This is a genomic window from Microbulbifer okhotskensis, assembly GCF_023895975.1.
In the GTDB taxonomy this organism is placed as follows: domain Bacteria; phylum Pseudomonadota; class Gammaproteobacteria; order Pseudomonadales; family Cellvibrionaceae; genus Microbulbifer; species Microbulbifer okhotskensis.
Genome location: NZ_JALBWM010000020.1, coordinates 1 through 56,183, shown reverse-complemented (window position 1 = coordinate 56,183; position 56,183 = coordinate 1). Strand labels below are relative to the sequence as shown.

47 protein-coding genes are annotated in these 56,183 nt (G+C 51.6%); 17 read left to right on the top strand and 30 right to left on the bottom strand.

From position 1 onward, the window contains the following. Positions 1–141: 141 nt before the first annotated feature. The 13 genes from MO867_RS07110 to gyrA all read right to left on the bottom strand — a co-directional run bounded on the left by MO867_RS07110 (position 142) and on the right by gyrA (position 16,586). Positions 142–2,094, bottom strand: a complete 1,953-nt coding sequence (locus MO867_RS07110) for a polysaccharide biosynthesis protein (protein ID WP_252465602.1) — start codon at positions 2,092–2,094, stop codon at positions 142–144. A gap of 53 nt (positions 2,095–2,147) precedes the next feature. Continuing rightward, the gene (locus MO867_RS07105) at positions 2,148–2,873 is read right to left on the bottom strand and encodes an MraY family glycosyltransferase (RefSeq protein WP_252465601.1); all 726 of its coding nucleotides are present in this window, start codon (positions 2,871–2,873) and stop codon (positions 2,148–2,150) included. Positions 2,874–3,497: 624 nt separating this feature from the next. Beyond that, entirely contained in the window at positions 3,498–3,806 is a 309-nt protein-coding gene (locus tag MO867_RS07100) for a ComEA family DNA-binding protein (RefSeq protein ID WP_252465600.1), read from the bottom strand. Positions 3,807–3,947: 141 nt separating this feature from the next. Continuing rightward, on the bottom strand, positions 3,948–4,655 hold the full coding sequence (gene pyrF, locus MO867_RS07095) for an orotidine-5'-phosphate decarboxylase (protein WP_252465599.1): 708 nt from the start codon (positions 4,653–4,655) through the stop codon (positions 3,948–3,950). A gap of 75 nt (positions 4,656–4,730) precedes the next feature. Beyond that, positions 4,731–5,924 (bottom strand): lipopolysaccharide assembly protein LapB, encoded by a 1,194-nt coding sequence (lapB, locus tag MO867_RS07090; protein ID WP_252465597.1) that lies wholly within the window; start codon positions 5,922–5,924, stop codon positions 4,731–4,733. A gap of 1 nt (position 5,925) precedes the next feature. After that, positions 5,926–6,234, bottom strand: a complete 309-nt coding sequence (locus MO867_RS07085; RefSeq protein ID WP_252465595.1) for a lipopolysaccharide assembly protein LapA domain-containing protein — start codon at positions 6,232–6,234, stop codon at positions 5,926–5,928. A gap of 96 nt (positions 6,235–6,330) precedes the next feature. Then, a complete protein-coding gene (gene ihfB / locus MO867_RS07080; protein WP_252465593.1) occupies positions 6,331–6,639 on the bottom strand; it encodes an integration host factor subunit beta in 309 nt (102 codons plus the stop codon). A gap of 141 nt (positions 6,640–6,780) precedes the next feature. After that, complete coding sequence (rpsA, locus tag MO867_RS07075; protein WP_252465592.1) at positions 6,781–8,460, bottom strand: 30S ribosomal protein S1; 1,680 nt, start codon at positions 8,458–8,460, stop codon at positions 6,781–6,783. A gap of 168 nt (positions 8,461–8,628) precedes the next feature. Further along, the gene (gene cmk / locus MO867_RS07070) at positions 8,629–9,318 is read right to left on the bottom strand and encodes a (d)CMP kinase (protein WP_252465591.1); all 690 of its coding nucleotides are present in this window, start codon (positions 9,316–9,318) and stop codon (positions 8,629–8,631) included. A 74-nt stretch (positions 9,319–9,392) separates the two neighbouring features. Beyond that, complete coding sequence (locus MO867_RS07065) at positions 9,393–11,624, bottom strand: bifunctional prephenate dehydrogenase/3-phosphoshikimate 1-carboxyvinyltransferase (protein WP_252465590.1); 2,232 nt, start codon at positions 11,622–11,624, stop codon at positions 9,393–9,395. After that, positions 11,624–12,727 carry a prephenate dehydratase gene (gene pheA, locus MO867_RS07060; protein WP_252465589.1) on the bottom strand — a complete coding sequence of 368 codons (1,104 nt, stop codon included), beginning with the start codon at positions 12,725–12,727 and terminating at the stop codon, positions 11,624–11,626. Before pheA ends, MO867_RS07065 begins: the two co-directional genes overlap by 1 nt. Before the next feature lie 47 nt (positions 12,728–12,774). Next, positions 12,775–13,854 (bottom strand): 3-phosphoserine/phosphohydroxythreonine transaminase, encoded by a 1,080-nt coding sequence (gene serC, locus MO867_RS07055; protein WP_252465588.1) that lies wholly within the window; start codon positions 13,852–13,854, stop codon positions 12,775–12,777. Between the two features lie 167 nt (positions 13,855–14,021). Then, positions 14,022–16,586, bottom strand: a complete 2,565-nt coding sequence (gyrA, locus tag MO867_RS07050) for a DNA gyrase subunit A (protein ID WP_252465587.1) — start codon at positions 16,584–16,586, stop codon at positions 14,022–14,024. Between the two features lie 193 nt (positions 16,587–16,779). Between gyrA and MO867_RS07045 the strand changes: the two genes are divergently transcribed. The 4 genes from MO867_RS07045 (at position 16,780) to MO867_RS07030 (ending at position 20,361) form a co-directional block, all read left to right on the top strand. Next, a complete protein-coding gene (locus MO867_RS07045; RefSeq protein ID WP_252465586.1) occupies positions 16,780–18,105 on the top strand; it encodes a TRZ/ATZ family hydrolase in 1,326 nt (441 codons plus the stop codon). A gap of 70 nt (positions 18,106–18,175) precedes the next feature. Next, positions 18,176–18,877: a bifunctional 2-polyprenyl-6-hydroxyphenol methylase/3-demethylubiquinol 3-O-methyltransferase UbiG gene (gene ubiG / locus MO867_RS07040; protein ID WP_252465585.1), complete on the top strand. Its 702-nt coding sequence runs from the start codon at positions 18,176–18,178 to the stop codon at positions 18,875–18,877. Between the two features lie 13 nt (positions 18,878–18,890). Beyond that, positions 18,891–19,550 (top strand): HAD family hydrolase, encoded by a 660-nt coding sequence (locus tag MO867_RS07035; RefSeq protein ID WP_252465584.1) that lies wholly within the window; start codon positions 18,891–18,893, stop codon positions 19,548–19,550. 52 nt (positions 19,551–19,602) lie between these two features. Then, entirely contained in the window at positions 19,603–20,361 is a 759-nt protein-coding gene (locus MO867_RS07030; protein ID WP_252465582.1) for a YciK family oxidoreductase, read from the top strand. Positions 20,362–20,425: 64 nt separating this feature from the next. Here MO867_RS07030 and MO867_RS07025 read toward each other — a convergent pair whose 3' ends face one another. After that, positions 20,426–20,725, bottom strand: a complete 300-nt coding sequence (locus tag MO867_RS07025) for a hypothetical protein (RefSeq protein WP_252465580.1) — start codon at positions 20,723–20,725, stop codon at positions 20,426–20,428. Positions 20,726–21,004: 279 nt separating this feature from the next. Between MO867_RS07025 and MO867_RS07020 the strand changes: the two genes are divergently transcribed. The 3 genes from MO867_RS07020 to MO867_RS07010 all read left to right on the top strand — a co-directional run bounded on the left by MO867_RS07020 (position 21,005) and on the right by MO867_RS07010 (position 23,472). Continuing rightward, complete coding sequence (locus MO867_RS07020; RefSeq protein WP_252465578.1) at positions 21,005–21,427, top strand: hypothetical protein; 423 nt, start codon at positions 21,005–21,007, stop codon at positions 21,425–21,427. A 210-nt stretch (positions 21,428–21,637) separates the two neighbouring features. Next, positions 21,638–22,786 (top strand): sigma-70 family RNA polymerase sigma factor, encoded by a 1,149-nt coding sequence (locus MO867_RS07015; RefSeq protein ID WP_252465577.1) that lies wholly within the window; start codon positions 21,638–21,640, stop codon positions 22,784–22,786. Continuing rightward, positions 22,777–23,472: an acyloxyacyl hydrolase gene (locus MO867_RS07010; protein ID WP_252465576.1), complete on the top strand. Its 696-nt coding sequence runs from the start codon at positions 22,777–22,779 to the stop codon at positions 23,470–23,472. Before MO867_RS07015 ends, MO867_RS07010 begins: the two co-directional genes overlap by 10 nt. A 40-nt stretch (positions 23,473–23,512) precedes the next feature. Here the strand turns inward: MO867_RS07010 and MO867_RS07005 are convergent, their stop codons facing one another. Beyond that, on the bottom strand, positions 23,513–24,625 hold the full coding sequence (locus MO867_RS07005; protein WP_252465575.1) for a glycosyltransferase: 1,113 nt from the start codon (positions 24,623–24,625) through the stop codon (positions 23,513–23,515). 199 nt (positions 24,626–24,824) lie between these two features. On the opposite strand from MO867_RS07005, the gene MO867_RS07000 reads away from it, so the two are divergent. Both MO867_RS07000 and MO867_RS06995 read left to right on the top strand, forming a co-directional pair. Continuing rightward, the gene (locus tag MO867_RS07000) at positions 24,825–25,715 is read left to right on the top strand and encodes a TraB/GumN family protein (protein ID WP_252465574.1); all 891 of its coding nucleotides are present in this window, start codon (positions 24,825–24,827) and stop codon (positions 25,713–25,715) included. 148 nt (positions 25,716–25,863) lie between these two features. Next, positions 25,864–27,138: an OprO/OprP family phosphate-selective porin gene (locus MO867_RS06995; RefSeq protein WP_252465573.1), complete on the top strand. Its 1,275-nt coding sequence runs from the start codon at positions 25,864–25,866 to the stop codon at positions 27,136–27,138. Positions 27,139–27,201: 63 nt separating this feature from the next. Here MO867_RS06995 and MO867_RS06990 read toward each other — a convergent pair whose 3' ends face one another. Further along, the gene (locus MO867_RS06990; protein WP_252465572.1) at positions 27,202–30,759 is read right to left on the bottom strand and encodes an indolepyruvate ferredoxin oxidoreductase family protein; all 3,558 of its coding nucleotides are present in this window, start codon (positions 30,757–30,759) and stop codon (positions 27,202–27,204) included. Between the two features lie 277 nt (positions 30,760–31,036). Here MO867_RS06990 and MO867_RS06985 point away from each other — a divergent pair, with 277 nt between their 5' ends. Next, positions 31,037–31,507 carry an Lrp/AsnC family transcriptional regulator gene (locus MO867_RS06985; protein ID WP_252465571.1) on the top strand — a complete coding sequence of 157 codons (471 nt, stop codon included), beginning with the start codon at positions 31,037–31,039 and terminating at the stop codon, positions 31,505–31,507. Positions 31,508–31,577: 70 nt separating this feature from the next. On the opposite strand, the gene MO867_RS06980 is transcribed toward MO867_RS06985, so the two are convergent. Both MO867_RS06980 and MO867_RS06975 read right to left on the bottom strand, forming a co-directional pair. Then, positions 31,578–32,090: a shikimate kinase gene (locus MO867_RS06980; RefSeq protein ID WP_252465570.1), complete on the bottom strand. Its 513-nt coding sequence runs from the start codon at positions 32,088–32,090 to the stop codon at positions 31,578–31,580. A 22-nt stretch (positions 32,091–32,112) separates the two neighbouring features. Further along, positions 32,113–32,835: an acyltransferase gene (locus MO867_RS06975; protein ID WP_252465569.1), complete on the bottom strand. Its 723-nt coding sequence runs from the start codon at positions 32,833–32,835 to the stop codon at positions 32,113–32,115. Positions 32,836–32,942: 107 nt separating this feature from the next. On the opposite strand from MO867_RS06975, the gene MO867_RS06970 reads away from it, so the two are divergent. After that, a complete protein-coding gene (locus MO867_RS06970) occupies positions 32,943–33,560 on the top strand; it encodes a class I SAM-dependent methyltransferase (protein WP_252465568.1) in 618 nt (205 codons plus the stop codon). Here MO867_RS06970 and MO867_RS06965 read toward each other — a convergent pair. The 8 genes from MO867_RS06965 to MO867_RS06930 all read right to left on the bottom strand — a co-directional run bounded on the left by MO867_RS06965 (position 33,489) and on the right by MO867_RS06930 (position 42,700). Then, positions 33,489–34,601: a prenyltransferase/squalene oxidase repeat-containing protein gene (locus MO867_RS06965; protein WP_252465567.1), complete on the bottom strand. Its 1,113-nt coding sequence runs from the start codon at positions 34,599–34,601 to the stop codon at positions 33,489–33,491. The two genes, MO867_RS06970 and MO867_RS06965, sit on opposite strands and share 72 nt — an antisense overlap. Then, positions 34,598–35,350 carry a class I SAM-dependent methyltransferase gene (locus MO867_RS06960; RefSeq protein WP_252465566.1) on the bottom strand — a complete coding sequence of 251 codons (753 nt, stop codon included), beginning with the start codon at positions 35,348–35,350 and terminating at the stop codon, positions 34,598–34,600. The genes MO867_RS06965 and MO867_RS06960 overlap by 4 nt, the downstream gene beginning before the upstream one ends. Continuing rightward, positions 35,350–36,693, bottom strand: coding sequence for a glycosyltransferase family 4 protein (locus MO867_RS06955; protein WP_252465565.1), 1,344 nt, complete (start codon positions 36,691–36,693; stop codon positions 35,350–35,352). The genes MO867_RS06960 and MO867_RS06955 overlap by 1 nt, the downstream gene beginning before the upstream one ends. A gap of 522 nt (positions 36,694–37,215) precedes the next feature. Further along, positions 37,216–38,601 (bottom strand): glutamine synthetase family protein, encoded by a 1,386-nt coding sequence (locus MO867_RS06950; protein ID WP_252465564.1) that lies wholly within the window; start codon positions 38,599–38,601, stop codon positions 37,216–37,218. Positions 38,602–38,715: 114 nt separating this feature from the next. Beyond that, positions 38,716–40,065 (bottom strand): aspartate aminotransferase family protein, encoded by a 1,350-nt coding sequence (locus MO867_RS06945; protein ID WP_252465563.1) that lies wholly within the window; start codon positions 40,063–40,065, stop codon positions 38,716–38,718. A 381-nt stretch (positions 40,066–40,446) separates the two neighbouring features. Beyond that, entirely contained in the window at positions 40,447–41,112 is a 666-nt protein-coding gene (locus MO867_RS06940; RefSeq protein ID WP_252465561.1) for a GntR family transcriptional regulator, read from the bottom strand. A 2-nt stretch (positions 41,113–41,114) separates the two neighbouring features. Continuing rightward, positions 41,115–42,218, bottom strand: coding sequence for a hypothetical protein (locus MO867_RS06935; protein WP_252465560.1), 1,104 nt, complete (start codon positions 42,216–42,218; stop codon positions 41,115–41,117). A 41-nt stretch (positions 42,219–42,259) separates the two neighbouring features. Then, on the bottom strand, positions 42,260–42,700 hold the full coding sequence (locus MO867_RS06930; protein WP_252465559.1) for a VOC family protein: 441 nt from the start codon (positions 42,698–42,700) through the stop codon (positions 42,260–42,262). A 75-nt stretch (positions 42,701–42,775) separates the two neighbouring features. Between MO867_RS06930 and MO867_RS06925 the strand changes: the two genes are divergently transcribed. Both MO867_RS06925 and MO867_RS06920 read left to right on the top strand, forming a co-directional pair. After that, complete coding sequence (locus MO867_RS06925) at positions 42,776–43,942, top strand: aminotransferase class V-fold PLP-dependent enzyme (RefSeq protein WP_252465558.1); 1,167 nt, start codon at positions 42,776–42,778, stop codon at positions 43,940–43,942. Between the two features lie 206 nt (positions 43,943–44,148). After that, the gene (locus MO867_RS06920; RefSeq protein WP_252465557.1) at positions 44,149–44,865 is read left to right on the top strand and encodes an SIMPL domain-containing protein; all 717 of its coding nucleotides are present in this window, start codon (positions 44,149–44,151) and stop codon (positions 44,863–44,865) included. 98 nt (positions 44,866–44,963) lie between these two features. On the opposite strand, the gene MO867_RS06915 is transcribed toward MO867_RS06920, so the two are convergent. Beyond that, positions 44,964–46,328: a metal-dependent hydrolase family protein gene (locus tag MO867_RS06915; RefSeq protein ID WP_252465556.1), complete on the bottom strand. Its 1,365-nt coding sequence runs from the start codon at positions 46,326–46,328 to the stop codon at positions 44,964–44,966. A 90-nt stretch (positions 46,329–46,418) separates the two neighbouring features. On the opposite strand from MO867_RS06915, the gene MO867_RS06910 reads away from it, so the two are divergent. After that, positions 46,419–47,030, top strand: a complete 612-nt coding sequence (locus MO867_RS06910; protein ID WP_252465555.1) for a glutathione S-transferase family protein — start codon at positions 46,419–46,421, stop codon at positions 47,028–47,030. Positions 47,031–47,088: 58 nt separating this feature from the next. Here the strand turns inward: MO867_RS06910 and MO867_RS06905 are convergent, their stop codons facing one another. Then, complete coding sequence (locus MO867_RS06905) at positions 47,089–49,905, bottom strand: M16 family metallopeptidase (protein ID WP_252465554.1); 2,817 nt, start codon at positions 49,903–49,905, stop codon at positions 47,089–47,091. A 218-nt stretch (positions 49,906–50,123) separates the two neighbouring features. Then, a complete protein-coding gene (locus MO867_RS06900) occupies positions 50,124–51,212 on the bottom strand; it encodes a Glu/Leu/Phe/Val dehydrogenase dimerization domain-containing protein (RefSeq protein WP_252465553.1) in 1,089 nt (362 codons plus the stop codon). A gap of 541 nt (positions 51,213–51,753) precedes the next feature. On the opposite strand from MO867_RS06900, the gene MO867_RS06895 reads away from it, so the two are divergent. The 3 genes from MO867_RS06895 (at position 51,754) to MO867_RS06885 (ending at position 55,905) form a co-directional block, all read left to right on the top strand. Continuing rightward, positions 51,754–53,721, top strand: coding sequence for a VacB/RNase II family 3'-5' exoribonuclease (locus tag MO867_RS06895; RefSeq protein WP_252465552.1), 1,968 nt, complete (start codon positions 51,754–51,756; stop codon positions 53,719–53,721). A gap of 125 nt (positions 53,722–53,846) precedes the next feature. After that, positions 53,847–55,319, top strand: coding sequence for an aminoacyl-histidine dipeptidase (locus MO867_RS06890; protein ID WP_252465550.1), 1,473 nt, complete (start codon positions 53,847–53,849; stop codon positions 55,317–55,319). Between the two features lie 175 nt (positions 55,320–55,494). After that, on the top strand, positions 55,495–55,905 hold the full coding sequence (locus MO867_RS06885) for a DUF4124 domain-containing protein (RefSeq protein ID WP_252465548.1): 411 nt from the start codon (positions 55,495–55,497) through the stop codon (positions 55,903–55,905). Here MO867_RS06885 and MO867_RS06880 read toward each other — a convergent pair. After that, on the bottom strand, positions 55,889–56,183 hold a 295-nt coding region (locus MO867_RS06880; RefSeq protein WP_252465546.1), incomplete at its 5' end, for an IS30 family transposase. The two genes, MO867_RS06885 and MO867_RS06880, sit on opposite strands and share 17 nt — an antisense overlap.

Sequence of the window (56,183 nt, the reverse complement as noted above, 5' to 3'; positions counted from 1 at the left end):
TCGAGGATCGTCCATGTCGTCAAAGTGATGTAAAAGGCTAACGCTATCCATTTTGTCTAAAAAACACTCTATGCTTCAAAAAAGATGGCTATTTTAGGTCTATTCTGTTCGTTTTTACACCGATTTATATGGGACAACCCCCTAGTGAGAGTTCACTTCGCCAGCCAGAGGCAGCCTCTCTATAGTCGCCCCCTTTGAAACAGGAATCACGCCATCCTTTTTTGCCCAGACCGCATCAACCAATCCCTGCCCTGGGGAGTAATCCTTGACTGCGCGACACAGAATTGCGCGAACCCCTTCACAGTCATGGGTTGCGCACGCACGCCTCAACTCACCAATCAAAACCCGCAACGGTTGGCTCTCCAGGCGCTCCTCTTCGGCACGCATAATCATTGGGTGATCAGTTCCAAGCACGTTATCCCCCAAGAGTAACTCCTCATACAGCTTTTCCCCTGGGCGCAACCCTGTCACCTTAATCTCGATATCCCCTTCGGGGTTTTTATCGTCTTTTACTGCGTGCCCCATGATTCGCACCAGGCGCTCAGCAAGATCATAAATTCGAACAGGCTCACCCATATCCAAAACAAAGACATCACCGTTGCGCCCCATACTCCCAGCCTGCAATACCAGCTGGGCCGCCTCCGGGATTGTCATAAAATAACGGGTCACTTTGGCGTGGGTAACCGTCACCGGACCGCCGGCATTAATCTGATCCGTAAATAACGGAATTACTGAGCCCGACGAACCTATCACATTACCAAACCTGACCATGCAAACACGCATCCGATTGAAGCGTCGACCAAAATCCTGGCAAATCAGCTCGGCAAATCTTTTCGTGGCTCCCATAACATTGGCTGGACGAACAGCCTTATCCGTGGAGATAAGTACAAATTGCTCAACTCCACAACTGTCAGCCGCTTCCAGAACAGAAAGCGTGCCCAACACATTATTATCCGCCCCAATGACTACGTTCTGCTCAACCAACGGTACATGCTTATAAGCTGCAGCATGGTAAATCGTGCGGACAGAGAAGTTCCGTATAATTTCCGCCATCCGCTCGCTGTTTCGAACATCACCAAGGAGCGCAGTTACCTCGAACCGCACCCCATCATCCTGGCAAAGCTGCAAAAGCTCACGCTCAATTTGATAGAGGGAATACTCTGAAGACTCGACCACAACCAGATGGGTAGGGCTCCACTGGGAAATCTGCCGGCAAAGTTCAGAGCCTATCGAGCCACCTGCCCCCGTCACCAGAACCACCTTGCCAGTAATAGAGCCCGATATCAGGCTCTTGTGTGGCTCAACCGGGTCGCGCCCCAGTATGTTCTCGTAGGTTTGAGAGACATCTTCGGCCTGAGTAACGCCATCGAGCAGTTCCTCAACCCCAGGGATAGCCTTGACCATTAAGCCTCGCTCCCTCAGGGTTCTGGTAATCTCCCTTCGGCGCCGCCTGGGGACACCTGGCATGGCCAGGAGAACCTCAGCAATATCCTTATCTGAAACAACTTCCAATATGTTCGCAGGGTTATAGACCAGCAACCCATCAATAAATGTCTTCTGTTTTGAGGCGTTGTCATCAAAGAAAGCGACCGGCTTATATAACTCACCGTGCACCAGCGCTTTGTACATCTGCAAGCCCGCAGTTCCGGCGCCATAAATCGCCACTCTGGTTTTGTGTATCTCACGCGCCGCCTGATAATAAAGCCGAACCAGCCAGCGAGACCCTCCCACAGAAATAAATGCGAAGCACCAGTAAATCACCGGTACAGACCGCGGAACCCCCGCAGTAGTGAGGTAGGAAGCAACAGCCAATACCACCGCAGAAAGTGTGACGCCCTGAAGTACAGCAATTATCGCCTTCTGCCCCATATAGCGAATAATGGTGCGGTATAAACCAAGACGTAGAAAAATAAAACTTGTGGCGCTGAGCGTTAAAGCCATGCACAGAATCAAACGCGGCTCAAGGAACGCTGAAATGCCATTGAGCCGAATTGTCATCGCCAACAAAAAAGCCAGGCTCAACATTAACAAGTCGAACCCCAGCATCAACACCGGCTTATGCGCTTTCTTTAATTTGTGCCAAATTCGCTTCACGCAATTCCTCATAATCGGCCGTCAACCAAAATAAACCCGCGGGCATAACCCACTCAAGCCGCCCTTAACACAGTAACAGCAAGCACCACCGCAGCTAAGGTGAGCATGCCACTCAACTGAAAAAATAGCGTCTTTCTTACACCAATTCGCAAAGCGCTTTTTTGGTAGAGATGCTCCCGATGGGCCTCCCACCAGCGCTCACCTACCAGCACCCGCCTTATCAAGGTATAAGTTGCATCCAACCAAAATGGTGCAAACAACACCACAGGAACCCAAAGCTCAAACGCATCTCGCTGCCAGCCAAACAGGCCAATAGCCACTGCGGCTAAACCGATACAGGTCGAGCCCGCATCACCCAAAAATATCTTTGCGGTGGGCCAGTTAAACATCAGGAAAATTGCTGCACAAACCGCTATCAACACACAAAGCCATGCCAGCTCAGCATCGCCACTTAATGCACACACTGCACCAAGTGAGGAAAAGCCGACTAGGGCCATAGAGCCAGCCAGCCCATCCATGCCGTCCATAAAGTTATAAAGATTTACAACCCAGGCCCCAGCCAATACCAGAACCGGGTAGTACCACCAGTCCAATGCTGCAGGCAGTGCAAGCAACAACAGGGCAACGGCGACTAAGTGAGTAGAAAAACGAAAATGCATTGCGACATGTCGCAGATCATCTACAGCAGACACCAGCAACAACAACGCAAAAGCGGCAACAAGCAAAGGGGAGAGCGCCAACGGACTTACCAGTACGGCCGCCGAACAACCTATTAGCAATGCCCACCCTCCAGTCCGAGGTACGGGAATCGTGTGCATCGATCGATTATTTGGCACGTCAAGCGCAAAGTGCCTCATCCTTACAACAAACAAAGAGGTTAAACTGTAACTCACCGCCACAGCTAACAAGAGGGGCGCTGCCCACTCCCAAGTCACACTAATCAATCAACCAACCCTTTAAACTTTGACACATAATCGCCTCAAACCCCACTCCACACCCGGAAAAGTCTCTTCGACTACACGTTCACAGGCCAACCTGAAACCCCCAATCCAATCAGCTGACTAAACAAAATCCAGCCTCATTGTGAAAAAAAGTCCCCCACCACACTCAAAAAGGGAGCAAAGCCCTTACTTCGGAAACAGCTCAGAGGTGATATTCGTAAAGAGGAGTACTTACCGGTAACCAGCGGAGAAACATCGGAGGCGGGATTTGATAAATACACACCCAAAAATGTGTGTACCACCTCACCCGGGGTGAGCTTAATCTTACACCTCGATAGTGCAAGTTGTTGAATACCGCCAACGGCGCTTAAAAGCATCATCAATTACGGCACCCTTGCTTATCAGTTTAAAATCCCAACCGGCACCAGCGAAGAACCTGCCAGTTGGAACCCAATCAAACCATCAAAGCCGAATTACATCCCTGTTTTTATCCAGGGTTGCCGTGCCAATTCCCTTCACATTCAACAGTTGATCTATCGAAGTGAACGGGCCGTGCTCTTTGCGATACCTGATGATCAGCTCCGCTCGAGCTACACCAACACCATCAAGCTTTTCTGCAAGTTCATCAGCTGAAGCGCTGTTGACATTGACTGACAAAATCACCTGACTGACATCGGTACTTTCCACCTCCCCAGCGAACCCAGAAGGAGACAAGAAAAGTGAAAAAGCCAAGGCAAAAACAACAGTAAACAATTGGTAGGTTAATTTCATGGATGACTCCCGGTGAATTTTCATTTTCACTTTGGGACTGCTGGTACCTCCCCCAAGCCAAACCATAATATCAACAGGCTACACTCTGTCGGCTCAAGCCTAATTACACACCATTACAGCCAGGGAAGCAACAAAAACGACCTAACCTGAAATTTCGAACAAAATCGACTTTAATGACTCCAGTGGCCTGGGGGCAGCAGTGATGGGGCGACCCACGACCAGATAGCTTGAACCCTCCTCAAGTGCCTCTGACGGGGTCAATGTACGTCTCTGATCTCCAGTATCGGTGCCCGCTGGACGTATTCCCGGTGTTACTAACGCAAACTCAGAGCCACACTCGCTGCGTAACATCTTCGCTTCCCGAGCCGAGCAAACCACCCCGTCGAGCCCACACGCCCTCGCCTGACTGGCCAACTGTAAAACCTGCTTTTCAAGTGGCGCGGACACTCCTGTCGCCGCCAACTCTTCAGCCGTCGTACTGGTCAGGACCGTAACCGCTATCAGTAAAGGTCTACTATCCCCGCAGTCCCGGAGGGCATCAACCGCTGCTGTCATCATCCGCTCACCGCCACTGGCATGGACATTGACCATCCAGACGCCCAGCTGCGCCGCAGCTTTGACAGCCTTGGCTACCGTATTCGGGATATCGTGAAACTTGAGATCCAGAAAAACCTGAAAGCCCCGGTCAACCAAGGCTCTCACCAAATCCGGGCCCGCCGCTGTAAACAATTCCTTACCCACTTTGACCCGACACAGTGACGGATCAAGCTGATCGGCCATAGCGAGAGCGGTGTCTGCGCTGTCATAGTCAAGTGCGACGATAACCGGAGAAGAAACTTTAGATTGCAAGAAATACCTCATTCAATTCAAGAGCTGCCCGGCGAATCGCGCCATACTGACTATATAGCCAGGACAGCAGTTTATTTACTCACCCTCAATCCCCTTTACAGAGCGCACTGAGTCCCAATGCTTACAACTGGGGCACAACCAGTGCAACTGATTCCCCGAAAAGCCACAGTTACTGCAGCGGTAATGGGGGCGACTGGCAATTAGTTGATCAATCAGTGTTTTCAGCAGAGAAAGATTTTCTCGCGCCCTACCCTGAGTACTGTCAATATGCAAATCCAAGAACCGCCCCAGCCCCCTCAAGGAAGGGCGCAAAGCCAACTGCTTACCCATAAAGGCCGCAGCAGCAGCCTCGCTATCTTGCTCTTGGATCCGCCCCGCAAGGGCAATCAGAACACTATTGGACGGGTACTCTTTCAAGAGGGACTCAAGGTATCGATCCAATCCCTTGCCATCCTCCAAATCCCCATAGCAAGTAATTAACAGCTCCAGAATTTCTGGAATATAGTCCGGGTTCTGCTTTGGAATTCGTTGTAGCACCTTGATAGCTTCCCTGGGCTTCCCCAGCAGATACTCAAGGCGCCCCCACAACAGATTAGCGCGAACTGAATCGCGCTCATAACTCAGAGCAGAATCAATATGCTTTCTCGCGCTCAGGTAGTCCTTTGAAGCTATAGACTCATCAGCCAATTCACAGCAAAAATGTGCTTGAACCGGTGCCCAATCCGCGGAGAGGCGCTTGAATCTGCGGCCATGCAGCAGGTTAACCGCATGGATCGCTTTGGCCCACTCTCTCTCATCTCGATAAACTTCTATCAGACGCTCAAGACTGACTGACTTCAATTCCTGAGAGGTTTCAACCAACTCCTGTAGTAGCCGCTCCGCCCTATCCAGCCAGCCCGCTGCTATATAGTCACACGCGAGTTCAAGTTGGGCTTTATTCTGGCTGATTCTTGACAGGCTGGGACGGCCAAGCAGGTTTTGATGCACCCGTATCGCCTGATCATACTCCCCCCGTCTGCGCAGCAAGCTGCCAAGCGCCAAGTGAGTGTCAAAAGTGGCCTGGCTGACTTCGAGGGAATCAATAAACTTGTCAATGGTATCATCGTGGCGCTCACTCAAAAGATAATTCAGTCCCTGCGCATAGGACTGCACCAGCGAGTGTTCATGCTCACTGTAATCTGCCACCTTCTTTTTGGCGCTTCCCCGCCCCAGCACCCAGCCGATAGCAATCGCCGCAAGAAGAAAAAAGAAATAGGTAAAGTCGAGCAAATCAGTCTCCAGAAACCTTGCGGTGAGCGGTCTGTAATTCCCGCTCAACCTTCTTCAACTGCTTCTCGAGTACTCGCGCACGGCGACGTTCTGCGTAAATCGGCTGTAAACTAACAGCAAAACCTGCCAGCAACCCCAGCAATAAAAAACCGACTAACCAAAATCCAACACTCCCCGCTGGTAATTGATAGCCCACAATATTTGGTGTGATCGTCTCCGGATTTGCAACTGCAAAATAAATACCCAAAGCGATACAGAGCAGGGCTAAAACCCCATAGACAATGCGTATCAACCAACGCAAAAATGACAAGGGAACCTCCACGTTCCACAAAATAACTTTTTCGATTACCGCTGGGGGCCAATGCCAGTTAAAGAAGCATCTGGAATGCCACCCTCAGAGACCCAATCATACTTCGATCCCAGCCGCATGATGCATACTCCGGTTCACTCTGTCACGCAACTCCTTGCCCGGCTTAAAATGAGGAACATATTTTCCCGTAAGAGCCACTGCGTCCCCGGTTTTGGGGTTCCGGCCAGTTCGCGGCGCGCGATAATGAAGAGAAAAGCTACCAAAGCCACGTATTTCTATACGCTCACCCAGAGATAGGGCGTCCGACATGGTGTCAAGCACCACCTTTACTGCCAGCTCTACATCCCTCACTGGCAATTGATCCAACCTCAACGCAATCCTTTCGATCAGTTCGGATTTGGTCATATGCCCTGCAACCCTTGTAAGTCATTGATTATTCTGGCGTAGGGCACCAATCATCTAATAGAAAGCCGGACTGGGCAACCCCAGTCCGGCTTTCGTATTACCCCAAGCATTTCACTTGAAGTTTTGAACGCTCAAAGATTATTAGTCTTTGTTGTTCATTTGTGCCTTGATCAGGTCACCGATAGTTGCGGGCTGAACAAGTTCAGACTGCTTCTTACCGTGATCTTTAACCGCTTGTTTCTCATCGTCCTGATCTTTGGCTTTGATAGACAAGCTGATCACGCGGTTCTTACGATCCACACTAGTGATCTTAGCTTCGACTTCCTCACCTTCCTTCAGGATGTTGCGGGCATCTTCAATCTTATCCCGACTGATTTCAGAAGCGCGCAAAATGCCTTCAACTTCATTCGCCAGGGTAATTACTGCCTGCTTAGCGTCAACTTCCTTCACAGTACCCATTACGATACTGCCGCGATCGCTGGTAGTAACGTAGTCGGAGAACGGATCGGACTCCAACTGCTTGATACCCAGGGAGATGCGCTCGCGCTCGGAATCGATACCCAGGATAACAGTCTCGATTTCGTCGCCTTTCTTGAACTTGCGAACAGCTTCTTCGCCAGCTTCATTCCAGGAGATATCGGACAGGTGTACCAGGCCGTCGATGCTACCGTCAAGACCGATGAAGATACCAAAGTCAGTGATAGACTTGATCTTACCGGAGATTTTGTCACCTTTAGCGAATTTACGCGCAAAGGCATCCCACGGATTTTCCTGGCACTGCTTGATACCCAAGGAGATACGACGACGCTCTTCGTCAATATCCAGAATCATCACCTCTACCTCGTCGCCCACCTGGACAACTTTGGACGGGTGAATATTCTTGTTGGTCCAATCCATTTCGGAAACGTGTACCAGACCTTCCACACCCTCTTCCAGCTCGGCGAAACAGCCGTAGTCGGTCAGGTTGGTTACAACCGCCTTCACGCGGCTGTTTTCCGGGTAACGCTGTTTGATGGATACCCAAGGATCTTCGCCCAGTTGCTTCAGGCCCAGGGATACACGGCTGCGCTCGCGGTCGAACTTCAGTACTTTTACTTCGATCTCGTCGCCAACGTTCACGATTTCGCTCGGATGCTTGATGCGCTTCCAGGCCATATCGGTGATGTGCAGCAGGCCGTCGATACCGCCCAGGTCTACGAAAGCACCGTAGTCGGTCAGGTTCTTCACGATACCCTTGACGCTCATACCTTCCTGCAAGCTTTCCAGCAGAGCTTCACGCTCTTCAGAAGTGGCAGCTTCCATAACGGCGCGACGGGAAACAACTACGTTGTTGCGCTTGGAGTCCAGCTTGATAACTTTGAACTCGAGCTCTTTACCTTCCAGGTGCGCGGTATCGCGAACCGGACGAACGTCAACCAAAGAGCCGGGCAGGAACGCACGGATATTGGCAACATCGACAGTAAAGCCACCCTTAACCTTGCCGCTGATAACACCCTTAACCACTTCGTCAGCTGCGTGAGCGGCGTCGAGGATTTTCCAGGCTTCAGCGCGCTTGGCTTTTTCACGGGACAGACGGGTTTCACCGAAACCGTCTTCAACAGCTTCCAGGGCAACCTGTACTTCGTCGCCCACCTGCAAATCAACTTCGCCTCGGTCGTTGGCAAACTGTGCAGCAGGGATAACGCCTTCAGACTTCAGGCCCGCGTGAACGGTTACCCAGTCTTTGTCTACGTCAATTACAACACCAGTGACGATAGCGCCCGGTGCCATTTCAACGCTTTTTAGGCTCTCTTCAAATAGATCAGCAAAGCTCTCGCTCATTACATTACCTATAGTGCTGGGTCCAGCCGCTGGTAACTTTAAAGTCTAGTCAACCGCCAGCCGCGACCCCAACCGCGCTGCCAGCACGCGGGTCGGATTACGACAGCGGCCGGGCGATTCTGGCTGATCCCGGCCGCTGTCGTTAGAAAATTGTGTGCCATTCCAGCTCTAGGATAAAACGCGATCCCGCACCAGAAGCAGTACTCTCTGAAGTACTTCGTCAATACCCACCCCAGTGCTATCAAGCTCAACCGCATCCTCGGCGGGAGCTAGGGGGGAGGCCGCTCTGTCCATATCCTGTGCATCTCGGGCACGGATGTCCTCCAGCAGGTCGCGGAGGCTAACAGAAACCCCCCTCTCCCGCAACTGAGTAAAACGCCTCCTGGCCCGCTCTTCTGCACTGGCAGTAAGGTAGATCTTGACTGGCGCGTCGGGAAATACAGTAGTTCCCATATCGCGACCATCCGCCACCAGCCCAGGCGCCTCGCGGAAATCTCTCTGGCGCTGCAATAGCGCTGCGCGCACACCAGGGATAGCAGCCACTTTCGAAGCCGCCATACCCACTCGCTCCATGCGGATATCAGCGGTGACATCACAGCCTTCCAGCCACACCTGCACTTGACCCACATCCAACGTAAAGCTTACATCCAGATCTTTGGCCAACCGGGTCAACAACTTATCGTTAGAAAGGTCAACTTCCTTGTTCAACGCGGCCAGAGCGGCTGCCCGGTAAAGTGCCCCGGAATCCAGCAAGACAAAGTCCAAACGATCGGCCAGCAGCTTCGCAATGGTGCCCTTACCCGAGCCACTTGGACCATCAATAGTAACTACCGGCGGCAGCCTGTTTGTATCACTCATATTCTTCTATACAACTCAACATATCTGGCAGTCGCACCCAATCGCCTGCAACCACCCCAGACTCAGTGCTTATATCACGCCAATTGCAATTTCAGGCCCACACCGGTTGCCAGCTCAGCAAAATTCGGGAATGACGTTGCCACATTAGCGCAGTGGAGGATGCGGATTGTATCCTTTGCACGCAACGATGCCACCGCAAAAGCCATAGCAATACGGTGATCACCCAAACTATCAACAGTACCACCGGCAAATACCCTCGCCGCCTCGGCACCCTGAATCACAATGCCATCCGCAGTTGCCCTGGCTGTCACCCCCAGCGCCACCATTCCATCCGCCATTGCCTGAATGCGATCACTCTCTTTGACCCGTAACTCTTCAGCTCCAGTCAGAACCGTCTCTCCCTGCGCACATGCGGCAGCTACAAACAGCGCGGGAAACTCATCTATTGCCAGAGGCACCTGCTCTTCCGGGATACGAATCCCTCTTAGCGGGGCATAGCGCACGCGAATATCCGCTACAGGTTCCCCACCCACTTCGCGAGTATTTAGCAATTCAATATCGCCCCCCATAGCACGCAGGATATTGATAACACCATCCCGGGTCGGATTAATCCCCACATGCTCGAGTACGATATCCGAGCCGGGAGAAATCGACGCAGCCACCATAAAGAAAGCCGCGGAAGAAATATCTGCGGGCACATCGATACGACAGGATTTCAGCGCTCCGTTACCATCCAAAGCGGCCTCGGGACCATCTCGACTTACCGCATAACCGAACCCTTGCAGCATACGCTCAGTATGATCGCGGGTCGGCGCAGGCTCCACAGTAGAGGTTCGACCTTCCGCATACAGCCCGGCCAGCAACACTGCAGATTTCACTTGGGCACTGGCCATTGGCAAGGGATAGTGAAGCCCTTTCATCGGACTCCCCCCTTTAATAATGAGCGGCGGCCGGCCCTCCGGGCCGGTTTCTATATTTGCACCCATATCCCGCAGTGGATTCGCCACTCTATTCATCGGGCGCTTAGACAGCGACTCATCGCCAGTCAAGGTTACATCAAAACGTTGGCCAGCAAGCAAGCCCGCCAGAAGGCGCATTGAAGTACCAGAATTTCCCAGATACAAGGGCCCAGACGGTGCCTTTAACCCCCTCAAGCCCACACCATGAATAACAACCCGGCCATTGTCAGGCCCCTCGATAACCACCCCCATATCGCGGAATGCCTGCAGGGTTGCCAGCGCATCCTCTCCTTCCAGAAAGCCCTCCACTTCGGTAACGCCTTCAGCCAGGGAGCCCAACATGATTGAACGGTGCGACATGGACTTATCTCCAGGCACTCGCAATTTGCCGTTAACAGCGTTCGCCGGCTGCGCGATAAAAGTTATTTCCTGTGCTTGCATAGAATCTGAATACGCTTGTTTCGCCAACATTTTTGTAAAGTAATCCCGGGCCGCCTTGGCTCGGGTAAACACGCCCATCAACGCCCCGCTATCACCCGCGGCAATAGCGCCACGAAGAGAGGAGAGATTCAGACTGTAAAGGTCTATCGCTTTTAAGATAGCCTCGCGGTTAGCCAGCATAATATCTCGCCACATCACCGGGTCGCTGGAGGCGATCCGGGTAAAATCGCGAAAACCACCGGCGGCGTAACGGAAGATATTCTCGTTTTCCGCATCGTGAGCCAGGGTGTCTACGAGGCTAAATGCAATAACATGGGGAAGATGGCTAGTCGCTGCCAATACCTCGTCATGCTCTTCCACTGGCATTTTCAGCACCTCGGCACCCACCGCCTGCCACACTTGCTCTACCCGTCGCAAATGGTCAACACCCGTATCCTCGAGCGGTGTCAGGATAATGCGATGATCTCGATATAGATCATCTCTCGCAGCCGTCACACCACTCCTTTCCGACCCCGCAATCGGGTGGCCCGGCACCAGGAAACTGGGTACGCCACCCCACACGGCTTCTGCCGCCCTCACCACACTACCCTTGACACTGGCGCCATCTGTAACTGTAACACCAGCCGGTAGATACCTTTTAAGCTGGACAAATACGGACTCGACAGCCAGCGTGGGTACCGCAACAAAAACCAGATCCCCCGGCTCCAGCTGCGGCAACACCTCCTCAAGACAAACGCTAGCCCGGTCGACTATTCCCAGTCTTTTGGCTTCATCACACGTATTCCGACCAGAAGTGACACCGATCACCTCGCGGCAGGCTCTCGCAGCCTTTAGTGCGAGCGCAAAGCTGCCGCCAATAAGACCGACTCCGACAACAAGCAGCCGACCAATTTTTGCCTGCTGCATCACAGAACACCGCGAGGATAGGAACCGAGCACCTTCAAATCTGACGCACCGTCACCAACTTCTTTTAGAGCCTCCGCGACCCCACTGGTATCGCGGTGCCCGGTGAAATCGATAAAGAACACGTAGGTCCAATTGCCCGACTGTGACGGACGGGTTTCCACTCTGGTCAAATCAACACCATAGCGGCGAAATGGCTCCAGAAGATCATGCAAAGCGCCGGGCTCGTTGCGCATGGAGACCATTAGCGAGGTCTTATCATCACCACTCTCGGGAACTTGCTGTGTCCCGATTATCAGAAAGCGCGTGGAGTTATCCGGACGATCCTCAATCTTTTCCGATAATACTTTCAGTCCATATAAGTCCGCCGCCATATCACCGGCAATAGCCGCGGCATTCCACTCACCTTTGACGCGTTTGGCCGCATCAGCATTGCTGGAAACTGCCACACGCTCCACGTTGGGGTAATGAGCATCGAGCCATTTGCGGCACTGCGCGAGACTCTGCGCATGGGAATAAATTCGGGTGATCGACTCCGGCCGGGTCACATCTGAAATCATCAAGTGGTGATGGATACGTAACTCCACCTCTCCACAGATACTCAGATTGGAATTCATAAAATTATCCAGGGTGTGGTTGATCACACCCTCAGTAGAATTCTCCACCGGCACAACACCGTAGCTCACCGCACCGGCTTCAACTTCACGAAACACCTCATCAATAACCGCAAGAGGACGGCTTTTGGCAGAGTTGCCGAAGTGCTTTAAAGCGGCCTGTTGGGTGAAAGTGCCCTCAGGTCCCAGGTAAGCCACCTTAACTGGCTCCTCCAGAGCGAGGCAGGCGGACATGATCTCGCGGAACAGTCTTGCCATCTCTTCATCAGTCAATGGGCCCGAGTTGCGCTCCATGGCTCGACGTAATACCTGCGCCTCACGCTCGGGCCGGTAATACAATGCATCCTCGCCGGTTGCCTTTTTCACCTTTGCAACTTTCAGTGCACAGCTGGCTCGCTCGCTAATAAGATTTGCGATCTCAGCGTCGATATTGTCAATACGATTGCGCAGCTCCAACAATTGCTGGTCGCCACTTACAGTTTCCTCTGTCATCCGCCTATCTGCTTTCCTATGGATTCATCAAGTGTGTCTTTCGCTCACTAACCCCAGCGAGCCTCAAAGTCCGCCATAAATACCACCAGCGCCTCCACCGCCTCCAACGGAACCGCGTTATACAGCGATGCTCTCATACCGCCGACAGAACGATGCCCCTTCAAACTCAACAGCCCGGCCGCTTCAGATTCCTCCAGAAATTTCTTATCCAGGTCAGCATCAGCGAGCACAAAGGGCACATTCATACGCGAACGACTGCCCTTCTCCACTGGGCTGGAAAAAAAGCTGCTGCTATCCAAGAAGCCGTAAAGCATTTTGGATTTTATATCGGCTTGCTTTTCCATAGCCTCAACGCCACCTTGAGTCTTGAGCCACTGGAATACCAGACCGGACAAGTACCAGGCAAAAGTGGGCGGCGTGTTATCCATGGAGCCGGCATCTGCCGCCACCTTCCAGCTCAAGCTGCGAGGGATATTGTCCATAGCCCGATCCAACAGGTCCTCACGTACCAGAGCTACGGCAATACCGGAAGGACCAATATTTTTTTGCGCACCGGCGTAGATCACACCAAATTTTTCCACCGCGATCGGTTGCGACAAAATAGTAGAGGACATATCGACCACCAGAGGACAATCCACTTCCGGCACATAGTCGAACTCCACCCCCCCGATTGTTTCATTGGATGTGTAGTGCAGGTAAGCCGCATCCCGGCTCGGCTTCCAGCTGTCCGCAGCGGGCGCGTAACTGAAATTGCGGTCTTCACTGGAGGCAACTATTTGCGCCTCACCATACCGACGCGTTTCTTTTATAGCTTTTGCTGCCCAGTGGCCAGTATGGATAAAGTCAGCTTTCTTTGACCCCACACCAAAAAGATTCCACGGTACAGCACTGAACTGACCGGTGGCGCCCCCCTGCAAAAACAAGACTTTGTAGTTACTCGGCACTCGAAGCAGGTCACGCAAATCCTGTTCCGCCCGTTCGGCCACCGCCACAAACTCAGGCGAACGGTGGCTGACCTCCATTACTGAACAACCCAGACCACGCCAATCAAGCAACTCCCGCTGCGCCTGCTCCAGCACCGGCTGCGGCAATGCGGCAGGGCCGGCACAGAAATTAAACTTTCTCATGACCTAACTTCCACAAAACATAAATGGTTTCAAATACAACTAGATATGCCGACGCAAAAACCGCCCTTGAGAGAGACAGATATCACGCCTTCAGGCATTTTTTAGGGCGCCAAAGGCAAAAAAGGCCGCGATAAACGCAGCCTTTCTTAGTGGTACCGGGGGGTGGATCACTCCTCCCCACCCTCTTCTTCACCGCCACCTTCGGTCTCCTCGATGCGCCCCAGGCCGACAAGTTTTTCGCCGCTTTTGAGGCGAATCACCCGTACACCCTGAGTATTGCGCCCCAGAACGGAAACTTCATCAACGCGGGTGCGTACCAGAGTACCCTGATCAGAGATCAGCATCATCTCCTCACCCGGGCGGACCTGACATGCCCCTACCAGGGAACCATTGCGATCGCTTTCAGCAATGGCGATCACACCCTGGGTACCACGACCCTTAGTGGGGAATTCGTTAATGGCCGTGCGCTTGCCATAACCATTTTCAGTGGCGACCATCACCGAGCTACCCTCTTCAGGGATAACCATAGCGATAACCTGCTGACCTTCCTGCATACGAATACCACGCACCCCACGAGAAACGCGGCCCATGGAACGCACATTCGATTCAGAGAAGCGCGCCGCCTTACCAGCGCTGGTAAATAGGGCCACATCGCGTTCACCATCAGTAATGGCGGTAGCAACCAGACGATCCCCCTCTTCCAACTCAATCGCACGCAATCCCACAGTACGCGGGCGAGCAAAGGCGGTCAGCGGGGTCTTCTTAACAGTGCCGTTGGCCGTGGCAAAGAAAATAAAGTGATTTTCATCGTATTCAGACACCGGCATCATGCTACTAATGCGCTCACCCTCTTCTAGGGGCAGCATATTGACCATTGGGCGGCCGCGTGAGGCTCGGCCCGCAGTCGGCACTTCATAGACTTTGAGCCAGTACACCTTACCTTTGTTAGAGAAACACAAAATGGTGTCGTGGGAATTGGCAATCAGCAAATGCTCGACAAAGTCTTCATCTTTCACCTGAGTTGCTGACTTACCCATGCCACCACGGCGCTGGGCCTGGTAGTCAGCCAGCGGCTGGCTCTTGGTATAGCCACCGTGAGAGATAGTGACAACCTTATCTTCCGGGGTAATCAAGTCTTCTACGGTGAGATCCTGACGGGACGCTACGATATCGGTGCGACGTTCATCATTGAAGTCTTTGGACAGATGCTCCAGCTCCTCCCGAATGACTTCCATCAACCGCTCGAAGCTACCGAGGATATGAAGGTATTCAGCGATCTGCTCCAAGCGGTCCTGATATTCCGCCAGTAATTTATCATGCTCCATACCCGTCAAACGATGCAGACGAAGCTCAAGAATCGCCTGGGCCTGAGCGGGAGAGAGATAATAGGCGCCATCATCACGCAAACCGAATTCTTTTGGCAGGTCATCCGGGCGACAGGCATCGGCACCAGCACGCTCCAGGAACTGCTCTACACTACCCACTGGCCAACCCTTAGCCAATAATGCCTCACGGGCATCCGCCGGTGTGGAGGAGGATTTGATCAGTTCGATGACCGGATCAATATTGGCGATGGCGATAGCCAGGCCTTCCAATATGTGGCCGCGTTCGCGCGCTTTACGCAATAGGTAAACGGTACGACGGGTAACCACTTCCTGACGGTGACGCACAAAGTGTTCAAGCAGCTCTTTGAGGTTCAGGACCTTGGGCTGGCCGTCTACCAGGGCGACAATATTGATGCCAAACACACTTTCCAGCTGAGTCTGGGAATAGAGGTTATTAAGAACCACATCACCCAGCTCACCGCGTTTCAGCTCAATCACCACGCGCAAGCCATCTTTATCGGACTCGTCCCGCAGCTCGGAGATACCCTCGATTTTTTTCTCTTTCACCAGCTCGGCAATACGCTCGATCAGGCGCGACTTATTCAGCTGGAAGGGAATCTCAGTGATAATGATGGTCTCGCGATTAGTCTTATCATCGCGAATAACATCTGCCTTGGCACGAACATAAATACGCCCGCGGCCAGTACGATAGGCCATCAAAATACCAGCGCGGCCATTGATGGTAGCGCCGGTGGGGAAATCGGGTCCGGGAATATATTCCATCAAATCATCGACGGACAACTCGGAATTATCGATCAATGCCAAGCAGGCTTTGATCACTTCACCCAGGTTATGGGGGGGGATATTGGTGGCCATTCCCACCGCGATACCAGACGAGCCATTGACCAACAAATTCGGCACGCGTGAGGGCAACACCTCGGGCATCTGCTCGGAACCATCATAGTTATCAACAAAGTTGACGGTTTCCTTATCGAGATCGGACAGTAGCTCGTGAGCCAGCTTATCCATTCGGATCTCGGTATAACGCATGGCGGCCGGGCTATCGCCGTCGATAGAGCCGAAGTTACCCTGGCCATCCACCAGGGTGTAGCGCATAGAGAAAGGCTGGGCCATGCGCACAATAGTGTCGTAGACCGCAGAATCTCCATGCGGGTGATATTTACCGATCACATCGCCAACGACACGGGCTGACTTCTTGTAGGATTTGTTCCAGTCGTTTTTAAGCTCGCTCATGGCATAGAGCACACGACGGTGTACCGGTTTGAGGCCATCGCGTACATCCGGCAGTGCGCGCCCGACTATCACGCTCATGGCATAGTCGAGATATGACTGCTTGAGCTCTTCCTCGATATTAATCGGAGAGATTTCTTTGGCTAATTCGCCCATGGCTTACGACGTTCCTTTTTATAGCGCGGGCGTACGTACTATGCCCGGATAAGCGGGCGATTCTACCATAGTTTGAGATCTTTGGAGGCGTCCTGCCCCGAGAGTTAAAACAGCGTGGCCGCCCTGGTTGTCGCCCCCAAGGTCTACCGCTAAAGTAGAGCTTCCCCCTATACCAGCAGCCAGATAAGCACTTATGCAACAAACTGTCGACACCCTAATTCACGCACGCTGGATCATTCCTGTCGTACCCGAACAAAAGGTGTATGAAAATTGTTCGCTCGCTATTGAACAGGGAAAGATCTCAGCCCTGGTTCCCACCACAGAGGCCGCCATTCGCTTCAAGGCAAAACATGAAGTGGAGTTAGGCAAGCACGCGATAATCCCGGGACTCATTAACACCCACAACCATGCGCCGATGACATTGCTGCGCGGATTTGCAGATGACCGCCCCCTGCAAGAATGGCTTGAGCAGTATATCTGGCCAACCGAACAGCGCTGGGTAGGGCCACAATTTGCTGCTGATGGCAGTCGTCAAGCGATCGCGGAAATGCTCCGCTCAGGCACAACAACATTCTCCGACCAATATTTCTTCCCTGAAGCTGTCGCCATTGCGGCGAGAGAAAGCGGTATCAGAGCCCATATTGCCTTCCCTGTGCTGGATGCCCCGACGCCCTGGAGTCGCGATAGCGACGAAGCCCTGCGCAAGGGGCTTGCCCTGCGCGACGACTACAGGGCACACGATAGAATCGAGGTGGTCTTCGCACCACACGCGCCGTATACCGTTGGTGATAAAACCCTGGAGAAAATTGCGGTGTGCTCTGCAGAGGCACAAATTCCGATGCAAATGCACCTTCACGAGACCCACGCCGAAGTCGAACATGCTCTCGCGCTAACCGGTGAACGTCCCATCGAGCGCTTGTCGCGCCTTGGCCTACTGGGCCCCCAGACCCTCTGTGTACATATGGTGGCCACCAATCAGCGGGACATTGAGCTCCTCCAATTAACTGGAGCCCACGTCTCTCACTGTCCGACCTCTAACCTCAAACTCGCCTCCGGCTTTTGCCCCACGTATGAAATGCTGGAAGCTGGTATCAATGTCTCCCTGGGCACCGACGGCGCAGCGAGCAATAACACTCAGGATCTATTTTCCGAAGCCAACACCGCTGCACTATTGGCAAAAGCCGTCAGCGGCAAAGCAACAGCCCTGCCCGCACACCAGGTCCTCAGCATGGCAACCCTCAATGGTGCCAAGGCCCTTGGGATCGACGGTGTAACGGGAAGCCTTGAAGTGGGAAAAAGTGCTGACATTACCGCAATCAATCTGGGCGGTCTGGAGCAGCAGCCACTACACGATCCCATGTCCCAGCTGATTTATGCCAACGGAGGACATAACGTCAGCGATGTCTGGGTTGCCGGCCGGCAACTACTAAAAGGCCGCAAACTGCAGACCCTCAATGAGACAGAGGTAATCCAGCGAGCACAAGTATGGCGTGATAGAATCACCGGCAATTCACGCTAGACAAAACCTTATCCCCGGCCCTTTTAGTGGAGCATGCCGGTTACGAGCGACAGAGTTTGCAGAGAAGTCCATGAGTAATGTAGATCCCTCGGAAATCGCCAAATTTGAGCAACTCGCCAGCCGATGGTGGGACAAGGAAGGCGAGTTCAAACCACTGCACGAGATCAACCCATTGCGTGCAAATTATATTGACGGGTATGCCCCAGTTGCCGGTAAAAAACTCCTTGATGTCGGATGTGGCGGCGGCATCCTAACCGAAACCATGGCCCAAAGAGGTGCCGACGTTACCGGCATTGATCTCGGTGAAGCACCACTGAACGTAGCCAAGTTACACGCCCTGGAATCAGGCGCACAGGTAACATATCGCAAGGTAGCCGTGGAAGAACTCGCCGAAGAGGTCCCGGCAAGCTTCGATATTGTTACCTGCCTGGAAATGTTAGAGCACGTACCAGATCCATCCTCAGTCATTCGCGCTTGCGCGAAGCTGGTTAAGCCGGGTGGCAAGCTCTTTTTCTCCACCATTAACAGAACGGCAAAAGGCTGGCTATTTGCCGTAGTCGGGGCTGAATATGTCCTACGCTTATTGCCCAAAGGCACGCACGAGTACAGTAAATTTATACGCCCTTCAGAAATGGGCACCTGGCTGCGTGACGAATCCCTAGAAGTTCATGATATTACCGGCATGACCTACAACCCAGTTACCCGCAGCTACAAACTGAGCTCCCGGGATGTGGACGTCAACTACTTGATGTCTGCCAGCAAACCAGTGTAAGCGAGCCGCAAATATGAAAGCCGTTTTATTTGATCTGGATGGTACGCTCCTCGATACAGCACCAGACTTTATTGTTGTACTCAATCACTTGCGGCAGCAGGAGCAGCTACCGCCACTGCCTGCAGACATAATTCGCGGGACGGTTTCCAATGGCTCAAGGGCGTTAATCACACTGGGATTTAATAAAGAGGAAAGTGATCCGGCGTTCCCCGGGCTACTACAAAGGCTACTGGACCTTTACCTCGCAAATCTGGCTGAAAAAACAACGCCTTTTCCCGGCATTGAAAACCTCCTCGACAACCTTGTCGAAAACAGCCTTCCCTGGGGCATCGTCACTAATAAGCCAGTAGCGTACACGACACCTTTAATGGAGGCCTTTACCCACCTGCCTCCAGCCTCTACGGTTATTTGCCCCGACCATGTCAGTAAATCCAAACCCGACCCAGAACCCTTGCTTCTCGCCTGTGATCATATTGGATGTGCGCCGTCTGAGGCCATTTACATTGGGGACCATAAGCGCGATATCATGGCCGGACAAAGGGCAGGTATGCCAACCATCGCCTGCGGATATGGATATATTGATTCAGCCGACAACCCCGCCGACTGGGGAGCCGATCATCTGGTGAATTCCGCCGATGAAATTTGGCCCCTGCTCCAGCAGCATTATTTTTAAAACTTGAAGCAGCACCGGGCATTAATTCCCGGCGAAAGTATCAGGATATTTCATGTCAGAATTTGTTGGCGCTTACCAAGCACCCTCCGACCTCCTAAAAAACAAAATCATCCTTATTACCGGTGCCGGCGATGGCATCGGTAAAACAGCCGCAAAAACTTTTGCCGCCCACGGCGCCACGGTTGTTCTGCTCGGCCGCACAACGCCCAAGCTAGAGGCCGTCTATGACGAAATAGAGACTGCCGGTGGCCCGCAACCTGCGATTTTCCCAATGGATCTTAGCGGAGCCCAAATAGAGGATTTTGAGAGCCTGGCGGAAGCCGTTCGCACAGAATTCGGCCGGCTGGACGGGCTACTACACAACGCCGGCCTACTCGGCCAGCGCACCCCCATCGGCAATTACAACTTCAGCGCCTGGCAACAGGTCATGCAGGTCAATGTGAACGCAGCCTTTGGCCTGACAAAAGCAATGCTGCCACTGTTAGAGGAATCTGAAGCTGGCTCTATTATCTTTACCAGCTCCAGTGTCGGTACCAAAGGAAAGGCCTACTGGGGCGCCTATTCGGTTTCAAAGTTTGCTACCGAGGGGCTGATGCAGATACTTGCCGATGAGTTGGAAGGCGTATCCAGTATCAGGGTAAACACTCTAAATCCAGGGGCGACCCGAACATCTATGCGAGCGACCGCTTATCCGGCAGAAAACCCAAAAGCCGTCACCACACCGGAAGAAATCATGCCCACTTATCTCTACTTAATGGGCGATGACAGTAAAGGCGAAAGCGGCAAACACTTTAGCGCACAACAACGCTGAGACCCCACAGCCATCCAGTAAGTGCCCGGAGATATATTCGGGTACTTACGACTTAAAGAGCGACCTATTCACCAAAGCCTTTCTCATCGAGCTTCTGGGACTCACCCTTGGATGGCATATGCTCGGGCACATCGGCAAACACATCGCCATCAAAACCCGTCATGTCTGAATCATCGAACAACTCCGCATCCTGCGCATCACCAGAGTATTGACTGTAATCTACAGAGCGGTCATCGCTTTCACTTAATGCCACACTTCTGGCGTGGGCATTCGCGTCGTCAAATACGATGAGGTTCAATCCCTCGCAAGATAGATACCCTATTACAACAGCAAATAGCGCTGCGGGAGTCACAAACCCTTTCATTTTCTACCCCTGGATAGTGTAATTTTATGATTCTATGCGAACTAATAAATTCAACCTTCGAGCCCCTTGGCCGTCGCATTCAACTTAAAACCGACCAATATCGACGGCAGCGCGTCACCTACCGCCAATTAATCTCAACCTGAATAGTCGCTTAACACTTAAATTCTTTCATGTTGGCACCGCGAAAAGTGTGAGCCTCCTCTCAATTCTATTTGTCCACATTACACATGTGAGGCAGAATAAAGCTCATAATTAGCAAATAAGTCGATATCCTGAACTATGAAAGCGCCTATTATTTTCGCCTTGTTAGCACTTTCGTCACCCTTAGTGTTTGCAGACTCACTGACAAGTCAAGTGAAAGCTTGCTCCGCTATTCAATCAAAAGAGAGTCGCCTTCTATGTTATGACCAAGCCGCCAGTTCTTTGGAGCAACTAGCGGTAGAAGGTTTTGGCCAGGAACAAAAACGTATCGCCCAGGAAGCTCCCGAGCACATCGAAGCCCGAATAGTAACGATTCAAACGGGTGCGCATGACAAGCAGTTTATATCTTTAGATAATGGTCAGCTATGGAAGCAAAATGATTCGAGTCGGATACACTGGAAAGCTGGTGATCTCGTAGTGGTAGAGCGGGCGCTATTTGGCTCCTTTTTTATGAAACCTCTTGAGGGTGGAAAAAAACTGCGTGTAAAACGAGTCAAATAGTATCGCCCTTACTTGGCGGGCTAAGCCTAACCCGCCATTCTCACATCTGCATCTCTTCTCCCCCCACTACCTCGGGGACACCCCCGCCAGTCACACTTAATACAGGCGCTTTCTTCAACACTCACCTATAGTAAAAAGGAATAGGCGCCATCAACGCCTAGGGAGACCCATCAGAGCATATCGTTCACAGCCAACAAAAGGTTTAAGCACTTGTCCCGAGAAAATTTTTACTCAAGGGATGAAGAATGGCTGAAGGATACAGGCGAACACCTCTCCGACACCTCTCAGAATGCGGACGAGCCCGACCACACGGTTGCGCAAGGCCCCGATGTCGAAGAGATCCATTCACCGAGTGACTCTCTGACCGAGAGTAGCAGTACACCTATGCAAAGCTACCTCAAGCATTTGTACAGGCTTGAACTGCTAACCCCTGAAGAGGAGCACAGCACCACACGCCTACTGAGAGACCTGGAAGATAAATTAATCTCCAACCTCCAAGGTAGCGGCACCACACTGGTCCAACTGCGCAGCGAAGGCGTGGAGCAACGGGGCAGTACCGGGGCCTATGATCATGGGTTAATTATTGCTCACACGGAAATTTTGCTATCCAGCGAAATTCTCGATAGACGCAATCGCAGCCGATTGATCGGGCTACTCAAACGCTTCCAAAAACAGCGAAAAAAGTTAATTCAATGCAATCTGCGCCTGGTAATCGCTATTGCCAAACGCTTTCGCAACCCTTCTGTCCCCTTTATCGACCTGATACAAGAGGGCAATGTAGGGTTAATGAAAGCGATCGAGCGCTTCAAACCACAAATGGGCTACCGTTTCTCAACCTATGCCTACTGGTGGATTCAACAGGAGATCCAACTCGCGCTGCGCCGCAATGAGGACCTGGTACGACAACCAGCCAATGTTCAGGATGACCTTAGAGCAATTTACAGGGCCATAGGTGAATTGCGAGCCCAGGGTCAACCTGCATCCGATGAAAATCTGGCTCGCCATACCAATCTGGAAATAGAAAGAGTTCAGAGCCTTTTAAAATTGCCAGGCCCAACCGGATCATTAGATGACCCAGTGGCAGATGACCAAAGCAGCACTCGTCTGGATTACGCTCCCGCAGACGAGGTTTACAATACCGATGAGCTTGTCACAAGCCAGGAGCTTGCAGAGCGTTTGCGCGAAGCGGTCGCACGCTTACCTGCACGGCAAAGAACCGTATTAAACCTGCGCTATGGACTGATTTCCGACAGGGACTGTTCTTTCCGGGTTATTGGTGAGCAGCTGGGGCTGAGTCAAGAGCGCGCACGACAACTGCATTCCGACGCCCTTCGGCAGCTAAAGCGGCAATGGCGCTGAAAAAAGGAAGAAGTCGATGGCAAGCCTCCCCGCTAACACTTGCCATCGATACCTTTCCCTCTAGTCTTAAGAAAGCTCAATTAGTAAACACCCGCGAAGCTATGTGTAAATCAGTGGTTTTTAACACGAGCGGCAGCACCCTTAAATGTTGCGCGCTTTTTTTTGCCTGTGGACTTTTGATATCCCCCACCACTTCTGCAGAATCGGAGCTTATTGCTAGCGCCGGCAAAGGACTGGGAACTGAGCTGATGCAATATCGCTCCATCTCAACCGCAGAAATGGCAGGCGTTAGTTATTCTTATTTACTCGCTTCATTCGAAATTGCCAACAACCTCTGGCAATGGTGGGGACAAGGCAGCTACTCCTACATGAGGATAAAGCACCGCAACGAAAGTCAGCAGCAAAATATTCTTGAAATTAAACCCGTATTGCGTTGGTACCCTCGCAATGAGCCCCTCGGTGGGTTTGGCGAGGCTGGGGTAGGAGCCTCTTATTTGAGCCAAAAGCACTTCGGCGATATCGAGTTGAGTACAAAACTTAATTTTGCACTGCATTTTGCCCTAGGGTATCGCTTCTCTGGTGGCCATACTCTATCTTTACGTTACAGTCACTTTTCCAACGCTAGGACCAACACCCCCAACCCCGGTTTCGATTTCGCGTCTTTAAATGGACACATTAATTTTTAATGACAACCCTCTTTCTCAAAAAAAGAATATTTCTAAACACCTAATCGGGCCTTTTGTTATCTAAAATTTTTTGGAAAAAATCTATCGCTTTCGCTGCTGCCGCAGAGTAACTAAGGTCAAAAAAGCTGGCCGTACCAGGCTTATCCATAAGACTTAAACTTGACTCCACCAAAGCGTTTATATCACCCCGCCCTACCAGACCTTCAGGAAAACACTGCTGCAAAATTTCTCCCGCACACCCATCTGGATAGGCTATAACAGGTCGCCCCATCACCAACGCCTCTCTGGCGAATTTTCCACTAGCATCCAACTCCCCGGAAAGATGAAAAACCAGCTGAGAAGTTGCATATAGCTCGCGCATATCACCGCGCTTACCGAGAAAGGTGACGCGACCTCCCAAATTGAGGGTTTGCGCCATGGATTCCAACTTTTGCAGGTAACGCAGATTGTTAACGGCAACTTCCCCCACAATCACTCCGTGAATATCATCTCTGTGCTCTGCAGCCTTCGCCAGCATGTGTAAAAAAGCCTCCTGGCCACCACTCGATGAAATCTCTCCCGGCAACAACCACCAGCTCTTCCCCTCAAGCTGAGGATAACTATTAAGGAGCTTCAACTGCCACTGGCTCGCTACGGGTTTTTCGCTGTCAAACTCTCGAATGTTGACACCGCGATAGATAATATCTATCGACTTTTCGTGATAGCTGGATAGAGATTCTTTCAACTGCTTAGCAACACCGCAAGAGGTTGCAATAACCCCATCTCCCTGCGCCAAGCCTTTATTGAAGTAACTACGTGAAAAATATTGATCTACCAAAGGCACCAACTTGGGGCGGTGAGTCGCAGGCTCACGCCGCAGTGCACGCCACGCCAGAAAGGCGGGTAAACGACCATGGGTATGAACAATATCTGGTTGCAAATCTTTTAGCAGCCCCCTTAAACGGGGCACATGACGCAGAGACCACACCGACTCTCTCGCCATAGGGAATTCTATATGTTCACTGCCGTGCAAACGAAGACGAGCTTCCAGCGGCCCACCAGCAGAGATCACCAGAGACTCGTGTCCACGTCTATTCAGTTCATTCGCAAACTCAAGGGCTACGGTGGCCGTAACTCCAGGCTTCAGTGCGGGCAAAAATTGTACAACCTTCAATGTGATTTCCGTGACAGTAAAACAATTCACTATTTTGACGCCCTGACATGAAATTTCCCAGTGAATCATCACTAATACAATCACTAACCCATAAAGCTGACGAATTCAGCAGATTCGATCCAGAGTCTGTCGTTACCGATGGCGCCACAAAATGTTAATGATAGTATTCGTTAAAGCACACACAATCAGGGACTTGAAAATGCTGCACCGACCGATAAATTACTTGCTGGCCGTTACTCTGTTTTTACTGGCTGCGGTGGCAACCGCTGCGGAAACCGACAGAGGGGTCTTCTGGAAAGCAACGAAGGAGGGGAAAAACGTATATCTATTGGGCTCTATCCACCTGGCTACGGAGGATTTCTACCCTATCCGCTCAAAAATTGAGCAAGCCTACTCCGGTAGTGATGCCATTGCGGTGGAGGCAGATATTCTCGCTGCCGAAGGCGACAGCCGTTTACAGCAAAAAATTATGATGGAGTCCATTTACCAGGATGGACGGACCTTGAAAGATGAACTTCCCACCAATCTCTACACTCAACTCCAGGCATGGATGCACAAGCGCAATATGCCAGAGGCAATGTTTATCCGGCAGCGTCCTGCCATCGCCATGATATCCATGAGCATGATCGAAATGCAGGCACACGGTCTCAATCCTGAACTGGGAATAGACCGCCATTTTTTACAAAAAGCAAAGAAAGATGGAAAGCCAGTCCTTGAGCTGGAAGGTGTTCTGCAACAGTTTCAATTACTCAATGGCCTGGAAAATCCGGCATTGATGTTTCAGCAGACCCTGGAACAAATCGAAGACATCTCGTCCTTTTTACCTAAATTAACTCACGCATGGAAAGCGGGAGATATAAACACATTAAACCGCCTGATCATCCAAGATGGGCTGCGTGAAAATCCAGAATACAAATCACTCTACGACAAACTATTTTTTGAGCGCAATGCGAAAATGGCGGAGAAAATTACTTTAAACGGACCAAATTACAACTCCCTATTCGTAATTGTCGGGGCCGGTCATCTCGTTGGTGAGCGCAGTGTTGTTGATTTCCTAAAAAGCAGCGGCTATAAGTTAGAACGCCTGTAAAACAGGCCCTATCTTGTCACCATCTTTTGGCGCAGTTTCTCTGCGCCACCCCACTTCTAAAACAATCAACCGCTTCAGCCGCCCCTATTGCTAAACTCGAATAGCAATTTTCCTGTAACTAATAACAGTCCTCAACATGAGGCGTCCCATGAAACGCTGGGGAGCATACTGTGTCATATCAAACTTTATTTTCGCTGGCCTTGTCATCGCGGATGAAGCAGAAACAAAAGGGGGGCTAAAAATCGTCTCCGACGATGGGAACTTCTCTGCCGAACTCGGCGGCCGAATACATTTTGACACCTATATTTTTGACAAAGATTTAAAGGACCCGGTTAACACAACGGACTTTCGACGCGCCCGATTGTCTATGAAAGGAAAACTCTGGAAGTGGGAATATAAACTTGAACGGGACTTTGCCAGTGATGGCACCGGTGGACTACGTGACGTATATCTAGCCACAAAGTTTTTTAATGGGAAGCTTACCATCGGTAACTTTAAGCCCAGCCGGTCAATCAACGAACTTACCAGCTCCAACGAGATAATCTTAATGGAGTATGCATTCACCAGCGCCGCCGGTATTTATGATGGCCGCGGGCGGCAACAAGGGATAGGTTGGCGCACACACTGGAGCTGCCATACACTGGGATTGAACCTCTTTAATTTGCGTAATCCGGGCGACCCTCGCAACTCCGGTTTTGGAGCAGCGGCTCGCTTAACCTGGGCCCCGATTAATGACGATAACTCCACCGTGCACCTGGGAGTATCCCGCAGTTTTGAAAAGGCGAATCAAGCTTCCCTAGATATTATCGCCGAAGTTGCCTATGCCGGTCGACGCGGACCGGACCAGCTTATCGCTATCTCTCCAGGGGGATCCGAGTATTTTTTTGGCGAATTTGGTGATGATGAGTTTTTTCTGGGGGACTCTGGGGGCAGAGTGAATATAACCGGCTTCGAACTGGCGGCCACTTACGGCCCCTTATTTGGTCAAGCCGAATACGCCTTCGGTCACTTTACTGGGGGCCTATACCTCTCCGAACTGATCTTTGAAGAACTCTATGGGGCACCGCCCAATTTTTTCTGCGACCCAATTACAGGTTGCTTTATTGGGGGCCAGGATGTCCACGCCTGGTACATAATGGGCAGCTGGGCAATCACTGGCCAACACAAACCCTACGACGCCAAAACTGGCATTTTTAAATCTATCAAACCCTCACCTCCGGAGGGTGCCTGGGAAATCGCCGCAAGGTACAACACCATCGAAAACCGGGACTTTCGCCAGTTGAGGGCCAGTAATTTCACCTTCGGGGTTAATTATTATTTTAATCCCAAAGTCCGGGTAATGATGAACATCACCTTGGGAGACGACGACTTTACCGGCGATAAAACCAATCAATTCGCGGTACGCCTACAAGGCGCATGGTAGCTATCTACCCTAATTGGCAAACGACCCAGACAGGAGAACCAGAACCGCTTGCTCAACCAGAAATTAACCTACCTGCTGCACCTTAGTGGGATCAAAAATTTCCACCTCGGTAGACAACTTAGTCTCACGGACCGGGTTTTCAAAAAGATTCAGAGCTATATCGCGCTGCTCTTTCGCTTTCATTACATTTTCCTCTTTCACTGGTCCATAGCCACGGATGCTATCGGGGTACTGAAGTAGCTCGACAGCAGCCTGATGATTTTGCGTATTTAATTGGCCCAGGACTTTTTTTACCAGCGCTTCGTACTCGGCAATCAACGTCCGCTCCATTTTCCGCTCGGCGGTATAACCAAAAATATCAAATACCGTTCCGCGTAGGAATTTCAGTTTTGCCAAAAAACCAAAGGCTCTATGCATCCAGCCACCAAACTTCATCTTTCGGGGCCGCCCGAGGCCTTTGTCAAACCGGGCCAACAGCGGTGGGGCCAGATTGAACTCCAAAGTGAAGTCTCCGCTAAAATTCTCCTCCAGTGCCTGGGTAAAGCGACTGTCGGTATACAGGCGCGCTACCTCATACTCATCTTTGTACGCCAGCAGCTTCGCGTAGTTCCGGGCAACAACCTCAGCCAGCGCTACTTTTCCTGGCACTTTCAAAATCTCCGCAGATTTTACAGTGTCCACCAGTTGCTGGTATCGCTCGGCAAGGCTCGTATTTTGGTATCCGGTTAGGTGCTTAACACGATGAGCCACAAGCGCTTCCAAACTCTGCGGAAGCTCGGGAACAGCCACTTTATGAGTGAGCAGATTATCAAGAGCGCTAGGATTTTCCGCAGCCAGGCGACCCGCTGCAAACCCTTGTAAATTACTCTCTACAGCCACACCATTTAATTCGATCGCTTGTAACAGAGATGCCTCATCGAGGGGAAGAAGTCCTTTTTGCCAAGCAAAACCCAGCATAAATATATTCGCAGCGAGAGTATCCCCCAAAGCCGACTTGGTCAGCCGATGGGCTTCCACAGAACTGAGCTCGTGGACGGCGCCCCCTAGAGTATCCAACACTGCCTGGGGTGAATGGACATCCTCACGCCCCAAAACAGTTGCCGCTGTTGGACTTAAATGGGTATTCACGACTGCGCGACTGTGGGACTCATCCAGCTTGGCAAGGCATGCCGCAACATTACCTGCCGCGATCAGATCACAGGCCATTAAAGCATCGGCGCGCCCATCAGATATACGTGCTGCTTGCAGAGACTGTGGCTGTGTTGCAAAGCGAATGTGGGAATACACAGCCCCACCTTTTTGTGCAAGGCCGGTTTGATCGAGTGTACTGCAAGCCTTGCCGTCGATATGAGAGGCCATTGCCAATAGTGCACCGATAGTGACTACCCCGGTTCCACCGACTCCAGTCACAAGGAAGCTGTAAGGCTGCTGCAGTGTAGGCAGTCGGGGCAATGGCAGCTTTGCTGCTTCGGTTCGCAATACATCACCAACACCTGCACCTTTAGCCAGCTTGCCGCCCTTCACAGTGACAAATGACGGGCAAAACCCGTTGACGCAGGACATATCCTGATTACAACCGGTTTGATTCACCCGGCGCTTATCCCCCAGCGCCGTCTGCACTTTTTCTACGGCAATACAACTGGATTGCTGGACACAATCGCCACAGCCCTCGCAAACCAGCTCATTAATAAAGGGACGCCCCTCCGCCTTAGGTAAAAGGCCTCGCTTGCGTTTGCGACGTAACTCTGTGGCGCAAGTTTGGTCGTAAACAATAACGGTACAGCCTTCGACTTCACGCAGTTCTTTCATTACGACGGGAAGATGGTCCCGGTGATGAATTTCAACTTCCGCAGGGAAAGAGAGAGCACCCTTATATTTATCCGGGTTGTCCATAACCAGAATCACCCTCTGTACGCCTTCCGCCAATACTTGGCGGCAGATCATATCGGGTCCCAGTTCACCATCGTGGGGCTGACCGCCGGTCATGGCGACAGCATCATTGAACAGAATCTTATAGGTGATATTCACTTTGGCAGCGACGGACGCCCGAAGAGCCAAAATACCAGAATGGAAATAGGTCCCGTCGCCCAGATTGACGAAGACATGTTTTTCACTGGTAAAAGGTGCCTGCCCTACCCAGTTGACTCCCTCAGCGCCCATCTGAGTAAAAGTGTAAGTTTCCCGGTCCAACCACTGGGCCATATAGTGACAGCCAATACCCGCTAGAGCACGGCTACCCTCAGGAACCTTTGTAGAGCGGTTGTGAGGGCAGCCAGCACAGAACATAGGCAGGCGCGACACACTAGAACCAGCTTGCTGGGAGATACGCTCAGCCAGGGCATTGAGGCGCATCAGTCGGTGCTGCCCCCTCTCGCCCAGATTGCCATCTCCCAACACATAGCCCAGTACCTGAGCAATAATGGCGGGCGATAATTCACCATAAGCTGGCATCAACGGCTGGTCATTTTCATCGACCTTGCCGAGAATACGCGGGAAGTGAGGGTCCTTTAGGTGGACGTTATACAATTCCTCTTTGAGCTGTACCTCCATCAAACTGCGCTTTTCCTCAAGCACCAACAGCGTATCCAACCCTCGAGCAAATTCCTGAATACCCGGCACATCCAACGGGTAGGTCATCCCCACTTTTAGAATTCGAATACCCAGCTGCAGGGCTTTACTCTCATCAATGCCCATATCCTCAAAGGCCTGCATCAAATCCAGATGCGCCTTACCGGTAGTGACAATGCCTAAGGTCGCGCCTTGATTTTCCAGCACAACCTTGTTCAGTTTGTTGGCGCGCGCAAAGGCCAGCGCCGCTGGCCGCTTGTAGCGCCACAGGCGCTCCTCCTGCTCCAGAGGATTGTCCTGCTTGCGAATATTTAGGCCACCCTCCGGGCGCTCTATGTCCGGGTAGTGAAATTTGACCCGCTCCGGATCCACTTCCACTGTCGCAGAGCTATCCATGTTCTCTGCCAGTGTAATCATTGCGACCCAACAGCCACTAAAGCGCGAAAGCTCAAGTCCATAGTGGCCATAGTCCAGAACCTCCTGCACTGTGGCAGGGTTCAGCACCGGAATGTGCATATCGACAAATGCAAATTCCGATTGCCCCGGATAGGATGAGGACTTACAACCGTGATCATCACCAGCAACAATCAAAGCGCCGCCTTTGGGTGAAGAGCCCGCCGCATTGGCATGGCGGAATGCATCACAAGAACGGTCGACACCTGGGGTCTTGCCATACCATATACCGCAAACCCCCTCTACCTCCGCCCCCTGAAACAGGCCCACTTGCTGGGAACCCCAAACCGCCGTAGCAGCCAGCTCTTCATTCACCCCGGGCTGGAAGCGGATATTGTTCTTATCCAACAGCGTTTTCGCGCGGGTCAATTGCAAATCGTAGCCACCGAGGGGAGAGCCCCGATAACCGGAAATAAAAGTTGCGGTATTGAGGCTGCGAGCTCGATCCATCCGCATCTGGTCTATGGGTAAGCGCACAAGCGCCTGGATACCAGAGAGCAGCACACGGCCTTTGAGCATCGTGTAGCGGTCGTCTAGTGAAACCTGTTTCTTTTCCAGGGAATCCGCAGTACTTTGAGGACTGGTTACTTTTTCAGTCATACACCTACTTCCGGTTAATTATTCTTCTCGAAACCCAGTCCGAGTTATTAGTCATTATTCTTCCGAATGGTCCGTTTATCGCTAGCCAGGCGTGCCTATTTTGTAATCACCACAAAGCCCAGGCACGGCCAAGGGCACAATGCGCCCGCCCCAAAACGGATTAGTCAGGTCATACTAGTTCGTTAAGCGCAATAGAGCATTGCTTTATTCACACAAATATGCGTAAATTTGTGATAGAAGTTTCGGGTGAGATAATTTTTATAGGATAGGAGTCTTTATGAAGCGTTCGACAGACCTGGATGATTTTGACCGCAAGATTCTGCGAGCGCTGCAGGAGAACGCTGATTACTCCATGGCGGAGCTGGGAGACAAAGTCGGCCTTTCGCACACGCCTTGCTGGCGCAGGATCAAACGATTGGAAGCCGAGGGCATTATCCGTGGCCGTGTAACCCTGTTGGATCCCAAAAAACTGGATCTGGGTGTCACCGTATATTGCTACGTTACCATCCATAACCACGAAGAGGAATCTCTGAACAATTTTGAATCTGCCGTTCAGGATGTCCAGGAGGTGGTTGAGTGTTATTCAACCAGCGGGGATAAAGACTATGTGCTGCGCGTGGTTGTGGATAGCGTTGAACACTACGAGCAACTTTTAAAACGCTCATTGGTTCACCTGCCAAACGTCGCGTCAGTCAACTCTACCTTTGCCCTCAAACAGGTCAAGTACACCACTCAACTGCCACTTTAAGCCAAAAGTATAAAAAGTAAAGCCCCGCGTCACTGAGACAAGGGGCTTGATACACAGGAAACAAGCCTGCTCAGGCGTTTTCTCGCAGCAACTTAAGCAACTGGTTCAGCACTTCCTGCAACCGCATATCATCACAATCGACGGTTATCTCCGCATACCGCCGGTACAATGTCTGTCGCTCTTCAAACAGAGCCACGAAAGATTGACCCGGCGCTTTTGCAATACCGCGACTTTCATAATTGTGAATACGCCTGTGCAGCTCCCCAGCGGAGCACTGTAAAAAAACCACCACTCCCTGATTGCGCAGATTTTCCATTCCCTGCTCGCTGTAAACCGCACTCCCCCCAGTAGCAATCACATGACTGGGAAGGGTTGCTCTAGCCAATACCTCCCCTTCAATTGCACGGAGATTAAGATAATCACTCTCGGCTATAATTTTCTGGAGAGTTTTTCCCTCCCGCGACTGAATCAACACATCAGTATCAATAAATCCCAGCGCCATTTCTTTCGCCAGCAACACCCCCAGGGTGCTTTTGCCCGCGCCGGGCATTCCAATCAGGACAATGCTTCTTCTATTTTTCATTTGCCTTCTAACACTTACTATTTCAGTCACCACGGCGGGGGAAAAGTACAGAGCGGAACCAGCCCAACAGGCTATTTCCTTTCAGCATCATCTTATCCAGCTCATCCAGATTATGCGCCTGACGAAACGCATCAGCAAACAGTGCTTCCCGGGTAATCATCCGCCTTTTTGGATTTAGCGACTTCACGGGTTTAGCCGGATTTCCCGCAACAACCGTATTTGCGGGAACGTCTTTGGTTACAATACTGCCAGCTCCCACCACAGAGTTATCACCAATGGTTACACCTTTACAGATAGTGGCACCATCTCCAATCCAGACATTATCACCAAGCCGAACTGACGCCGTACATCGAAATGGCCGGGTTCGATTATAAAGACCATGCCAGTCGGAATCTGAAATATAGACATTTGCCGCAATCATACAGGCGTTGCCAATTTCAATGGACTGCGCTGCAGAAATACGTACTCCGGGAGAAATCAACACAAAATCACCCACGCTGATAAAGGCCTCTCCGCCCCTATGGCCAAACGTGGTAAAGCGGATACATTTCTCACTATTGGAGATCAAGTGGGGGTAATTACCGAGCCGGACATTATCTCCGAACACAAAAACAGACCCCGGGTCCATCACTTCTGGCTCTACCCCAACAGCATCAAATTGTGGCAAAAGGAAATACTCGGTACGCCACTTGCGCCAACGCAGTTGCAGTCGCTTTAGCCAATACGGTCTATGGTCCTTGCGCATATTTTTAATTCTGGTTATGCCCGATAGGGGGTGGAAAAAAATCCCAATTGCTTTTGTATTTGCGGCAGTTTAGTGTTTCGGCCACGAAAAATAGCAAGCGGTTACCCATGTCTCTTAATTTACCCATCGACATTCGAGCGATAAAAGGATTCCTCGCCGCCCATGAGGGGGAGGCGCTCTATCATTTGGCTGCAGAGGCCAGTGGACTGGGCCCATGCCTGGAGGTCGGCAGTTATTGCGGCAAATCGTCGATTTACTTGGCCAGCGCCTGCAAACTGACCGACAGCGTCCTGTTTGCGGTAGACCACCATCGCGGCTCCGAAGAGCACCAGCCCGGGGAGGAATACCACGACCCCGCACTATTCGATGGCCAAGCAAATTTAATGGACAGCTTTCGCACTTTCCGTGCGAACATTCGCGCCGCTGAACTGGACGATTGGGTTGTTCCCATAGTTGCCCCCTCAGCAACTGCTGCGCGGTGCTGGAATAATCCATTGGGGCTCGTTTTTATTGACGGCGGCCACTCCCTGGAAGCGGCGATGACCGACTATCGCAGCTGGTCTCGCCATATCGTGCCCGGTGGCTACCTGGCAATTCACGATATCTTCCCAGACCCCGCCGATGGCGGCCAGGCACCCTACGACATCTACAAACTAGCCCTGGCTTCCGCTCAATTCGAGCTCATCGAAACAGTCGACACCCTGGGTATTCTGCGCCGCATCTGAGGGCAGGCACACCGAGGTGAATAGTGCGCTCGCCGACGTCAGTCCGGCGAGCGCATCCGCTGCCAACAACATGGCGCCCACCGTCCAGGTAGTTTTCTCTTCTGGCCAGACCGCCTCATCCCGATAGACGTAACCTGTCCAATAGCCCCCATCTTTGTCCTGCCAGCGATGTAACCCCCGATACAGAACCTCCGCGCGGGAATACTGCCCGGCAGCGATCAACGACATAGTCAGCTCACAGGACTCGGCCACGGTCACCCAAGGCTCATCACTCACGCAGCGGCAGCCCAAACCGGCAACCACAAATTCATCCCAGCGCTGCTGCAGTCGCAACTGCGCCGCCTGACCGGAAAAGGCCCCGGTTAATATTGGATAAAACCAGTCCATGGAAAAACGTGCCTTGCTTCCCCAAGTACGATCAAACCGCTCCGGTTTATTGCGCAGGGCGTTGCCCAGCGCCTCCCGGGCAACCCGCCATTGAGGGCGTGCCACTCCGAGCTGGTGGGCAATATTAATCGCGCACTCCAGGCTCTTGTAAATAGAGGAACACCCAGTAATCAGCGCATCCTCTTTTGCTGCACCTTCGGTATCCACTGCCCAATGGATCTCGCCAAACTTAGTTTGCAAACGCAATACGAATTCAATGGCCCGCTCCACCATTGGCCAGAAGCGCTGCAGAAACTGTGTGTCATGTTTTATCAGGAAATATTGCCAGACACCGGTGGCCACATAGGCAACAAAATTGGTTTCGCGGCGCTCCCGATTATCAATAGCGCCGTCTTTATATGCGGCCCACCAGCTGCCATCTTCCAGCTGAATATCAGCAAGCCAGCGATAGGCCTTTTCCGCCGCACGGTATTCACCGGCAATCGCCAGCCCCATCGCAGCTTCCACATGGTCCCAGGGATCCGCATACCCCCCCTTAAACCAAGGTATTGATCCGTCTGGCAGCTGCTGAGAGAGAATATACGCGGCACTATCTGCGATAAAACCTTCAGGGAACAGGCCTGTCGTTTTAGCGCGTGAGGAGATTTTATTCATGCTTCAACCTCCTCAATAAGCGCAAGAGGTTCTTGCACTTGCTGTGAAGATTTGACGAAATACAAAGCAATACTCTTGCCCAGCAATGGATTCAATAGCTTTTCAAGGCCGCGAGTTAACGCCGGTTTTTTCATCAGATCCCACACCAACAGCCGGTGGTAAGCGGACACCAGGCGTGAGTCCGGCTTGCTCCAAAACAGACATTTGAGCCACCAGTAGGGCGCGTGTAGCGCATGTGCCTTATGCCGAGCAAAATAACGATGACCAAGGTCCTCGATACTTTTGCGCAGCTCTCGCTCACGGAAAATACGGACGTGACCGCCCTCTACCTGGTGATATTCGTCGCTCAATCGCCAGCACACCCACTCGGGAAAAAAGGCCGGCACCGTGGCGGCAAAAATACCGGAGGGCTTTAGCACCCGGTCGATCTCGGCCAATACCAGCTTGTAGTCCTCAATGTGCTCAAGTACCTCAGAGCAAATCACTACATCAAAGCTCTCGTCGGCAAACGGAAGCTGTAAGCCATTGGCAACCCCAAGCTGCAAACGACCCCTGGAGTGTTTCGGAGCCCGAAAAGGTTCCGCTCTCTCGCTCGCCGTATGTACGTCGGCAAAGCAAAGGTCAAAGCCGTAAACATCCACTTCATCGGTGATCATCAAATGGATGGAATGACGCCCCTCTCCGCACCCAAGATCAAGTACTTTCTGTCCCGGACGGAGATTTAAATGCTGTGGTTCTACCGTAATCATTAAGCCGCCTCCGCATTGCGCATGCCGGGCGCTTCCAGCTCGGGAGTACTATGTTGATCCGCTGTGGAATGCCCAAGAACCTCCCGGTAATATGCGGCCAGGCTCCTTGCAGCAAGACCCCAGGAGAAATTACTTCCTATACGCAGCCGGCCTTTTTCTCCCAGCTCCTTGCGCAGTACCTCATCGGATAACAGCTTGCGTAAAGCATCAACCAGCGCTTCATGACTGCCGGCCGGCACTACCAGCCCAGCATCACCCACGACTTCCGGTAAAGCACCGCCATCACTCGATACCACAGGCGCCCCGCAGGCCATCGCTTCACCAGCTGGCAAGCCAAAGCCCTCGTAGAGCGATGGGCATACGACAACAGTTGCACTGCGATAGTGATCGACCAGCGCCTCATTGGAAATGCCTGAAACAAACTGAACACTGTCGCGTAAATCCAGGTTATGAAGCAAACGTTCGGTGGCTCCACCCTCGTGCAATCGGCCGACCACCAACAACTCGATATCGACATACTCCTTGCGCAGCTCAGCCAGCGCCAATAGTAAAAAACGCAGCCCTTTAAGGGGCTGATCCGCTGAGGCAGTGGTCATAATTCGCAGGGGCAGGCGTTTATTCCCCGTACCAGGATTAAATATTTCGGTATCAATGCCGTTGTAAATAAGCTGTATTTGCTCGGCATTCACGCCAAACTGCTCGATGATATCTCGCTCTGACTGCTTCGATACCGTTACAATATGGCGGAGTTTGCGCGATACTTTGATTTGCATATTTAAAAAATTGTGCCAACGGCGCACCAGTAGACGGAGACGCCAATCGGGAGCCGCATCTAGGGCCAGTTGACGGTCGCGCGTAATGGGGTGGTGAATAGTTGCAACGACCGGCAAACCATTTTTTTCAATATCCAACAACCCGTAGCAAAGCGACTGATTGTCGTGAACAATGTCATACTGATGACCGTGCTTACGCAGGTATTTACTCACTCTGCGACCAAAGGTATAGGGCTCAGCAAACCCTCCGGTAAGCTTGCTCCACCACTCAAAAAAATCTGCCCAGGAAAGCAGGTGACGTAGCTTTAGAGCACGCACAGGGCTATCCACTTCATAGAGATTTAGCCCTGGCATTTTGATCAGCTTCACACGCTCGTCGAGCTCCGGGTATGGCTGCCCCGAAATAACATCTACAGAGTGGCCGGCATCAACCAAAGCCTTACTCAAGTAACGTAAATAAATGCCCTGTCCACCACTATGTGGATGACTGCGATACCCTAAAAGGCAAATTCTTAGCGGCCGCACACCGCCAGCCATTGGACCGTCTGCACAATTTCCCAAGGCGGTCATAGTTTCCCCATCTGCAATATTCTCGCACCCCACAACATTAACCGATCCGGTACCGCCCTTCCGCGAAGTATGCAGTACCGGAAACAACTAAGCAGAGCGTTTCGCTAGTAAAGCGGAAGAATACACTGGCGTGGTAATGACTGCTAGGCGGAAGCGGTCCACGCTATTGGTATCCTGGTCCAAGGGGGGGCACACGGGCCAAGTCAATGCACCACATCAACTCGTCCGCAGGCAACGTCGTTGCCGCAGCCAAAACTGACAGGCTCCTAGCCGGTTAAGGAGCTAATCGATCCAGTTGCAACATTGGGAAATGGTATTGCGGCGAGTGAAAGGAGGGGAATTAGAATAAAAAATGCCCGCCGATAGGCGGGCCAGATTTCTCGAACACACTTTCAGGAGGAGAGTTTCAAGTACATTACGCACTTAAATTTAGGTATAGCAGAGGATTAGAGCCTCCCTTTCCTCCTGACGTGAAAGCCATTTAGTAAAACCGCTACCGGCGTTAAACCACACCGCCAGCCATTAAACTCGGTGCAAATAGCTTTGGTATTCGACGTCGGTGACACGAGTGGCAATTTCCGCCTGCTCTTGTCGTTTCAGCAATACAAATAACTCTACAAATCGAGAATCAAGATACTCGCGCCACAAGGGGCTTTGCTCAAAACGCGTCAAAGCGCCACTCCAGGTATTGATCAGCTTCTCGCTCTCAACCTGATAGGCATCTCCTTCTACCGGTGCCGGGGGCTCCAATTGATTTTCAATGCCGTGGCATACACCCGTGAGAATGGCCGCCAACACCAAATAAGGGTTTACATCGGCCCCAGCAATACGATGCTCAATACGCCGTGCCACCGGATCACTGGCCGGCACTCGCAGAGTCGTGGTGCGATTGTCATAACCCCAACAAAGATTCAGTGGTGCGTGCGAACTCTCCTGGAAGCGTCGATAAGAGTTGCTGTGTGGTGCAAAGAACGCCATGGCGTCATTCGCGGTGGTCAACATACCTGCTGCAGCATAGCGCAGCAGCTCAGATCCGATATCGGACCCGTCATCAAAGACATTTTTACCGCTACTATCCAGCAAACTTAGATGAACATGCATCCCATTTCCGGCCTGATGCCCAAAGGGTTTGGCCATAGTACTTACACGGTATCCATGCCTGCGCGCCACACCTTTCAGCAAGCGCTTGAACAGCAGTGTTTGATCAGCGACCTTGACCGGGTCTGCACTGTGTAGCAGATTAATTTCGAACTGCCCTGGCGCGCACTCGGACAATACAGAATCCGCCGGAATTCCCTGGGCTTCACAAGCTGCACGCACATCGGCAAAAAAGTGCTGCTGCGCATTGAGTTCGGACAAGTCATAGACGTCCGTAGATGGCACCAGCTCGGCATCGTTATCACTGACTGGACGTGGGCGCGCCAAATGATCCGCCTCATCGTGGAGGAGATAAAACTCCAACTCAGTCGCACAGACTGCGGTGTAGCCCAACTTTTTCAGTCGATCCACCAATCGCTGCAGCTGGGCGCGCGGGTCAGCGTAGAGTGAGGAGCCATCGGCCTCATGCAATTGCATATGCAGCTGTGCTGTTGCCTCGCGATGCCAGGGCGCCAGACTCATGGGAGACACAGGCAGACAAACTCCATCGCTGTCGCCACTGGCAAATACCAGCGGACTGTCTTCAATATCCCGCCCCCAAATATCCAGACTGACCGCACTGCGCGGCATCTGCAGACTGCCTTGCAGGAGCTTCTCTGCGGCTTCTGCCGGCAACCATTTCCCGCGCGGCACGCCATTGATATCGAACATAAAGCCTTCGATCCACTTTAAGTCCGAGTGCTCTGCCAGAAATTTGTGCGACTGCTCCAACAGGTCAGGTTGGGCAGTGAATTCTTTTTTTTGAGACATAAGGTGCCTGAGGTGATCCAATCAAACCGCAAAGACGACCCGACATCCCTTCCCCATTCATCGGGAGGGGACTCATATCGAGCCATCTCTCTTACAGAGTGCAGTGCCGCTATGTTACGCCAGCGCTTTGGCCGTGTCGTCCAGCGCGCGATGCGCCTTTTCCACTAATTCATCCACCTGTTCAGTGGTCATAATAAGCGGCGGCGCAATAACCATCGCATCCCCAACCGCACGCATTACCAGGCCGTGCTTATTGCTCAGATCACGGCAAACACCACCAGCGGTGCAGTTATCATCGAATCGCGCACGACTGGCCTTATCTTTCACCAGCTCCAGCGCACCAACCATACCGAGACTGCGAGTTTCACCGACTATCGGATGCTCCGCCAGTTCGGCCCAGCGTTTGGCCAGGTAGGGGCCGGTCACATCACGCACATTTTCGATAATCTTCTCATTGCGCAAAATATTGATAGTCACCAAACCGGCCATACAAGCCGCAGGATGAGCCGAGTAGGTGTAGCCGTGGGTAAATTCACCGCCCTTGGTCTTGATCACCTCAGCGACACGATCGCTCACCATGGTGCCGCCGAGCGGGAAATAACCGTTGGTGACTGCTTTGGCGAAAGTCATCAGGTCGGGCTTTAGGCCGTAATAATCAGACCCAAACCACTCACCAGTACGACCAAAGCCGAAGATCACTTCATCCATCACTAACAAAATGTCGTACTGGTCCAATACTTTCTTCACTTCCGGCCAGTAGGTTTCCGGTGGAATAATGACACCACCAGCGCCCTGAATTGGCTCTGCGATAAAGGCGGCCACTTTTTCCGGGCCCAATTCCTGGATTTTTTCGTCCAGGCTACGCGCCGCCTGGATTCCGAATTCTTCCGGGGACAGATCGCCCCCCTCTCCAAACCAGTAGGGTTGCTGCACATACTCAATGTAGTCGAGCGGCTGGAACTGCTTGTGCATGCCATTCATGCCGCCCAAACTGGCACCCGCAATAGTGGAGCCGTGGTAGCCGTTCATGCGAGAAATAACGATACGCTTTTCAGGTTTTTCCTGAAGATCCCAGAAACGGCGGATCAAGCGGAGGTTAGTATCATTTGCCTCAGAACCTGAGCCGGTGAAGAACACATTATTCATGTGTGCCGGGGTCACTTCCGCAAGGACATCAGCCAATTCGATAGAGGGTACGGTGGTGCACTGAAAGAAGCTGTTGTAGAAAGGTAGGGTGTTCAACTGCTCATAGATCGCATTACTGATCTCTTTACGGCTATAACCCAGATTACAACACCAGAGACCCGACATTCCGTCGAGCAATCTATTGCCATCGATATCGGTGATGTAAGCGCCCTCAGCACTGGTAATCACCCGGGTTCCCTGCTGCCCCAAATCCTGGAAATCGGTAAAAGGGTGCAACAGGTGCTCGCGGTCGTGTTGCTGTAGCTCAGTCTTGTTCATATTTCTCTCCTGGCTTTCACCTTGAGACCTTTACTACCACTTACGCCAGCAAAATCCGGCAAAGGAGGTCTCACCAATCTGTCACCGGCCTTACAGAGCCCGTTAAACGGGCACCACAGGCCAAATCGTTACCACTAATTTGTGATCACATTTTAGTGGTGCGATAGACAGAAGTGCAAGATCTATCTGCCCCTGCCCGAAACATAAAGTCGGCAGATAGAACTCGGGAGGGATATAAACTGCAAAATTCAGGACTGAACAGTCAAGGTTGAGGGGGCTCCAGGGACGGGCAGATAAGTCTGTGATTTGTCATGGAGGATTTACCACCACAAGTCACAAATCCAAGCTGAAAGAACCACCGAAGACCTTTTCAACCGCAAGTTACAACAGCTCTTCAGCGGAGATGGAACCAAGCCCTTCTTCAATATCTTGCTGAATCGCCTTGCGTACTTGCTCGACGTCCTTACTGCCAATCGCTGCGAGAAGGTCCTGATGGCGATCGGGTAACTCCTGCACACCAAAGCGCTGAAACACCAGGTGTTGAAGCGGGGCGGTTTGCAGCCATAAGCTCTCGATCAAAGACAGGATAATGTGGGGCTGGCCGAGTCGATACAGGGTGAAATGAAACTCGAGGTTAGCCGTTACATATTGCTCAATATCTTTCTGCTCCAGCGCCGACGTAACCCGTTCATCCAACTGCCGCAGCTTCTCAAGCTCAACCTCATTCACCAGCGGCAGTGCCTGCTCCGCTGCTTGACACTCCAAGGCAACCCGAGCGGCGCAGATTTCCGTCAGTTTTTCCGGTGTCATTGTCGGCACCTTGACCCGCCGGGTATCCGACAACTCCAATGCCCGCTCAGATGTCAGCCTTCGCAATGCCTCTCGCACCGGCATAGGACTGCAATCGAGTTCCGCAGCCAAGCCTCGAATGGTAATCGCCCTACCGGGCAAAAATTTCCCCCGTAAAATGGCATCGCGGACCTGAAAATAGACCCGCTCCTGAGTCGTACGATACTCTTCCTGAGGACTATTAAATTCCTGTACCATGTTTATGTGGCCCTAACCTGCTCCAGCTTGTGGGGGATATCATCGGCACCTACCTCTATTACATAATCTGCCGCGCGACCACTTTGCCAAATCTCATAAAAGTCATCTGCTACTCGTCGACTGAGGTCCACCACCTGCCCCCAGTATTTCAAACGCTCCTCCTGGTCCAGTGTGTAGAAGTCATTGCGATCGGGGATCTTTCCAAATGGTAAAGAGGCAACAAATTTGGGGGATGGAGCCACTACCAGTGTGGACCGCATTGCATCACCACGTACTCGCCTCCAAGATAACCCTTTATCGAACCAGCCCGGCACCATATATGGGAAAAAGTGAGGATAGAGCACCAACCCTTCCGGGTGACGGAAACGCAGATCGAAGTGGTAATCGGTAATTCCACCATCGCGATAGTTGCCCTCGGGCGCTCCCAATGGGGTTTGCACTCCCGCCATCACCAGCGGAATACAACCGCTGGCCAACACAGCAGCACTGGTATTTTTTTCAGTCAGCGGGATATTGATGGTACTCAGATTTTGAAACTGAATACCTCCCGTATTTTGCGTGTGAAATACCACCCTCTCCCAAAAAGCACTCAAACTGTTGCGAGAAACCACATTTGCTATGGCAGAAGCAAAGAGTGCCGGGGCCAATAACGCACGCTTTTCACTGGCGAGAGGTCCCCTTCCCCTGACAGTCACAAAGTGGCTGTGCCAGACGGGATTCTCCACCACCTCTCGGGCGCCTCCCCGGCCAAGAACCTCCAGTAACATTTTCCGACCGCCAGCCGTAATTTCCTCTGGGGCAGGTTTTACAGAATAACTCTGCTGGATATAGTGACCTTCCAACCGCTCAAGCGCTGCCAACGGATTCGCCATCGCGTAACACATATTGCGAAAACTGCCGATAGAGGACCCCAGGGTCGCAATCGGTGAATTCCGGCCCTTAAAAAACTCGCCCATCAAAACTCGATCCAGCTGGCTGATCGCCAACCATTTCGGGCCGCCCGAGGCGCCTACGAGGGTGGAAAATTGTTTTTGGTCAAGACCCTGCTCACGTATACGACGGGCCGCAGTTGCTCCGGCCAGTAAAATACAACTAGTACTTTTCACTCATTTTCTCTGTTATTTGGCTATCCAACCCCATACCTCACCTACCACTCGCCCTGATTCTCCATCGACAACCAGGGCTCTTGTTGGGGCAAGGGCTCGCCACTTTGCAATAACTCAATGGAAATCCCATCGGGGGAGCGCAGAAATGCCATATGGCCATCCCTGGGCGGCCTGTTAACCGTAACTCCCCCATCCATCAGTCGCTGACAAGTCGCATAAATATCATTGACTCGGTAAGCCAGGTGGCCAAAATTTCGTCCGCCACTGTAGCTCTCAGGGTCCCAATTGTACGTAAGCTCCAAAGTTGGGGCCTTGCTCTCACGGGCCGCGTTAACATCCTCAGGAGCCGCCAGGTACACTAAAGTAAAGCGACCCTTATCGTAATCTTTTCGGGTAACGACTTGCAGACCCAACTTTTCACAGTAAAACGCCAGAGATTCATCCAGATTCGACACTCGAACCATAGTGTGTAAGTACTTCACCCTCTACTCCTTCTTGTTGCCAAGCTCTACAATCGGCTCATAACTAATAATTCAGCTTCACTTAGCTAAACGCAAATGTATAAAAAATTCTATAGCGAGTTTCTTCAAGCCCCTAGCGGCAGCCCTTCTTCCATGCTGCATATGGCCTGCCACTCCCACCATTACTGGCCGGACGTAACTCTGGATGCAGTACAACAATATTGGCGCGACGCATCCCTACTGGCCGATGAAAAGTGGGGACCAATTTTTGAAGAGAAAATCCCCTCATGGCAAGCAGCCGTTGCGAAAAGCTTGAATCTGCCCAGCGCCGATTTGATCGCGATAGCGCCAAACACCCATGAATTAGTGTACCGGCTCATCAGTGCCTTCGATCCGAGCCAGCCCCTACATATTCTGACTACTGACGGAGAGTTCTACAGTTTTACCCGTCAACTGCAAAGACTCGAAGAAATCCCTCAGGTGAAAGTCACGAGAATCCCCAGAGAACCCTATGCCACTCTGGCAGAGCGCTTCGAAACCGAACTTCACAGGAACCAGTATCAACTGGCTTACGCCAGCTTGGTCTTTTTCGATTCTGGAGTGGTGTTTCCGCGCTTACTGGAAATCGCGGAGCAGAAGCCAAAGACAACCCAGTTTGTAATCGATGGCTATCACGGATACTTTGCTCGCCCCATCGACTTGGCTGCAGTGGCAAACAAAATATTTTTTACTGCTGGATCATACAAATATTTTGGTGCAGGAGAAGGCTTGTGCTTTATGAGCATCCCCGCAGACTGCCCACTGAGGCCGCTCAACACAGGCTGGTTTGCAGAAATGGCAGAACTGGAAAACCGCTCAGACGAAGTCAGTTATAGCAATAACTGGCTGCGATTTGCCGGGGCTACCATGGATTATTCAACCCTGTATAAAGCTCTGGCAATTTTTGACCTGTTTGCCCGAGAAGGTATAACCATAGATAAAATACATCGCTATATCCTCAGAGCACAAACCAGATTCCTTCAGAGTATGGATAAATCAAACCATCCAGTTTTGAACCGCAACAACTTGGTCTGCCATGATTTAGAGTATGGGCATGGCCACTTTTTTACCTTTGATTGCTCACAACCTGAACTATCACAGCGAATCCAGGAAGCGCTTAAAGCCCGAGCAGTACTCTGTGATCGCAGACAACAGTACCTCAGGCTTGGCTTCGCCATCTATCACGATGAGAATGAAACTTACCAGCAGGTATTCAGCTCTTAAAGTGGTAATACAGCACTAAACAGGGTAGCTTTCGGAATAATCATAGGGAAGAGTAATACTCTCGCCCTCACCGTAACACCCACATAATCAGTAGGGCTGTTAATTCACAGCCCTCAAACCGGCTCAGCTGCGGTTCAGGATTGTACCATTAAGATGATGGCGCCTATTTTGTTGCGATATTAAGCCCCCAGCGATAAGGAAAATTTATGAAGGCAGTAAAAATCTCGGTTATCTCGCTCCTCTCCCTAGTCGCTGCTGCTTGCGGCAGTGACCATGCACCCGATGCACGGGGAACCATGGTGTCCATTGCCGCCCATGGCGAAGCGAGCCAGGTGCCCGATATTGCAAGTATTTCTGTTGGCGTGGTGACAGAGTCTGAAGACAGCAAGCAGGCAATGCGCGATAACGCCAACCAGATGGAATCCTTGATGGCTGCGATTAAGAAATCAGGGATTGCCAAGAAGGATATTCAAACCAGCGGCGTCAGCCTGTCTCCACGCTATCAACATCAACAAAATAAGAAACCGGTCATTACCGGTTACACAGCCCGAAATACCGTCCGTGTAAAGGTCCGTAAACTCGATGAGCTCGGCAAGGTCCTGGACAATTTAACGGCTGCCGGAGCCAACCGGATTAACGGCCCTAGCTTTGAGATTGGAGAGCTCGGCCCGGTTCAGGCCAAAGCTCGTGAAAAAGCCCTGCAAGACGCGCAGGAGCGGGCAGATATCTACGCAAAAGCCCTGGGTACCAAAGTTCGCCGAATTGTCAGCATATCCGAAAATGGCAATGGGGGTATGCCCCGCCCTATGTACAGTGCCCGCGCCGAAATGGCCACAATGAAAGACAATGCATCGACTCCTATCGCACCGGGAGAAACTACTCTCTCTGTAAACCTGAACCTGGTCTACGAGCTGGAAGATTGATCTGAGAAACTGATTTAGGGAAGGCTTAGCAGCCTTCTATCAGAGGCAGTGATACTTATTTTGTCACTGCCTCTGCCTATAGAAAAACAAACGCCAAATTAACCGTTTGCGCCCTCTTCGATAAAAATATCCGCAGGCAACTCGCTGGGCTCCTTATAAACAACCCCGTCTTTCATCACAAAGAGCACTCGCTGCATTTCAGAAATATCTTCCAGAGGGTTTCCTGCAACGGCGATAATATCTGCCTTTTTGCCTTCACTGATGCTGCCAAGTTGATCCTGCACCTGTAACAGTTGTGCCGCATTCCAAGTAGCTGAGCGTAGTGCATCGGCTGGGCTCATCCCCCCTTGAACCATCAGCAAAAATTCACGGGCATTGTTTCCATGGCGAGTGACGCCGGTATCTGTCCCAAAAGCAATTTTTACGCCTCGCTTATAAGCGCGGGAAAAAGTGTCCTGCATCAAGGGACCCATAACAGCAGCCTTGGGTCGTACCAGTTCAGGGAGGAAGCCCTCAATCGCCGACTTTTCTGTTACCCACTCCCCTGCCATTAACGTGGGTACAAACCATACGTTTTTGCGGCGCATCAGGTCCATTACCTCATCATCCATGTAAGTGCCATGTTCAATGGAGTCAACCCCAGCGCGAATCGCACGGATCATTCCCTCTTTGCCATGGGCATGCACCGCCACGGTAAAGCCATAATCCCGCGCCGCCTCCACAATGGCCTCTAGCTCATCTTGCATAAATTGGGGATTTTGGCCACTCTTGGCTTCACTGAGTACACCACCGGTAGCGGTAATCTTGATCAGGTCGGCCCCATCTTTGTAGCGCTGGCGGATCGCCTTGCGCGCACTGATAGGTCCATCAATTACACCATCTACCGGACCCTGATCCCCCACCAAGTCATATCGACGCCCATTCGTCGGGTCGGCATGGCCACCAGTCGTGGCAATGGATTTACCCGCCGTATAAATACGCGGCCCATCAATCAGCCCTGAATTGATTCCCCGGCGCAAGCTTACCGTCACATTGTCGTGATCGCCAAGATTACGAATAGTGGTAAACCCCGCTTGCAGGGTGCGCTGCGCCGCATCTACACCCCGCAAGGTGAAATCTGCAGGGTTCCAAGTGTAGGACTCCATATAGGCTTGCGGACCAAATTCGTAAGTGAGATGGCTGTGCATATCCATTAAACCCGGTAGAACCGTGTATTCGCGCAAATCCACCAGTTTTTCCCGATCGCGCTTGGCAAACCCTTTTTGTACCGAATCAACGCGTCCATCGATAATATGAACGGTACGGTTTTCCAATAATTTTCCATTACTACTGTCAAATAGCTTACCGGCGTATATTGCAATACTCTCAGCCCCAGCCTGCAAACTAAAAACCCCGGTAAATATAGACAAAGCCACGGCAGCAACGCGGTTGACAAAGTAGCTTTGGTTGGTCTTTGTTGTCATTGTCGTCCCCTGTAGATCTCTTTTAGATTCATAGCGTCCTTAACGGAGATCGCACAATCTACGCAATTACTCAGGTGAGAGGAAGTCCCAATGAAAATCTATGAATTTGCAACAGCACCCAACTGTCGCCGTGTTCGCATGTATATGGTAGAAAAGGGTATCGACGCGGATTATGTGGGAGTAGATATCACCAAGGGCGAGAACCTTAGCCCTGACTTTCGCAGCAAAGATATCAACAAGAAAGTACCGGTACTGGAATTAGATGATGGTACTTATATTGCTGAATCTGTGGCTATTCAGCGATATTTTGAAGAACTACATCCTGAGCCCCCCCTCTTTGGGCGCGATGCAAAAGAGAAAGCGCAGGTGGAAATGTGGAATCGTCGCGCGGATTTCAACCTGATGTTTCCCGTCGGGATGTGCTTTCAGCATGTATCTGGCTTCTTCAAAGACCGCATGAATGTCTACCCAGATTTTGGCGAAGACTCGGGCAAACGTGCACTTAAATTTATGGACACATTGAATAACCACTTTTCTGATCACCAGTACTTAGTAGGCGATTATTTTTCAGTTGCTGACATCAGCATGGTTTGTAGCCTGGATTTTGGGAAGGTGCAAAATTTACGCCCAAGTACTGAAAATCACCCCCACCTGACCAGGTGGCGCGAACAACTCAAAGAACGTCCCAGTTTCAAGGCTTAAACAGCCATGCCCCACCCTCCATGCCCCACCCTCATAGTGGCGGGGCACTTTTTTGGCGTCAGTCTTTTGTCGGTAACACTTCAACGGGACCAATATCCAAGTCCTCAACATCCCCTTTTATTTTGCTCAAATCACCAACAATAACCCAGGTAAATTGATCTGGAGCAAGAAACTCCTTCGCTGAAGCTTCTACTTGCTGCTTGTCCAGGGCAGCAACTCGCTGCGGATACTCGGCAATATATTTTTCAGGTAGCCCCTTTTCTATTTGCCAGTTGATACTGGAAAGTAACTGCCCTTTGGTCTGAAATCTCGCACTCTGCTTGAGAATTTCATCATTTTGATAGTCCTCAAGTTCTTTTTTTGTTATCGGCCGATTACCAAGGTAATCCTGATATTCTTTTAGCAGCTCTTTAATAGCCGGAGCCGTTTTGTCGGTTTGCACCGGCGCAAAAAGAATATACGGCCGCTGCCCTTCGGTATCCATAGATACTGCTCGGGCACCATAAGACCAGTGCTTATCCTCACGCAGATTCATATTTACCCGGGAGGTAAATTTGCCTGCGATAGTATTCGCCATCGCGTCGAACGCCTCCGCCCCTTGTGGCTGCCAGGGTGGCATCAATAGCCCCGCCATAATATAACTTTGCTGTGCGCCCGGGCGATCCAACAAAAACACTCGCGCCTTACCAGGACGCTGAACCTTTGCCACCTCAATTTCTGGCAACGCTGTTTTCGGAGCAGACCACTTGCCCAGAGTTTCATTCAGAAGCGGTTCTATTTCCTTCTCTGTCACATCGCCGACCACCGTCAGAGTGGCATTATCAGGGCGTACCCAAGTGTTTTGGAAATTAACCAGATCTTTTCGGGTTATCGACTTAATACCCTCAGAGGTACCTGAGCCCGTGAGCGGGGAGCCATATGGGTGCTTCTTTCCAAACAATAATGGGGGGAGCTCGCGCATAGCCAAACCCTGTGGCTGAGCCTTTTCCTGTGCGATCGCATCCAGGCGATTAGACTTGACCCGCTCCAAATCTGCCTCAGGAAAGCGCGGCTCGGTAACTACTTTTTCAAACAAATCCAGTGATGGCTCCAATTGAGTTTTAAGGGCGCTCATACTGATATTGTTGTAGTCGAGACCACTACCACCACCGATATTGACCCCAAGTTCCTCAGATCGGGAGCTGAACTCCAGGCTATCCAGGTCACCAGCTCCCTCATTGAGCATCTGAGCGGCAACCGAAGCCAATCCGGGTTTATTTTGATCGGCAGAGGCACCACTGCGAAATTGTAGATTCATCAACACCACGGGGGTATCGTGACGCTCAGCCAAAACAACTTTCAAGCCATTCTTGAGCGTAAATTCTTTCTGTTTTGGCAACTCCAACTCTACATTCTTATCAACCTCTGGCAACTTACTGCGATCAGCGCCTTCGACCGCTGTAGTAAATTGTTTCTTTGGTTCAATAATTAAGGTGTAGGAATCCTCCTTTAACCACTCTTGTGCTACCTCCTGGACCTCAAGGGCGGATACTTTAGCGTAATCTGCTACCCCTCTAACCAGTGCACCCGGATCGCCAAAATAAAATTCTGATTGGGCAAGAATATCGCTCTTACCACCAAACCCACCGGTTTTTTCCAATCCTTTTACCAAGCCAGCAAATTCACTCTGCTTGACCCGGCGCAACTCTTCTGCATTTACGCCATTCAATGCAAATTGCTTTAATTCTGTATTGAGTAGATTTTCAACCTTTTCTACAGACTGACCCGGCTTTACATCGACAATAATAATCAACTGCCCCGCCAGTTGGCGGCCGTAGTAAAAAGCACTGACACTGGTTGCCACCTTCTCATCGCGAACCAGCCGGCGATAGAGAAGAGAGTTTTTTCTATTCGCTAGAAGAGAAGTCATCAATTCCAGCGCATCCTCCACTTCGCTACCTACGGCCGGTACATTCCAAACTTTATAGATGCGGGTTTGTGGTACCTGATCGTAAACTACTTCCCGTTTTTTTATTTGGGTCGGTAGTTCCCAACTCTTAATTCGCGGTTGAACCCCCGTGCTCGGAATATCCGCGAAATATTTGCGAGCCTTGGCCATAGCATCTTTGACATTGACATCCCCAGCAATCACCAATACAGCATTAGCGGGCTGGTAGTGCTCCTCAAACCATTTTTTCACATCTTCAAGGCTGGCATTATCCAGGTCTTCCATCGAGCCAATCGGTGTCCAAGAATAGGGATGTCCTTTGGGAAAGGTGCTCTTGGCAATAACATCGAACGCCTTGCCATAAGGGGCATTCTCGCCCTGACGCTTTTCATTCTTGACGACGCCACGCTGCTCATCCAGCATTTCCTGGGTGATTGCCCCTTTAAAATGCCCCATGCGGTCGGACTCCATCCACAGAGCCATATCCAGGGCGCCCTTGGGGACAGTGGCAAAATAATTGGTGCGGTCGTTATTGGTGGTGCCATTCATATCGGTAGCACCTGAACGCTGGAAGGGCTCAAAATACTCGCCGGGATAATTCTCGCTGCCGTTGAACATCAAGTGCTCGAACAAGTGCGCAAACCCGGTCTTACCCTCTGGCTCATCCTTGGAGCCCACCTTGTACCAGATATTGGTAGATACCACTGGAGCCTTATGGTCCTCATGCACAATGACGGTCAGGCCATTGGGCAGTACTTCTTTATGGAAAGGAATCTCCAATTTGGGCGGAGGTACATAGGCCTCTTTATCGGACGCCGCTGCTTTGCTGCTGGCCGCAGCCTGTTTGTCGACGGAAAGCGCATGAGGCGTATCGTCACCAGACTTTTCACAAGCGGTAAGACCTGTAATGGCGATAACCATACTGATGAGCACTGGACGCAAGTCCATATTGTCACTCCCTTTAAAAAACCGCGGATTCAGGATGGCAAGTTTAGGCCAGCTTTCCTATTCAGTATCAGCAGAACCCTTGCTTACCTTCAAATTGATCAATATTTCAGACAAAAAAATGGGCACCGAAGTGCCCAAATCAATACATCACAGAGAGAAGCGAAGATGACGGTCGCCCAAGGAATCAGGTCATCAGATCTGCTCTTGCACTGAAAACATTATGCAGCCACGGTACCGGACTTGTCTTCAGCCTCACCCACTACAGAGTGGTGACCAAAGCGCTCTTCTGCAACACGGTCTGCCACATGCGCTGTAGTTTCACCGGTTTCATCCGCTCGCTGGAACACTTCTTTCATAGTGTTCCCTATGTCTTCAATATGCGCACGGACTTCAGCCGCGTCATAGTCACCTTTCTGCTGGTAGTAAACATCAATAATACCGCCAGCATTGATAACGTAGTCCGGTGCATACAGGATGCCCCTCTCACGCAACATCTGCGCATGGCGCCCCTCGGCCAGCTGGTTGTTTGCTGCACCGGCGATTGCCTGTACTTTTAAGCGCCCAATGGTGTCGTCGTTGAGAATCGCCCCCATAGCGCAGGGTGCAAATAGGTCCACATCCAGATCGAAAATCTCATCGGCGGTTACGGCTATAGCGCCCAGCTCCGTCACCGCACGATCAATATTGTCTTGGAAAATATCGGTAACGAACAGTTCCGCACCGGCGTCTTTCAAGAGCTTGGCCAGACGAAAGCCAACATTACCCACCCCTTGGATGGATACTTTCAAACCGGTCAGATCAGTTTTACCCCAACGGTGCTCTGCCGCCGCCTGAAGGCCGACAAACACGCCGTAGGCTGTGGAGGGGGAAGGATCACCACCGTATTCAGAACCGGCAAACAGACCGGAGACAAACTCGGTGGTCTCTCCGATCACACTCATATCGGCGACACTGGTACCAGAGTCCTCCGCCGTAATGTAGCGACCGCCCAGGGTGTTGATAAACTCGCCCATCGCACGCAGCAATTCGGGGGTCTTTTCTTTGCGGGGATCGCCAATAATGACGGACTTTCCGCCACCTAACTTCAAACCAGCCATTGCAGACTTGTAAGTCATGCCTCTGGAAAGGCGAAGAACATCATTTAAAGCCTCGCCATCATCGGCATAAGGCCACATACGGCAACCGCCCAGTGAGGGACCCAAATTCGTATTGTGTACCGCGATAAGGGCCTTCAGGCCACTCTTTGCATCTTGGTAAAACGCCACTTGTTCGTGTTTATCGTAGGCGGAATGGGAAAAAATACTCATTAACTGTTCCTCTCCGGAAGGCCGGTTCTACAGCTGGGGAACAACCACAGCCCTTATCTGTTTTTATCTGGGATAAGATTATATCCAGCTCCCACAGACAAAGTTTGCATATTTTGCACATAACAGCAATTTAATAGCTAAACCATCATACGGGTAAGGATTTTTTAGGATGATCGACCTCATGGGAACAGTGAGGGCCAGCCGGTCATCAATCCAGGCGCCAAGCTCCACACACCCAGCCCAGGCTGTTTTCAAGCCTGTGAAGCCAGCCCAAAGCACCTTCTTTAGAAAACACAAAAGTCCTCTAGGGTACGAGTAGCAGAGAAGACAATTTCCAAGAGTTTTGCCCCAGCCCAACTCGATTGCCACCCCTTTGCCCCTTAGACTGGCAGTCGCAGAGATACAACAAGTAGCTTATTGAAGTTTTTTGAAAGATAAACGACATAGATACTAAGATAATTTCCGCTGCTCAACCTCGTTACATCCACTGTACAGGGTCTGGTAGAATCCGCGCCCAAATCGACCCATAGAGATAAACTCGATGCTGAATGCCGACGCTCTCAAACAACTTACGCAACTGAAAACAGATATTCGCTCCAATAAGGAGTTTGCCGAGGGCCGGGTACGCGGCAGTAACGGCAAGTTTGGCTTTGTTGAGTTGGATGACGGAAGGGAAGCCTTCCTGCCTCCCAACGAGATGGAGCGTGTATTCCCTGGTGACAGAGTGCGAGTAAGCCTCGCGGAGGAGAACAAAGGCAAGCTTGCCGCAGAGTTAGACTCATTACTCGATAGCCCGCTCGACTATCTCGTTGGTCAGTATGTGCAGCGCGGCCAGGGTCACTTTGTACAACCCACACAGAGTGGCCTGTCTCGCTGGATCTTCCTCCCGCCGAAAGCCCGCGGCAAAGCCCAACCAGGAGAGTTTATTGCCTGCAAGGTAAACCGCCACCCATTTAAGGACGGCCGAGCCCAAGCCAAGGTCGAGAGTGTCATCGGCAAACCGGATATGCCCGGGATTGAGCACGCCTATGTGGTCGCAGAGTTTAAACTCCCCGAACAATTTGGCCCCGAAGCACAAAAGCAGGCCGAGAGTATTGCCGAGAAGCTGACGGCAGTTAACGCGGAGCGGACAGAACTTTCCGAATTAGGTTTTGCTACTATTGATGCGGAAACCACCCGCGATATGGACGATGCCCTGGCGGTAACCCGCCGCGAAGGCGGCTGGTCCCTGCATATTGCCATTGCCGATCCCTCTTCCGTGATTGAGGAGGGCAGCCCCCTGGATAAAGAAGCGTTTAAACGCGCCCACAGCCAGTACTTACCGGGTGAAACCCTGCCAATGCTACCCCACAACCTCTGTGAGAACCTGTTCTCACTGGTACCTGGCGAATTGCGCCCCACCCTGGTTGCACATATCAATATTGACAACGATGGCACTATCGGCGAAAGCCGTTACGAGTTTGCGGCCATTCGCTCCCAACACAAGCTGAGCTATGAACAAGTCAGCCAATTTATTGAGGGAGACAACTCAGCGGTACCGCAAGAGCAGCAAGAAAGCCTGCGCAACCTCGCCGCCGTCCATCAAGCTCGATCAGCCTACCGGGCCAGCCACTCGCTGGCGATGGAGGATCGCCCTGACTATGAAATCCACCTCAATGACCAGCGCAAGATCGAGCGCATTGAGAAGCAGAAGCGCAATATTGCCCAGCGCATGGTTGAGGAAGCCATGCTCGCAACCAACATCAGTATGGGCAGCAAGCTCGCCGAACTCGAGCAGGGCTGCTTCTCCGTACACCTGGGCTTCCGCGAAGAGCGTTTGGGAGAAGTGCGCAGTCTGCTGAAGGAACTCCTGCCTGAGCACGCAGAGAGAGATTTGAACCAGCTGGAGCACTACCTGGGGCTGGTCAAGCATCTGGAAAGCCAAAGTGATTCCCAGATGCAGAACTTACTCGCCGTATTAAAGCGTATGCTGCGTCCCGGTCAGTTTGATAATAAAGCTGGTCCCCACCTGGGCCTGGGCCTCAAGGCTTATGCCACTGTGAGCTCGCCAATTCGCAAGTACAACGATTTGCACAACCACCGCGTGCTGCGCGCCGCCGCACAGGGGGCTGCCGCCAACCCCCTTGCTGACGAACAAGTTGAAGCCCTACAGGAAAGTCTAACCCGTGGGCGCCAGGCTTATCGAGCGCTGGAGCAGTGGCTCTACGTTCAATTTATCGAGAGTAAAGCGGGTCAAGAGTTTTCCGGCAAAATCGCCTTGGTGAATGGTGCCGGTATTGGCGTGAAGCTTGATGACTTTGGGATCGATGGCTTTGTCCGCATGAACGGAAACAAGAAAAACCTCCCCGAGTTCGACGGTAAGCACCTGACCCTCACCTACAACGAGCAGCGCTTCCAATTGGAGCAGACGATTTCCGTTAAGGTGGCGTCTGTCGATGTAGACAAACGACGCGTTGCTTTCGAACTCGCTGCTGAAAGCCTCCAAGCCAAAGGCAACAACAAGGAATAAATCCCAACCGATTTATCCAAGAGCCCGGCCCGCGCCGGGCTCTCCCGCTGCCGGTAACCGACACGCCGCCCCGATCGGTTTAGGCTCTGGAACCGGCTATAGAACAGAATAAACCGAGGCGACCAATGAGCAATATTGCTGAGCTGAACCCAACCCCACTGTGGACACACTTCGCCAAGCTGTGCGAGATTCCAAGGCCATCCAAGCACGAAGACCAAGTGGTGGAGTATATCGTCAGCTTTGCCAAGAACCGCGGGCTCGATGTCCAACTGGATGAGATCGGCAACGTTATTATCAAGAAGCCTGCAACCTCCGGCATGGAAGACCGCCAGACCCTAGCTCTGCAGAGTCACGTCGACATGGTGCCGCAGAAGAATGCCGACACTCAGCACGACTTCCTCAAGGACGCCATCAAGCCCTACGTAGATGGCGAGTGGGTTACTGCTGAGGGCACCACGCTCGGAGCCGATAACGGTATCGGGGTTGCTGCGATCCTGGCACTGATGGAATCCACCGATATTCCCCATCCACCTCTGGAAGCCCTACTCACTGTTGACGAAGAAGCCGGAATGACCGGTGCCAAGCACCTGAAGCCTGGGTATTTTGCAGCCGACTTATTGCTAAACCTGGATACCGAAGACGAAGGCGAGCTCTATATCGGTTGTGCTGGTGGCATCGATGTCAATGTCAACTTCACCTTCACCGCAGAGGCGGCTCTAACCGGTGCTGTGGCGGTAAAGCTGTCCGTACGAGGCCTGCGCGGTGGCCACTCCGGGCTGGATATCGACAAGGGCCGAGGTAACGCCAACAAAATTGCCAATCGCATTATTGACACCGCACTTCGCCAGATTCCGCAGCTGCGGATCGCCAGTCTCGACGGCGGCAGCCTGCGCAACGCAATTCCACGCGAGTCATTCACCACCTTGGTGGCCCCTTCTGAAGTTCAGGACCAATTGCAGCAAATCGTTAAGAGTGAAAGCACACAAATTGCTGTGGAACTGGATAACGAAGCCGACTTGCAGGTGATTCTGGAACCTACAGATTTGCCGGCAACCACTATGGATGCAGCTAGCCAACTGACTCTAATCCGGGCTATTCGCGCTTGTCCTAACGGTGTGGAGCGTATGAGTACCGCGCTTGAAGGGATCGCCGAAACGTCCAATAACCTAGCTCGTGTTGTCACCACTGAAAATAATGGCGAGCACCAGATTCAGATTCAATGCCTGGTACGCAGCCTCTCAGACAGTGCACGCGATCAACACGGCCTCAATGTCGCAGCCACCTTCGAACTGACTGGCGCCAAAACAACACTGGGTAACGACTACCCCGGCTGGCCCCCCAACCCCGACTCACCGCTACTGGCGATGATGAAAGAAGTCTACAAGGAGATGACCGGTGAGAAAGCCGAAGTAAAAGTGATTCACGCAGGCCTGGAATGTGGCTTATTGGCCAAGCCCTACCCCAATTGGGATATGGTCTCCTTTGGCCCAACGATCCGCCGCGCTCACTCCCCAGAGGAAAAAGTACATATTCAGAGTGTGGCCAACTTCTGGGATTACTTTATAAAAGTAGTCCAGGCTATTCCCTCACGACACTGACTATTCAAGAGGGTTTCAGGGCATCCCCCCCCCCCCCCGAAACCCGCCTCACATAAATGTAGCTCAAGCCAGCGAGAGTTAAAGATCGCCGTTTATCCTCTTCAGTCCACTTCCAATAACAACGAGTGAAGCCCCACCCTTCCACGAAATAATATCCACAAGTGCAAGGGGGTTAATGTCAATAGTTCGCAGCAATGGACAAAACAAAAAATTAATGCAAAAAATAAAACTGATTCTTTTAACTTTAATCGCCACATTAAGCTCCCCCGCATCCAGCCAAATCTACAAATACAAAAATAAAGATGGAAATTGGATTTTCAGTGATAAGCGGCCCAACCAAAATACCGTAACCCAGGAAATAAAAGAAAAGCACATCACTAAAAAGGCAGTTAAACCAAAAGTATTTACTTCAAAGAGAAGGGGCTCATTTTCTATCGTAGCCAACAACCCTTACTCCGCCCCAATACAGGTCAAAGTAAAACTTTCTGAGTCCAATACAGTCCTATACGGAATTATCCCGCCTAAATCCAAGGCCGATATTTTTGAAACGAACACCCCCAATTTAAAAGCTAGATTGCCAACATAAGCGACACACGCTTACCCACTAGAAATTCCAGCGGGCTCCAATAATTTAACATTTTTCTTGGGCGGGCATTAATACGAAACACCGCATCGTCAATCTGGCTTTTCGGTAGCTTGCCAATTTTCACCCCTTTCGGGAAGAAACGCCTCAGCAGCCCATTGGTATTTTCGTTCAACCCTCGCTCCCACGAGTGATACGGCTTGGCAAAATATATCTTGCAGTCTAGTTTTCGCGCGATCGACTGATGGCCCGCGAATTCACCGCCGTTGTCGAAAGTTATG

Bases quoted from the DNA above. Each gene is read 5' to 3' on its own strand.
- MO867_RS07100 (WP_252465600.1), bottom strand. From the start codon at position 3,806: ATGAAATTAACCTACCAATTGTTTACTGTTGTTTTTGCCTTGGCTTTT.
- ihfB (WP_252465593.1), bottom strand. From the start codon at position 6,639: ATGACCAAATCCGAACTGATCGAAAGGATTGCGTTGAGGTTGGATCAA.
- rpsA (WP_252465592.1), bottom strand. From the start codon at position 8,460: ATGAGCGAGAGCTTTGCTGATCTATTTGAAGAGAGCCTAAAAAGCGTT.
- cmk (WP_252465591.1), bottom strand. From the start codon at position 9,318: ATGAGTGATACAAACAGGCTGCCGCCGGTAGTTACTATTGATGGTCCA.
- MO867_RS07065 (WP_252465590.1), bottom strand. From the start codon at position 11,624: ATGCAGCAGGCAAAAATTGGTCGGCTGCTTGTTGTCGGAGTCGGTCTT.
- pheA (WP_252465589.1), bottom strand. From the start codon at position 12,727: ATGACAGAGGAAACTGTAAGTGGCGACCAGCAATTGTTGGAGCTGCGC.
- serC (WP_252465588.1), bottom strand. From the start codon at position 13,854: ATGAGAAAGTTTAATTTCTGTGCCGGCCCTGCCGCATTGCCGCAGCCG.
- gyrA (WP_252465587.1), bottom strand. From the start codon at position 16,586: ATGGGCGAATTAGCCAAAGAAATCTCTCCGATTAATATCGAGGAAGAG.
- MO867_RS07045 (WP_252465586.1), top strand. From the start codon at position 16,780: ATGCAACAAACTGTCGACACCCTAATTCACGCACGCTGGATCATTCCT.
- ubiG (WP_252465585.1), top strand. From the start codon at position 18,176: ATGAGTAATGTAGATCCCTCGGAAATCGCCAAATTTGAGCAACTCGCC.
- MO867_RS07035 (WP_252465584.1), top strand. From the start codon at position 18,891: ATGAAAGCCGTTTTATTTGATCTGGATGGTACGCTCCTCGATACAGCA.
- MO867_RS07030 (WP_252465582.1), top strand. From the start codon at position 19,603: ATGTCAGAATTTGTTGGCGCTTACCAAGCACCCTCCGACCTCCTAAAA.
- MO867_RS07025 (WP_252465580.1), bottom strand. From the start codon at position 20,725: ATGAAAGGGTTTGTGACTCCCGCAGCGCTATTTGCTGTTGTAATAGGG.
- MO867_RS07020 (WP_252465578.1), top strand. From the start codon at position 21,005: ATGAAAGCGCCTATTATTTTCGCCTTGTTAGCACTTTCGTCACCCTTA.
- MO867_RS07010 (WP_252465576.1), top strand. From the start codon at position 22,777: ATGGCGCTGAAAAAAGGAAGAAGTCGATGGCAAGCCTCCCCGCTAACA.
- MO867_RS07000 (WP_252465574.1), top strand. From the start codon at position 24,825: ATGCTGCACCGACCGATAAATTACTTGCTGGCCGTTACTCTGTTTTTA.
- MO867_RS06995 (WP_252465573.1), top strand. From the start codon at position 25,864: ATGAAACGCTGGGGAGCATACTGTGTCATATCAAACTTTATTTTCGCT.
- MO867_RS06990 (WP_252465572.1), bottom strand. From the start codon at position 30,759: ATGACTGAAAAAGTAACCAGTCCTCAAAGTACTGCGGATTCCCTGGAA.
- MO867_RS06985 (WP_252465571.1), top strand. From the start codon at position 31,037: ATGAAGCGTTCGACAGACCTGGATGATTTTGACCGCAAGATTCTGCGA.
- MO867_RS06980 (WP_252465570.1), bottom strand. From the start codon at position 32,090: ATGAAAAATAGAAGAAGCATTGTCCTGATTGGAATGCCCGGCGCGGGC.
- MO867_RS06975 (WP_252465569.1), bottom strand. From the start codon at position 32,835: ATGCGCAAGGACCATAGACCGTATTGGCTAAAGCGACTGCAACTGCGT.
- MO867_RS06970 (WP_252465568.1), top strand. From the start codon at position 32,943: ATGTCTCTTAATTTACCCATCGACATTCGAGCGATAAAAGGATTCCTC.
- MO867_RS06965 (WP_252465567.1), bottom strand. From the start codon at position 34,601: ATGAATAAAATCTCCTCACGCGCTAAAACGACAGGCCTGTTCCCTGAA.
- MO867_RS06960 (WP_252465566.1), bottom strand. From the start codon at position 35,350: ATGATTACGGTAGAACCACAGCATTTAAATCTCCGTCCGGGACAGAAA.
- MO867_RS06955 (WP_252465565.1), bottom strand. From the start codon at position 36,693: ATGACCGCCTTGGGAAATTGTGCAGACGGTCCAATGGCTGGCGGTGTG.
- MO867_RS06950 (WP_252465564.1), bottom strand. From the start codon at position 38,601: ATGTCTCAAAAAAAAGAATTCACTGCCCAACCTGACCTGTTGGAGCAG.
- MO867_RS06945 (WP_252465563.1), bottom strand. From the start codon at position 40,065: ATGAACAAGACTGAGCTACAGCAACACGACCGCGAGCACCTGTTGCAC.
- MO867_RS06940 (WP_252465561.1), bottom strand. From the start codon at position 41,112: ATGGTACAGGAATTTAATAGTCCTCAGGAAGAGTATCGTACGACTCAG.
- MO867_RS06925 (WP_252465558.1), top strand. From the start codon at position 42,776: ATGTATAAAAAATTCTATAGCGAGTTTCTTCAAGCCCCTAGCGGCAGC.
- MO867_RS06920 (WP_252465557.1), top strand. From the start codon at position 44,149: ATGAAGGCAGTAAAAATCTCGGTTATCTCGCTCCTCTCCCTAGTCGCT.
- MO867_RS06915 (WP_252465556.1), bottom strand. From the start codon at position 46,328: ATGACAACAAAGACCAACCAAAGCTACTTTGTCAACCGCGTTGCTGCC.
- MO867_RS06910 (WP_252465555.1), top strand. From the start codon at position 46,419: ATGAAAATCTATGAATTTGCAACAGCACCCAACTGTCGCCGTGTTCGC.
- MO867_RS06905 (WP_252465554.1), bottom strand. From the start codon at position 49,905: ATGGACTTGCGTCCAGTGCTCATCAGTATGGTTATCGCCATTACAGGT.
- MO867_RS06900 (WP_252465553.1), bottom strand. From the start codon at position 51,212: ATGAGTATTTTTTCCCATTCCGCCTACGATAAACACGAACAAGTGGCG.
- MO867_RS06895 (WP_252465552.1), top strand. From the start codon at position 51,754: ATGCTGAATGCCGACGCTCTCAAACAACTTACGCAACTGAAAACAGAT.
- MO867_RS06890 (WP_252465550.1), top strand. From the start codon at position 53,847: ATGAGCAATATTGCTGAGCTGAACCCAACCCCACTGTGGACACACTTC.
- MO867_RS06885 (WP_252465548.1), top strand. From the start codon at position 55,495: ATGTCAATAGTTCGCAGCAATGGACAAAACAAAAAATTAATGCAAAAA.